The sequence below is a fragment of the Bacillus sp. RC240 genome (assembly GCF_044907945.1).
GTDB lineage: Bacteria > Bacillota > Bacilli > Bacillales > Bacillaceae_G > Bacillus_A > Bacillus_A mycoides.
Window position 1 is genome coordinate 576,715 of sequence record NZ_JBIYCT010000001.1, and the last position, 56,895, is coordinate 633,609.

Annotated in this window: 71 protein-coding genes and 2 pseudogenes (2 of these 73 cut by a window edge); 59 read left to right on the forward strand and 14 right to left on the reverse strand. The window is 34.6% G+C overall.

Going from position 1 to position 56,895, the window contains the following annotated elements:
* Positions 1-718: the 3' portion of a Ger(x)C family spore germination protein gene (locus tag ABH955_RS02920; protein WP_002168107.1), read on the forward strand. The gene continues 386 nt to the left of window position 1, outside the view; only the last 718 of its 1,104 coding nucleotides appear in the window; its start codon lies off the left edge, out of view; its stop codon occupies positions 716-718.
* Between the two features lie 340 nt (positions 719-1,058).
* Here ABH955_RS02920 and ABH955_RS02925 read toward each other — a convergent pair whose 3' ends face one another.
* Positions 1,059-1,256 (reverse strand): hypothetical protein, encoded by a 198-nt coding sequence (locus tag ABH955_RS02925; RefSeq protein ID WP_033712249.1) that lies wholly within the window; start codon positions 1,254-1,256, stop codon positions 1,059-1,061.
* Positions 1,257-1,487: 231 nt separating this feature from the next.
* Here ABH955_RS02925 and ABH955_RS02930 point away from each other — a divergent pair, with 231 nt between their 5' ends.
* A complete protein-coding gene (locus ABH955_RS02930) occupies positions 1,488-1,808 on the forward strand; it encodes a DUF3892 domain-containing protein (protein ID WP_201031315.1) in 321 nt (106 codons plus the stop codon).
* A gap of 86 nt (positions 1,809-1,894) precedes the next feature.
* Here the strand turns inward: ABH955_RS02930 and ABH955_RS02935 are convergent, their stop codons facing one another.
* Together ABH955_RS02935 and pdxR are read right to left on the reverse strand one after the other, a co-directional pair.
* Positions 1,895-2,335 (reverse strand): YaiI/YqxD family protein, encoded by a 441-nt coding sequence (locus ABH955_RS02935; RefSeq protein WP_002084774.1) that lies wholly within the window; start codon positions 2,333-2,335, stop codon positions 1,895-1,897.
* Between the two features lie 80 nt (positions 2,336-2,415).
* On the reverse strand, positions 2,416-3,858 hold the full coding sequence (gene pdxR, locus ABH955_RS02940; RefSeq protein ID WP_404490839.1) for a MocR-like pyridoxine biosynthesis transcription factor PdxR: 1,443 nt from the start codon (positions 3,856-3,858) through the stop codon (positions 2,416-2,418).
* A 124-nt stretch (positions 3,859-3,982) separates the two neighbouring features.
* Here pdxR and ABH955_RS02945 point away from each other — a divergent pair, with 124 nt between their 5' ends.
* Positions 3,983-4,894, forward strand: a complete 912-nt coding sequence (locus ABH955_RS02945; RefSeq protein WP_404453280.1) for a DMT family transporter — start codon at positions 3,983-3,985, stop codon at positions 4,892-4,894.
* Between the two features lie 18 nt (positions 4,895-4,912).
* On the opposite strand, the gene ABH955_RS02950 is transcribed toward ABH955_RS02945, so the two are convergent.
* Positions 4,913-5,380, reverse strand: a complete 468-nt coding sequence (locus tag ABH955_RS02950; protein WP_002066073.1) for an NUDIX hydrolase — start codon at positions 5,378-5,380, stop codon at positions 4,913-4,915.
* Between the two features lie 96 nt (positions 5,381-5,476).
* Here ABH955_RS02950 and ABH955_RS02955 point away from each other — a divergent pair, with 96 nt between their 5' ends.
* Genes ABH955_RS02955 through ABH955_RS02970 form a run of 4 tightly spaced genes read left to right on the forward strand, consistent with a single transcriptional unit; the run spans position 5,477 to position 8,276 of the window.
* Positions 5,477-5,884: a DUF3980 domain-containing protein gene (locus ABH955_RS02955; RefSeq protein ID WP_404453284.1), complete on the forward strand. Its 408-nt coding sequence runs from the start codon at positions 5,477-5,479 to the stop codon at positions 5,882-5,884.
* Positions 5,885-5,901: 17 nt separating this feature from the next.
* Positions 5,902-6,372, forward strand: a complete 471-nt coding sequence (locus ABH955_RS02960; RefSeq protein WP_002066078.1) for a GNAT family N-acetyltransferase — start codon at positions 5,902-5,904, stop codon at positions 6,370-6,372.
* Positions 6,373-6,419: 47 nt separating this feature from the next.
* Positions 6,420-7,310, forward strand: coding sequence for an AraC family transcriptional regulator (locus tag ABH955_RS02965; RefSeq protein ID WP_404453287.1), 891 nt, complete (start codon positions 6,420-6,422; stop codon positions 7,308-7,310).
* Positions 7,311-7,334: 24 nt separating this feature from the next.
* The gene (locus tag ABH955_RS02970) at positions 7,335-8,276 is read left to right on the forward strand and encodes a serine hydrolase domain-containing protein (protein WP_404490840.1); all 942 of its coding nucleotides are present in this window, start codon (positions 7,335-7,337) and stop codon (positions 8,274-8,276) included.
* A gap of 211 nt (positions 8,277-8,487) precedes the next feature.
* Here the strand turns inward: ABH955_RS02970 and ABH955_RS02975 are convergent, their stop codons facing one another.
* Both ABH955_RS02975 and ABH955_RS02980 read right to left on the reverse strand, forming a co-directional pair.
* Positions 8,488-9,243, reverse strand: coding sequence for a CPBP family intramembrane glutamic endopeptidase (locus ABH955_RS02975; RefSeq protein WP_159146811.1), 756 nt, complete (start codon positions 9,241-9,243; stop codon positions 8,488-8,490).
* Positions 9,244-9,265: 22 nt separating this feature from the next.
* Positions 9,266-9,832 (reverse strand): TetR/AcrR family transcriptional regulator, encoded by a 567-nt coding sequence (locus ABH955_RS02980; RefSeq protein WP_159146810.1) that lies wholly within the window; start codon positions 9,830-9,832, stop codon positions 9,266-9,268.
* Between the two features lie 146 nt (positions 9,833-9,978).
* On the opposite strand from ABH955_RS02980, the gene ABH955_RS02985 reads away from it, so the two are divergent.
* The 7 genes and pseudogenes from ABH955_RS02985 (at position 9,979) to ABH955_RS03015 (ending at position 16,109) form a co-directional block, all read left to right on the forward strand.
* Positions 9,979-10,737 carry an SDR family oxidoreductase gene (locus tag ABH955_RS02985; protein ID WP_159146809.1) on the forward strand — a complete coding sequence of 253 codons (759 nt, stop codon included), beginning with the start codon at positions 9,979-9,981 and terminating at the stop codon, positions 10,735-10,737.
* A 289-nt stretch (positions 10,738-11,026) separates the two neighbouring features.
* Positions 11,027-11,297: pseudogene (locus tag ABH955_RS02990) on the forward strand (hypothetical protein); the annotation flags it as partial.
* 130 nt (positions 11,298-11,427) lie between these two features.
* Positions 11,428-11,799 (forward strand): hypothetical protein, encoded by a 372-nt coding sequence (locus ABH955_RS02995; RefSeq protein WP_404447272.1) that lies wholly within the window; start codon positions 11,428-11,430, stop codon positions 11,797-11,799.
* Between the two features lie 65 nt (positions 11,800-11,864).
* Positions 11,865-12,950, forward strand: coding sequence for an FtsX-like permease family protein (locus ABH955_RS03000; protein ID WP_404490841.1), 1,086 nt, complete (start codon positions 11,865-11,867; stop codon positions 12,948-12,950).
* A 2-nt stretch (positions 12,951-12,952) separates the two neighbouring features.
* Positions 12,953-14,218, forward strand: coding sequence for an ABC transporter permease (locus tag ABH955_RS03005; RefSeq protein ID WP_404447266.1), 1,266 nt, complete (start codon positions 12,953-12,955; stop codon positions 14,216-14,218).
* Positions 14,218-14,890 (forward strand): annotated as a pseudogene (locus ABH955_RS03010) (ABC transporter ATP-binding protein). The gene ABH955_RS03005 and the pseudogene ABH955_RS03010 overlap by 1 nt, the downstream one beginning before the upstream one ends.
* Before the next feature lie 181 nt (positions 14,891-15,071).
* A complete protein-coding gene (locus ABH955_RS03015) occupies positions 15,072-16,109 on the forward strand; it encodes an SDR family oxidoreductase (protein WP_404490842.1) in 1,038 nt (345 codons plus the stop codon).
* A 59-nt stretch (positions 16,110-16,168) separates the two neighbouring features.
* Here ABH955_RS03015 and ABH955_RS03020 read toward each other — a convergent pair whose 3' ends face one another.
* Positions 16,169-16,960 carry a DUF4240 domain-containing protein gene (locus ABH955_RS03020; protein ID WP_404453300.1) on the reverse strand — a complete coding sequence of 264 codons (792 nt, stop codon included), beginning with the start codon at positions 16,958-16,960 and terminating at the stop codon, positions 16,169-16,171.
* Positions 16,961-17,150: 190 nt separating this feature from the next.
* Between ABH955_RS03020 and ABH955_RS03025 the strand changes: the two genes are divergently transcribed.
* The gene (locus tag ABH955_RS03025) at positions 17,151-17,618 is read left to right on the forward strand and encodes an NUDIX hydrolase (protein WP_404447254.1); all 468 of its coding nucleotides are present in this window, start codon (positions 17,151-17,153) and stop codon (positions 17,616-17,618) included.
* Positions 17,619-17,692: 74 nt separating this feature from the next.
* Here the strand turns inward: ABH955_RS03025 and ABH955_RS03030 are convergent, their stop codons facing one another.
* Positions 17,693-18,799 (reverse strand): site-specific integrase, encoded by a 1,107-nt coding sequence (locus tag ABH955_RS03030; RefSeq protein ID WP_404490843.1) that lies wholly within the window; start codon positions 18,797-18,799, stop codon positions 17,693-17,695.
* A gap of 734 nt (positions 18,800-19,533) precedes the next feature.
* On the opposite strand from ABH955_RS03030, the gene ABH955_RS03035 reads away from it, so the two are divergent.
* Together ABH955_RS03035 and ABH955_RS03040 are read left to right on the forward strand one after the other, a co-directional pair.
* Complete coding sequence (locus tag ABH955_RS03035) at positions 19,534-20,676, forward strand: AimR family lysis-lysogeny pheromone receptor (protein WP_404490844.1); 1,143 nt, start codon at positions 19,534-19,536, stop codon at positions 20,674-20,676.
* A gap of 32 nt (positions 20,677-20,708) precedes the next feature.
* Positions 20,709-20,861 (forward strand): hypothetical protein, encoded by a 153-nt coding sequence (locus tag ABH955_RS03040; RefSeq protein ID WP_179957919.1) that lies wholly within the window; start codon positions 20,709-20,711, stop codon positions 20,859-20,861.
* Between the two features lie 265 nt (positions 20,862-21,126).
* On the opposite strand, the gene ABH955_RS03045 is transcribed toward ABH955_RS03040, so the two are convergent.
* Entirely contained in the window at positions 21,127-21,471 is a 345-nt protein-coding gene (locus ABH955_RS03045; protein ID WP_147740480.1) for a helix-turn-helix domain-containing protein, read from the reverse strand.
* A 227-nt stretch (positions 21,472-21,698) separates the two neighbouring features.
* On the opposite strand from ABH955_RS03045, the gene ABH955_RS03050 reads away from it, so the two are divergent.
* The 13 genes from ABH955_RS03050 to ABH955_RS03110 are packed head-to-tail and all read left to right on the forward strand — an operon-like array spanning position 21,699 to position 26,769.
* On the forward strand, positions 21,699-21,962 hold the full coding sequence (locus tag ABH955_RS03050; RefSeq protein WP_147740481.1) for a helix-turn-helix domain-containing protein: 264 nt from the start codon (positions 21,699-21,701) through the stop codon (positions 21,960-21,962).
* Positions 21,940-22,599, forward strand: a complete 660-nt coding sequence (locus ABH955_RS03055) for a Rha family transcriptional regulator (RefSeq protein WP_404490845.1) — start codon at positions 21,940-21,942, stop codon at positions 22,597-22,599. The genes ABH955_RS03050 and ABH955_RS03055 overlap by 23 nt, the downstream gene beginning before the upstream one ends.
* 40 nt (positions 22,600-22,639) lie before the next feature.
* Complete coding sequence (locus tag ABH955_RS03060; protein WP_147740483.1) at positions 22,640-22,906, forward strand: helix-turn-helix domain-containing protein; 267 nt, start codon at positions 22,640-22,642, stop codon at positions 22,904-22,906.
* Positions 22,906-23,070 carry a hypothetical protein gene (locus tag ABH955_RS03065; RefSeq protein ID WP_404490846.1) on the forward strand — a complete coding sequence of 55 codons (165 nt, stop codon included), beginning with the start codon at positions 22,906-22,908 and terminating at the stop codon, positions 23,068-23,070. Before ABH955_RS03060 ends, ABH955_RS03065 begins: the two co-directional genes overlap by 1 nt.
* Positions 23,071-23,099: 29 nt before the next feature.
* Positions 23,100-23,279 carry a hypothetical protein gene (locus ABH955_RS03070; RefSeq protein WP_404490847.1) on the forward strand — a complete coding sequence of 60 codons (180 nt, stop codon included), beginning with the start codon at positions 23,100-23,102 and terminating at the stop codon, positions 23,277-23,279.
* A gap of 5 nt (positions 23,280-23,284) precedes the next feature.
* Entirely contained in the window at positions 23,285-24,184 is a 900-nt protein-coding gene (locus ABH955_RS03075; protein ID WP_404490848.1) for a conserved phage C-terminal domain-containing protein, read from the forward strand.
* Positions 24,147-24,989 carry an ATP-binding protein gene (locus ABH955_RS03080; protein ID WP_370458405.1) on the forward strand — a complete coding sequence of 281 codons (843 nt, stop codon included), beginning with the start codon at positions 24,147-24,149 and terminating at the stop codon, positions 24,987-24,989. Before ABH955_RS03075 ends, ABH955_RS03080 begins: the two co-directional genes overlap by 38 nt.
* Positions 24,990-24,991: 2 nt before the next feature.
* Positions 24,992-25,186: a hypothetical protein gene (locus ABH955_RS03085; protein ID WP_147740487.1), complete on the forward strand. Its 195-nt coding sequence runs from the start codon at positions 24,992-24,994 to the stop codon at positions 25,184-25,186.
* A gap of 16 nt (positions 25,187-25,202) precedes the next feature.
* A complete protein-coding gene (locus ABH955_RS03090; RefSeq protein ID WP_147740488.1) occupies positions 25,203-25,481 on the forward strand; it encodes an AbrB/MazE/SpoVT family DNA-binding domain-containing protein in 279 nt (92 codons plus the stop codon).
* On the forward strand, positions 25,474-25,833 hold the full coding sequence (locus ABH955_RS03095) for a cell division protein SepF (protein WP_147740489.1): 360 nt from the start codon (positions 25,474-25,476) through the stop codon (positions 25,831-25,833). Before ABH955_RS03090 ends, ABH955_RS03095 begins: the two co-directional genes overlap by 8 nt.
* 18 nt (positions 25,834-25,851) lie before the next feature.
* Positions 25,852-26,019, forward strand: a complete 168-nt coding sequence (locus tag ABH955_RS03100) for a DUF3954 domain-containing protein (RefSeq protein ID WP_098297620.1) — start codon at positions 25,852-25,854, stop codon at positions 26,017-26,019.
* Positions 26,020-26,044: 25 nt separating this feature from the next.
* The gene (locus tag ABH955_RS03105; RefSeq protein WP_147740490.1) at positions 26,045-26,296 is read left to right on the forward strand and encodes a helix-turn-helix domain containing protein; all 252 of its coding nucleotides are present in this window, start codon (positions 26,045-26,047) and stop codon (positions 26,294-26,296) included.
* Between the two features lie 17 nt (positions 26,297-26,313).
* Positions 26,314-26,769: a nucleoside triphosphate pyrophosphohydrolase family protein gene (locus tag ABH955_RS03110; RefSeq protein WP_147740491.1), complete on the forward strand. Its 456-nt coding sequence runs from the start codon at positions 26,314-26,316 to the stop codon at positions 26,767-26,769.
* 71 nt (positions 26,770-26,840) lie between these two features.
* Here ABH955_RS03110 and ABH955_RS03115 read toward each other — a convergent pair whose 3' ends face one another.
* From ABH955_RS03115 to ABH955_RS03135, 5 genes are all read right to left on the reverse strand, one after another.
* The gene (locus tag ABH955_RS03115; protein WP_404490849.1) at positions 26,841-27,251 is read right to left on the reverse strand and encodes an S-Ena type endospore appendage; all 411 of its coding nucleotides are present in this window, start codon (positions 27,249-27,251) and stop codon (positions 26,841-26,843) included.
* A 73-nt stretch (positions 27,252-27,324) separates the two neighbouring features.
* Positions 27,325-27,657, reverse strand: coding sequence for an S-Ena type endospore appendage (locus ABH955_RS03120; RefSeq protein WP_002088126.1), 333 nt, complete (start codon positions 27,655-27,657; stop codon positions 27,325-27,327).
* A gap of 184 nt (positions 27,658-27,841) precedes the next feature.
* Positions 27,842-28,222 carry a phosphoglycolate phosphatase gene (locus ABH955_RS03125; RefSeq protein ID WP_404490850.1) on the reverse strand — a complete coding sequence of 127 codons (381 nt, stop codon included), beginning with the start codon at positions 28,220-28,222 and terminating at the stop codon, positions 27,842-27,844.
* 219 nt (positions 28,223-28,441) lie between these two features.
* Complete coding sequence (locus ABH955_RS03130) at positions 28,442-28,690, reverse strand: hypothetical protein (protein ID WP_001008434.1); 249 nt, start codon at positions 28,688-28,690, stop codon at positions 28,442-28,444.
* Between the two features lie 1,530 nt (positions 28,691-30,220).
* The gene (locus ABH955_RS03135) at positions 30,221-30,526 is read right to left on the reverse strand and encodes a hypothetical protein (RefSeq protein ID WP_147740495.1); all 306 of its coding nucleotides are present in this window, start codon (positions 30,524-30,526) and stop codon (positions 30,221-30,223) included.
* A 139-nt stretch (positions 30,527-30,665) separates the two neighbouring features.
* Here ABH955_RS03135 and ABH955_RS03140 point away from each other — a divergent pair, with 139 nt between their 5' ends.
* From ABH955_RS03140 to ABH955_RS03280, 29 genes are all read left to right on the forward strand, one after another.
* Positions 30,666-30,839, forward strand: coding sequence for a hypothetical protein (locus ABH955_RS03140; RefSeq protein WP_016095515.1), 174 nt, complete (start codon positions 30,666-30,668; stop codon positions 30,837-30,839).
* A 17-nt stretch (positions 30,840-30,856) separates the two neighbouring features.
* Complete coding sequence (locus ABH955_RS03145) at positions 30,857-30,979, forward strand: DUF3983 domain-containing protein (protein ID WP_016095514.1); 123 nt, start codon at positions 30,857-30,859, stop codon at positions 30,977-30,979.
* A 115-nt stretch (positions 30,980-31,094) separates the two neighbouring features.
* The gene (locus ABH955_RS03150; RefSeq protein ID WP_016095513.1) at positions 31,095-31,265 is read left to right on the forward strand and encodes a hypothetical protein; all 171 of its coding nucleotides are present in this window, start codon (positions 31,095-31,097) and stop codon (positions 31,263-31,265) included.
* Positions 31,266-31,291: 26 nt separating this feature from the next.
* Positions 31,292-31,774 (forward strand): ArpU family phage packaging/lysis transcriptional regulator, encoded by a 483-nt coding sequence (locus ABH955_RS03155; RefSeq protein WP_016095512.1) that lies wholly within the window; start codon positions 31,292-31,294, stop codon positions 31,772-31,774.
* The gene (locus ABH955_RS03160; RefSeq protein ID WP_201033884.1) at positions 31,774-32,316 is read left to right on the forward strand and encodes a site-specific integrase; all 543 of its coding nucleotides are present in this window, start codon (positions 31,774-31,776) and stop codon (positions 32,314-32,316) included. The genes ABH955_RS03155 and ABH955_RS03160 overlap by 1 nt, the downstream gene beginning before the upstream one ends.
* Before the next feature lie 393 nt (positions 32,317-32,709).
* Positions 32,710-33,594 (forward strand): hypothetical protein, encoded by an 885-nt coding sequence (locus ABH955_RS03165; RefSeq protein ID WP_404490851.1) that lies wholly within the window; start codon positions 32,710-32,712, stop codon positions 33,592-33,594.
* A 358-nt stretch (positions 33,595-33,952) separates the two neighbouring features.
* Complete coding sequence (locus ABH955_RS03170) at positions 33,953-34,702, forward strand: DNA-methyltransferase (RefSeq protein WP_404490852.1); 750 nt, start codon at positions 33,953-33,955, stop codon at positions 34,700-34,702.
* 32 nt (positions 34,703-34,734) lie between these two features.
* Complete coding sequence (locus ABH955_RS03175) at positions 34,735-34,956, forward strand: hypothetical protein (RefSeq protein ID WP_404490853.1); 222 nt, start codon at positions 34,735-34,737, stop codon at positions 34,954-34,956.
* Positions 34,957-35,084: 128 nt separating this feature from the next.
* Complete coding sequence (locus ABH955_RS03180; protein ID WP_404490854.1) at positions 35,085-35,339, forward strand: hypothetical protein; 255 nt, start codon at positions 35,085-35,087, stop codon at positions 35,337-35,339.
* Entirely contained in the window at positions 35,329-35,727 is a 399-nt protein-coding gene (locus ABH955_RS03185) for an HNH endonuclease (RefSeq protein ID WP_404490855.1), read from the forward strand. Before ABH955_RS03180 ends, ABH955_RS03185 begins: the two co-directional genes overlap by 11 nt.
* 108 nt (positions 35,728-35,835) lie before the next feature.
* Complete coding sequence (locus tag ABH955_RS03190) at positions 35,836-36,345, forward strand: phage terminase small subunit P27 family (protein WP_201033878.1); 510 nt, start codon at positions 35,836-35,838, stop codon at positions 36,343-36,345.
* Positions 36,342-38,036, forward strand: coding sequence for a terminase large subunit (locus ABH955_RS03195; RefSeq protein ID WP_404490856.1), 1,695 nt, complete (start codon positions 36,342-36,344; stop codon positions 38,034-38,036). The genes ABH955_RS03190 and ABH955_RS03195 overlap by 4 nt, the downstream gene beginning before the upstream one ends.
* Before the next feature lie 188 nt (positions 38,037-38,224).
* Complete coding sequence (locus tag ABH955_RS03200; RefSeq protein ID WP_404490857.1) at positions 38,225-39,478, forward strand: phage portal protein; 1,254 nt, start codon at positions 38,225-38,227, stop codon at positions 39,476-39,478.
* A complete protein-coding gene (locus ABH955_RS03205; RefSeq protein ID WP_404490858.1) occupies positions 39,465-40,175 on the forward strand; it encodes a head maturation protease, ClpP-related in 711 nt (236 codons plus the stop codon). Before ABH955_RS03200 ends, ABH955_RS03205 begins: the two co-directional genes overlap by 14 nt.
* A gap of 37 nt (positions 40,176-40,212) precedes the next feature.
* Positions 40,213-41,385 (forward strand): phage major capsid protein, encoded by a 1,173-nt coding sequence (locus tag ABH955_RS03210; protein ID WP_404490859.1) that lies wholly within the window; start codon positions 40,213-40,215, stop codon positions 41,383-41,385.
* 20 nt (positions 41,386-41,405) lie between these two features.
* Complete coding sequence (locus ABH955_RS03215; RefSeq protein ID WP_078206876.1) at positions 41,406-41,684, forward strand: head-tail connector protein; 279 nt, start codon at positions 41,406-41,408, stop codon at positions 41,682-41,684.
* Positions 41,681-42,004 (forward strand): phage head closure protein, encoded by a 324-nt coding sequence (locus tag ABH955_RS03220; RefSeq protein WP_404490860.1) that lies wholly within the window; start codon positions 41,681-41,683, stop codon positions 42,002-42,004. Before ABH955_RS03215 ends, ABH955_RS03220 begins: the two co-directional genes overlap by 4 nt.
* On the forward strand, positions 41,997-42,431 hold the full coding sequence (locus ABH955_RS03225) for an HK97-gp10 family putative phage morphogenesis protein (RefSeq protein ID WP_404490861.1): 435 nt from the start codon (positions 41,997-41,999) through the stop codon (positions 42,429-42,431). The genes ABH955_RS03220 and ABH955_RS03225 overlap by 8 nt, the downstream gene beginning before the upstream one ends.
* Complete coding sequence (gene gp17 / locus ABH955_RS03230; protein WP_404490862.1) at positions 42,428-42,787, forward strand: tail completion protein gp17; 360 nt, start codon at positions 42,428-42,430, stop codon at positions 42,785-42,787. The genes ABH955_RS03225 and gp17 overlap by 4 nt, the downstream gene beginning before the upstream one ends.
* The gene (locus ABH955_RS03235) at positions 42,788-43,393 is read left to right on the forward strand and encodes a major tail protein (protein WP_404490863.1); all 606 of its coding nucleotides are present in this window, start codon (positions 42,788-42,790) and stop codon (positions 43,391-43,393) included.
* Between the two features lie 48 nt (positions 43,394-43,441).
* Positions 43,442-43,759, forward strand: a complete 318-nt coding sequence (gpG, locus tag ABH955_RS03240) for a phage tail assembly chaperone G (protein ID WP_404490864.1) — start codon at positions 43,442-43,444, stop codon at positions 43,757-43,759.
* Between the two features lie 29 nt (positions 43,760-43,788).
* Positions 43,789-43,965, forward strand: a complete 177-nt coding sequence (locus ABH955_RS03245) for a hypothetical protein (RefSeq protein ID WP_404490865.1) — start codon at positions 43,789-43,791, stop codon at positions 43,963-43,965.
* Between the two features lie 15 nt (positions 43,966-43,980).
* The gene (locus ABH955_RS03250; RefSeq protein WP_404490866.1) at positions 43,981-47,817 is read left to right on the forward strand and encodes a phage tail tape measure protein; all 3,837 of its coding nucleotides are present in this window, start codon (positions 43,981-43,983) and stop codon (positions 47,815-47,817) included.
* A gap of 14 nt (positions 47,818-47,831) precedes the next feature.
* Positions 47,832-49,322: a distal tail protein Dit gene (locus ABH955_RS03255; protein WP_404490867.1), complete on the forward strand. Its 1,491-nt coding sequence runs from the start codon at positions 47,832-47,834 to the stop codon at positions 49,320-49,322.
* Positions 49,319-54,760, forward strand: coding sequence for a phage tail spike protein (locus tag ABH955_RS03260; protein WP_404490868.1), 5,442 nt, complete (start codon positions 49,319-49,321; stop codon positions 54,758-54,760). The genes ABH955_RS03255 and ABH955_RS03260 overlap by 4 nt, the downstream gene beginning before the upstream one ends.
* Positions 54,761-54,920: 160 nt before the next feature.
* A complete protein-coding gene (locus ABH955_RS03265; protein ID WP_404490869.1) occupies positions 54,921-55,121 on the forward strand; it encodes a hypothetical protein in 201 nt (66 codons plus the stop codon).
* Positions 55,111-55,956: an LPO_1073/Vpar_1526 family protein gene (locus tag ABH955_RS03270; RefSeq protein ID WP_404490870.1), complete on the forward strand. Its 846-nt coding sequence runs from the start codon at positions 55,111-55,113 to the stop codon at positions 55,954-55,956. The genes ABH955_RS03265 and ABH955_RS03270 overlap by 11 nt, the downstream gene beginning before the upstream one ends.
* A 116-nt stretch (positions 55,957-56,072) precedes the next feature.
* On the forward strand, positions 56,073-56,483 hold the full coding sequence (locus ABH955_RS03275; RefSeq protein WP_404491021.1) for a phage holin family protein: 411 nt from the start codon (positions 56,073-56,075) through the stop codon (positions 56,481-56,483).
* Positions 56,483-56,895, forward strand: the start of a protein-coding gene (locus tag ABH955_RS03280) for an N-acetylmuramoyl-L-alanine amidase (protein ID WP_404490871.1). It continues 526 nt past the right edge of the window; the window shows 413 of its 939 coding nt (coding positions 1-413); it begins with the start codon at positions 56,483-56,485; its stop codon lies off the right edge, out of view. Before ABH955_RS03275 ends, ABH955_RS03280 begins: the two co-directional genes overlap by 1 nt.

Here is a 56,895-nt window from a genome sequence, read left to right on the forward strand (position 1 = left end):
TGGACCTGTTTCAGACATAATTTATTATGCTCCCAAAAATAAACCACGTCTTCCTATATATTTGGCAAAATTAATTGAGACTGCACATAGAAGAAATATTACTGTAAAAACTACTCTTCAAGATTTTCATAACCAAACAAAAGAAAAAGGAATGACGGCGAGTGTTAGCGCACTTAAAAAGAATAACAATATAAAGTTGATAGGTTCAGCATTACTTGATGAACAGAATAGATATAAGCTAACTATTACACCAAAAGAAAATTTATTATTAAGTATCTTACAGAATCACATACAGGGAGAATTTCCATTTACTATTGCCGTACCGCTACAATCTGAAAGCAAAGAAAAACATTGGTTAAGCTTTAATACTCAAAGTACCAAAGTAAAAACAAACGTACAATACAAAAATCATTTTATGTTTAATATAAATGTACATATGAGAATTTCAATTTCAGAACGACTGTTTCCTTTTAATGTTAGGAATGATGGAGAAAGATTAGAAAGAAGCATTGAAAAACAGTTAAAAAGTGATTTAGAACGTTTAATAAAGAAAATACAAAAAGCAGAAATTGATCCTATAGGATTGGGGTTGTATGCACGAGCTTATACATATAAAGATTGGAAAAGAGTCCAAAAGAAATGGGGAAAAGCATTATCGAAGGCTGATGTTAAAGTTAATGTACATGTTAAAATTGGTGGAATGGGTACAATCAAGTAACAAGAACTCAGAGTAATAATTTTTTTTAGAAACTTCCTGGGTAGCATCACATCTCCATCAGCTTAAAGGTTCATAGCGCCCTTAGAACGTAATTTTTTGTTAGTCTGTAACAAAAAATTACATTTTTTTCTTTTTTGGGGTGTTTACTTTTCTTAAGTTGATGCGCATGGGTCACCATACCATTTCGGGGAAATTGTACGTTTAGACACAATTTGGACGCAAATTAACCGATTCCCTGTACGTTAAGGAATCGGTATTTATAATACAGGTTAAAATAAACAGCACTGTAGACTAATTGCTATGGTGTTTTAGCAGATGAAATAACCCATACTTTATATAGCTAAGGTTCATTATTTACGTCTATTTCTGTATGAACTTTAAAATGAGGGACCTCAGCCAATAGAACATAGGCAATCTTATAATCAGGTGTTACATAACCATCATAAACACGTCCATATATTTCATTCCCGATTGAGTCCGTCCATACTTCAGCTTCTCTCAATGTCTCAAATATAATGTTTTCACTATTCCATTTGATATTCATCTGAACAGCTCTATTTCTTAAATGTTTTCGATATAATATTATCAGTTTTGAGTATCTTATATTGAGAGGTACTCTATAAAGTTCTAAAATAAATTTGTAATAGATTGAAAAATTATGAATGGGGTTATCTCTTTGTGGGAGTGTATTTTTGTGAACTTGATGGAAGAAGTACATAAAACTAATACCTTCCAAACATACTAATAAAATATTTTGGAGGTGAGTTTTATGGATAAAAAAGACTTTCAAAAAGTTTATAATGAATACTTACATCAAGGAGAAGAGCAAGCTCAATTGGAAGTAGTCCAGGACCAGGAAGTCGATTCAGGAGCAGAACAAATAGTTGCCGTTCGTAAAAATGATGAAGGTGATTTAATTGCTTTTAAAACGAGTAGCGGAAGAGAGTTAGATTATATTACTGCTCTTGATGAAGCAAAATCAGGGAAGTTAGCTCATGTGGACGTATTTCATAAGTATGGTAGGGATATTATACGTAGTGAACCGGATGGTATAAAGGAAAATAACTTAGATAATTTACCGTCTTTTTAAACGGGTAAGCCTCAAGAAGAGAATGTTCATTTGGATATTCTCTTCTTTTCTTTGTTAAGCTTTCCCTACAAATAGAAGGTTCATTTCTAAAGTGTAATCACACTTTTAAAGAGTTCTCTAAATTTCTCTTTATCTTCTGCTGTAAATGGTTTTGGCCCTTTTGTACGCTTGCCGCTTTTTCGAACCATTGCACTTAAATACCGTGTTTGTAATAGTTGTTCAATGTTTTCATTCGTATACTTATAGCCTTTATGGTGTAGAACGATACAGCCTTTTGCTAAAGCTAGCGAAGCAAGACCGTAATCTTGCGTTACGATTAAATCTTCTTTTTTTGCTAACTGCATAATCCGGTAATCCGCAGCATCCGCTCCGGAATCAACATAAATTGTTTCTACTCCTGTTGGCTGCTTAGCATTAGAATAATGAGAAAAGCTAGTAACGAGGGTAACAGGAATTTCAGCATTCGTAGCTTCATAAATAATCACATCTTTTACAGGACAAGCATCTGCATCAACGTAAATTTTCATTTTATCACTCCTAAAACTAGGTTCGAGTTGATGATAATGGTAGATTTTTCTTTTGTCAAACGAGAAAGCTTTATTTAAAGTTATTTTCCACAAACCAAAATAGCCTCACGCAAACGAGAAATACCTTCCTCAATTTGATCAATATTCACTTTTCCATAAGATAAACGAATATAACCATCTTTCGCGCCGAAAATACTACCTGGCATAAAAGCAATTTCTTGTTTTAAACTTTGCATAATAAGTTGTTTTTCGTTTATAGGTTCGTTTAATTTTCCCCATATGTATATACCACCGGTCGGGCTTGAGAAAGAGATTTTATCGTGAAGTTGCTCGTTTAGGGCACGAACGATAATGCCTCTTTTTTCTGCAAGTTGTTTTCGTAACGGTACGATATGCGACTGAAATGGTACAGTTTCGAAAAATTGTTGTATAAGCCACTGCGGGAATATACTCATTCCTAATTCCATTTGGTGACGCGCATCTGATAATCGCTCTACGACAGACTGCGGAGCGACAAGCCAGCCAACTCGTAACCCTGGCGCAATCATTTTTGATAAGGAATGAACATAAATGACTGTTCCGTTTTCATCAATCGATTTTAAAGTAGGGCAAGGTTGTTTATTTTCTAACGTAAGTAAACTGGACGGGTCATCTTCAACGATCGCGATTCGTAAGTCTGCGCAAAGTGATAGCAGTTTCTTTCTACGGTTTGGATGCAGCATCGTTCCCGTAGGGTTTTGGAAATTTGGATTTAAAAAGATCATTTTAATACGATGCTTTCTATATAACTCTTGCACATCGTCTGGATTAATACCGTGTTCATCGACAGGTAACGGGAAAATACGAATACCTGCTGATTGGAATAGCGGTAATGAATAACAGTGTGATGGACTTTCGAAAGCGACCGCATCACCTGGGTTTAATAAACATTGTACGATAAGGTGAAGTGCTTGTTGGGCGCCGGATGTAATCATAATCGATTGTTCGGTCGCTTCAACTTTTAAATATTCCTTCATATATTTTACTACCGCTTGTCTTAGCGGGAGATAGCCTTGCGGATGATCGTAACTTAATGACTGTGTTAACGGTTGTTCTCGTAAAATCGTTTGTAGTTGATCGTGAGGATAGAGGTTACAACCGAGCTCTCCGTTTGCGAAATCTATAATGTTCTCATTTTGTTGTACTTCTGATCGAATATGGCGAAGTAACGGTAAGTTTGGTAAGAAAGTACCACCTTCTACGAAACCTCTCCAGTTCGGCGTTAATGTTGGAGAAACGCCCCACATATGTGTACTCACACGTGTACCTTTACCAGTCGTACTTTCTACAATTCCCATAGCACGTAGTTCATTATAAGCAGTTGTTACCGTACTTCGGTTTACATTTAACTGCGTAGCTAATTTCCGTTCTGAAGGGAGGAAGCTACCTGGGGGAAGTTCTCCGTATGTAATACGTTTTTCAATAAAGTCAACAACTTGCTGATAAATTGGGATTTTACTGTCGTTATCTAGCTTCCATTCCATACAAACGCCTCCGCAAATCTTATATACATTAAGTATAACAAATTGGCTGGGTAAAAAAACAGCCAATTGGACGGTGTTATATCCAGCCAATTTTACTATGCTAAATAGGGAAGGGGAGATTCGGATGAAACGATGGCAAATGGAGTGGCTCCTAGTATCAGTTGCATTAGTATGGGGAGCAAATTATACAATTGGAAAGTATGGCGTGGCATTTATGTCATCCATTCAATTTAATAGTTTACGATTTTTAGTAGCATCTCCGGTATTATTACTTATTACATTTATTATGGAACGCTCATTACGTATTGAAAGAAAAGATTGGTTACGATTATTAGCAGTTGGTATCGTTGGAACGACAATGTACCAAACGATGTTTATGCTATCTGTGAAATATACTTCAGCAACGAACGCCTCATTATTAATTGCGATGTCACCTATATTTACAGGGATATTAGCAGTATTGCACAAACAAGAACGTTTTTCGATGAAAGTACAAATTGGTTCAATAGTAGCGTTTATTGGTGCAGCATTCGTTTTATTAACAGGGCATTCAGGAGGAGCAACTTATGAATATGCGTGGCTCGGAAATGTAATTGGATTAGTCGCAGCAATTGCGTGGGGATGGTATCCAATTTTAGCGCAACCTCTTATTACAAAATACTCCGCAATGAGAGTCACATCATGGTCTACTTTAATTGGAATTGTACCTCTCGTTATATACTGTTTATTCAACGTAAATACATTAACGTGGCCAGTAGATATGCCAAGCTGGGGATCACTAGCATATTCAATCATCTTTGCGACCATCTTCGGACTAGCAATGTGGTATGTCGGTATTAGTCAAATAGGCTCAACGAAAGTAATGGTTTATATGTATCTCGTACCATTGTTCGCAGTTATCTTTGCAGCTGTAACAATTGGAGAGCAAATCAATATGATGCAACTCGTTGGCGGACTTATTATCTTTATCGGCTTATATGTTGTAAAAAAAGGCGGAATCAAAAAGCCAGCTCTCAATTTGAAAAAAGTAAGCTAACAGTAAAAAGGATCTCTTTCATATAGAAGGAGATCCTTTTTTATTTCGTAATAAAAGCGCTTGTTCAACGGCCCATTTTTGATGATCATGAATGAGAAGCTCTACAGCAAGTAAAGGAGACATCCACTTTAAAACATGATCATCTTCACAGTTATTAATTTGCTGATGTATCATATTTGCGATATAAAAGAAACCATCATTGAAATAATATGTATCTTCCTTTTCCGCATAAAAATATCGTGCTGCATTACCGATAGAACGATCAATTTCAATCGCCCAACCTAATTCCTCTAGTAATTCACGATGCAAACATGCTTCTTTCGTTTCCGTACCTTCCATACCGCCACCAGGTAAAAAGTAATGTTCTCCTTTTTCGATGATAGCTATTTTTGAGCAAGTATTGTTAAAAATAACCGCATAGCAACTTGGCCGTAATACATACTGAACAGTAGGTTCTTTATAACCAAATGTAAGTTTTGAAATCATAAAACACGACCTTTCTCTATAAAATACATAAAAGGGTTATTAAGGAAAATATAGAATTATATAAGTATAATCTTATAGGAGTGGAGTGATAACAACATGATAAATCGAAAGTGTTCGCGCTGTAAAGAAATTACAGGTGCATTGCATGGTGGTAAAAAAATTAAAGAAGAATTTCTATGTGAAGACTGTTTGCAAAAAGGAATTGCGAGTGGGGAAATCGAATTATCACAAGTTGAGCAAGAACAAACTTCGTATCTTTCTATAAAAATATTAAAAATAATGAGTGTTATTTATTTAATAGGATCTATTTTAATGATTTTTTCAACTGGTCCATTTATACATAATATGGGATTTGGTGAAATGTCAATTTCAGGATCAGAATTAGGTTTAATAAGTGTTGTTATGCTAGGTTCTCTATTCCAGTCTGTTCTTGTATTTTGCGGGATATGGGTATTCATTCTATTAGTAGAAACAGTCATTAAAATTTATGAAAAAATGAAGTGAGTGAGAGGGAGAAACATATGCGAGTAAGAAACATACAAGGGGAAGATTATGTAAATATTCATTCTGTATTAAATGATTGGTGGGGCGGAAGAGATATGGCTAGTATGTTGCCGAAGTTGTTTTTCGTCCATTTTCAAGAAACGAGTTTTATCATTGAAGAAGATGGAAAAACGTTAGGTTTCTTATGTGGATTTTTTTCACAGACGCATAAAGATGAAGCGTACGTTCATTTTATCGGTGTAAATCCGAAGTTTAGACGAAAAGGAATCGCATCGACGTTATATTCTTATTTCTTCGATGTCGCCCGTGCAAATAACCGTAAAGTTGTAAAAGCGATAACGTCACCAGTTAATAAAAAGTCAATTGAATTTCATCAAGAAATCGGATTTCAAATTGAAGCTGGGGATGATGAAATAGAAGGTGTATCCGTACATACAAATTATGATGGGAACGGCGGGAGTAGAGTTTTATTTTTAAAAAATGTGTAAAGTAGGCTGACGTAAAGTTAGCCTTTTTGTTGTGAGGAGGGATAAATATGGAGAGTTCTCAAAGTAGAAACGAGTATTTACGACGTATTTATAAAGTGCAAGACTATATAGAATCACATATAAATGATTCACTTTCAATTGAAGATTTAGCTAATGTGGCAGGCTTCTCAAAATTTCATTTTCATAGAATTTTTAAAGGGATGATGGATGAGCCGTTATCTCGGTATGTGAATCGTTTGAAGTTAGAGAGGGCAACACACCTTCTTACTTATCGTACAGATATGACGATTACAGACATTGCGTATTACTTCGGGTTCACAGATTCAGCAGTTTTCTCCCGGACATTTAAAAGTTATTACGGAGTAAGTCCGTCTCAATATAGAAATCACAATAGCAAGAATTGCAAAGACGTTAGCGAAGATTCTCAATACAATGAGTGTAAGAAGGTTCGAGGAGAGGTCGAAATTGTAACAGCGGACAAAGTAAACGTCGCATACATAAGACATGTAGGTACATATAAAGATTTAGCTATAGATTTTCCGAAAATGATAGAAAAACTATTTCATTACGCATCGGAGCAAAACTATCATGCATTCGAGGATACGGAGGTATTAACAATTTACCATGATCATCATGAGTTCACAGAAGACTATCATTTAAGAACAAGTCTATGTATAACAATTCCGAATGAGTCCGCAGTAGAAACGAGCGACATTGGAATAATGGTAATACCTTCTGGAAAGTATGCGGTAGGTCATTTTGAAATATTCCAAGATGAATATAAAGGAGCATGGGATTTCTTATACGGTGAGTGGCTTCCAAATAGCGGATATAAGCCGAGAGATTCATATCCTTTTGAAATGTATAAAAATGACCCAAAGCAGCACCCGGAAAATAAACATATAGTTGATATATATGTACCTATCGAACCTTTTTAATCATAGGTTAAAGGGGAAGGAATAATGAAAACTGCTGAAAAGTTAGATCAGATTATAAAAAAAGAATATAAAAATATTAATGGTATGTTAGTAGTACAGAAAGGTAATGTTATTTTTGAAAAATATTATAACGGACACGGGCCAGATGATACATTTCATGTGGCATCGGTCACCAAAACGATAATCTCTGCGTTAATTGGACTATGTGTAGATAAAGGGTATATAAAAAGTGTTGATCAAAGAGTAATAGAATTTTTCCCGGAATATAACGTTAATTCATCTGAAATAACAGTACGACATCTTCTTACGATGACGGCTCCACATCCTTTTGTAGACTGGCAGGAACCGTTAGAAGAACTATGTACACAAGAGGATTGGGTACAGTATACACTTAATAGAATGGGGGATAGTGGAGAAATCGGATCTTTTAAATACTCATCTGCAGGAGCTCATATACTATCAGCGATTATAACGAACGCAACAGGCAAAAGTGCGCGTGAGTTTGCGAATGAGTACTTATTTCAACCACTCGGCATGAGAGAAATTCCAAACTACAATATGAAAGTATTTGGATTCGATGATTTATTCGGAAAAGATGTAAAAGGATGGGTTCACGATCCAAATGGTATTTCGACGGGTGGCTGGGGACTGACGTTAACGGTTAGAGATATGGAAAAGTTTGGACAGCTGTATTTGAATGAAGGTATTCATAATGGAAAACAAATACTATCAAAATCATGGATAAAAGAATCGACAAAAATGAACCAAAATCAATATGGTTACTTATGGTGGTTACGAGAAGAGGATGGAATCTTTTCATACTGTGCAATGGGCGATGGTGGGAATATGATTTGTTGTATTCCGGAGAAGGAATTGGTGGTGGTGATTTCTTCTGAAATTATGGCGAATGTGGGAGATAGATGGAAGTTAATTAAAGACTGCATACTTCCTTATTTAAAAGATTAAGATGTGTATTTTTATGAAAATGAAAATGAAAGGTTTAGTTATACTTGTTATATTCTCCATGATTGAAATAAGTGCTGTGAGAACGGAGGCGTTCAATTAAGATTAGGAAACTTCAACACCTATACGATTATTGAATAGGTGTTGAAGTATTTATGAGTTAATTAAGGTACATTAAACTGCGAGCTGAAACACCTTTTTCTGTTATTGTAAATTATTCTTTAACTTTTCGATGTATAAGGTACATCATGCCAAACACAATTACCAGCAAGATAAATTTAATTAATTCCATTAGGCTAATATCCCATTTTGTTTCTACTCCATTTGTTAAATAAAATACATTAAACATACCATGTAAAATTGCAGGTGTTATCACAGAACGGCTATACTCTCTCGTATACGTCAAAATTATAGATAATATAAATAATAACGATAGATAACTTAATATTCCTACAAACCATAACTCATAGTTTTTATAAAAGAGTGCTACTGGTAAATGCCATAAAGACCAAAGTGAAGCTGTAATTATTGCAGTTTGTATTAATGAATATTTTTTTCGTAAATAGTAATGAAGATTCCCGCGCCAAATAATTTCCTCTAAAAATGCAGACAAAGCTGCAATTGTAAGACCAATGAGTATGAGAAATCCCAATTCATTGCAGTGATTAAATAAGAACTTTATATTATAAATATAAAAATAAAAATGGAGACATAGACCTAGAAGTAGTGGGAATAAAATAGGGAAAATTAGTGATTTTAATGTTGGACGTGAAATGCCAAATGTATGGAAAATTTCTTGTTTCTTATATACTTTTTGATATAAAATAACGGCTAACAACGGAACAACCATCGTAAACCCTAAATAATTACGACTATTTTCTATGTTCAGTAAGATGATATATACAAGCGATGTGAGACAATAAATACATAATGTTGAATGATAAACTATGTTTCTATTAATATTGTTCACCTACCTAAGTATATATAAAGTGTTAACCGTCTACTTCCATATTTAAAATTTGAACAAGTTGATCATTTAAATAACTGGTACTATAAGAAAAATCATTTTGATACCACTCAATAATGATGCCAATAATTGCATTCGCTTGGTAGGAACAATAAAGTGAATCATTCACTCCTTCTTTAAGCAAAGACCCTTTATCTTGAAATAATAAATGCTTTATTTCCTCAAAAAATAAATAATAGTACATTAAAGGAACCTTTTTGGAAAAAACAATTCTATAGAAAGTTTTATATTTTTCGATATGATGAAAAATCCGAATTGTAGAAGGATCTAATTTACTAGTTTTCAATACTGATACGTAGCGATAAGGTTCTTGATAAGAACGTGTCAAATCTGCTGTAATTTCTTTAAAATACTCCCCAAATAAATCTTCCACTTGTTTATAATGTAAGTAAAATGTACCACGATTTATTTTGGCTTTTCTGCAAATTTCCGAGATAGAGATGACTTCTAAAGTTTTTTCGTTTAATAATTCTAGCAATGCGTTATGTAACGCCTCTTTTGTTTTCACAATACGCATATCTGTACGCATCATTTTTTTCACCTCTTATTGAACACATTTCTTACGATGTGTTAATTATTGAACATTTATCACTTTTTTGCTCATTGTAAGCGCTCTTTTATATTATTATAATCTTTATTGAACAACTGTACAATAAAAGACAAAGGGGGCCGATTCAAATGAGATTAAAAGATAAAGTAGCAATTGTCACTGGTGCTGCGTCAGGCATGGGGAAAGCAATTGCAGAAGGTTATGCAAAAGAAGGAGCAAAAGTCGTTGTATCAGATTTAAACTTAGAAGGGGCTCAACATGTAGTACAAGTAATTAAAGCTACAGGTGCAGAGGCCATTGCTGTTCAAACAAACGTTACCTCTGATCAAGATATTCAACGTCTTTTCGATGAAACAAAACAAGCTTACGGGAAATTAGATATTCTTGTTAATAATGCAGGTATCATGGATGGAATGGAGCCTGTTGGTGAAGTTTCAGACGAACGCTGGGAGAAGGTTTTCTCTGTGAATACAGTATCTGTAATGAAAACAATGCGTATTGCAGTGAATCTATTCTTGGAACAAGGACACGGTACGATCGTCAATAATATTTCTGCAGGTGGATTATACGGTGCACGTGCTGGTGCTGTTTACACAGCATCTAAACATGCAGTCGTTGGCCTAACAAAAAACACTGCCTTTATGTATGCGAACAACAACATCCGTTGTAACGGTATCGCTCCTGGAGCAGTCATAACAAACATTGCTTCTACAATGACAAATGTGAGTGAATTTGGTGCGAGCCGCCAAGCATTAGGTATGGCAATTAATCCACGTGCTGGACAACCAGAAGAAGTTGCACAACTGGCTATCTTCTTAGGTTCAGATGAAGCTAGTTTCGTAAACGGACAAGTGATTTCTGTAGACGGCGGCTGGACTTCATATTAATTTTAATTCAAATGTATATAAGTAAATAAGTTTTGAAAAAATAATGCTCCTGTCAATTTGGCAGGAGCATTCCTTTTTATAAGAATTTTTACATTATAAATTAACACTAATATTTAAATAGCTATCTTTATTGGTTCGTAAATGTTTGTACGTATTTTGTATGACTATGAATAAAGTAAACCATGTTTTGCTACAAAACAACGATACTTCTATCCCGCGTCTAAAGTCCTGCGTGTGCTTTATCATATCGTAAACAGTGTAAGGGGAACTTCCCAATACGATGAGTGAAGGAAAAGAAATTCTATCAAAATCATGGATAAAAGAATCGACAGAAATGATCCAAAATCAACATTGTTACTTATTTACTTATGTTGGTTACGAGAAGAAGAGGGTGTTTATTCATATTGTGAAATGAGCGATGGTGGGAATGTGATTTGCTGCGTACCAGAGAAAGAACTGTGAGGATGATTGCTTCTGAGGTTATTCCAAATGCCGGGGGATGGGTTTTGGAATTTAATACTAACTTTTTGTTTAATGACGGAAAGTTCGCGGGAATGTAAGTTCTGTGTGAATGAATGTAAATATTGGGATTTTTCGATATTTCATTATTTTCTTTATGTATAATGAGGACAAGGCCTAAAAATACTTAAATATTTAAGTGAATATTTTAAAAAGGGAAATTAAGGAGATATGAAAAGCTTACTTCAAAAAACTTTAGCTGTTACAGGACTAACTGCTTCTTTATTAGGTATGGTTTCTTCAGTTTCATTTGCTTCGATTAGTTGGGATAATAGTGCAAGGTGGTCAGGATCCGGTTCGAAAGCTAAGGCAACTGCCTACACTGCAAAATCAAATGAACCTCTTATGTACAAAATGATTGTAACAGCTAAATTTAGTGATGGCTCTTTTAGAAAAGAAGAAGTGGATGATGCACGAATTACAGATCGTATAGATGTTGAAGTTTCATCCAAAGGGAAAGTGAATGGTGGTTATTCGACTCATGAATGGTCAGTCGTAGAGGATGATAGTGCGTTCGCCTATAAGGAAATGGTAATTAAATAAAAATCAACAAAAACCGTGAAAAAGGATATATACTTTTTTCACGGTTTTTAAAATAAGGAGGATATATGAATCTAGTATTAAAAGAAATAGTGGTGAACAAAGCGATATTCATTATGTTATTTATTGCGTTTGTATTGACAATATGGCCGATACTTATCGCAATGTCGACGAAAGATTATTATGATGAGAGATTTTATGATAGTAAAAATGGTTATTTTAATTATTACTATTCCGTTCAACTTACTAATATGGGGGAATTCAATTTCAAACAATTTCAGACGTTAGTAGAATCTGATTTTAAAAATGCTAGCGTTATTACAAATGATATTCGTATTACTATTCCAGATATCGAGCGGATAACAATGAATGGTCTCCTTAATAAAAATTGGTCTCCACCATTGCTAAAAGGTTCTCAGATGGAACAACATGAAGAAAATAGTGTAATAGTGGGGAAGAAAATTTATAAAAATACGGAAACAATAAAACTATTTAATAAGGAATATACAGTTAAAGGCGTAGCAGGAGTAAATACCGAATATGAGTATAATATGAAAATTTATGTCTCTTTACATGACATGCCAGATGAAGTGAAACAAAAGATACAAAATGAAAAGACATTCCAAATGATCGTTCGTTCTAACGAAAACCCTAAAGAAGAGATAGAAACTTTCATACAGCATATGAAACAGAACAATAAAGATATAAATGCCAAAGTGATTAGTGAAAAAGAGAACTATGAGAAGGAAAAAAACTCTAGTGAAGCCGTAGAAGAGTTACTCAGTTTTCCATATAGAATTTTTTGTATAGCTTTAATTACCAGTATAATTGTAAGTTATTTTTGGATTTATACGAAGAAAAAGAGCCTGTCGTTAAGGAAGGCTTTGGGAGCAAGTAATGTAAATCTTTTTATTTTTATATTTAGTCAATTATTTTTATGTGCAATTACTGCATCAGCCTGTGCAATATGCATACAATGGATTTTTAAAACTTTGAGTGAAAATATTTTAGAGTTTACAAGTTATAGCATTAGTTTACAGTCTACTCATATTGTAATGTGTGTATTTCTTTCACTTACTATAGCTTTTATCCTCTCTGTAATACCAATTGTATATGTGCTTAAAAGTGAACCTGCTAAAGCATTAAAGGAGTAAAAATGATGAGAATAAAAAGTGCGTTCCTAGCATTAAAAAAGAGATTTCTATTTTCGGTACTTCTTCTAATACAGATTACATTTGGATTAGCAACTATAACGAGTTCAATTAATGTATTTTATAACTTACACCATCTAAACGATAAATCCAGCTCAGTATTAAATGTGGATAAAACATATTTAATTAATTTTGAAACGACGGCAGATAGGTTACAAAGCAAAAAATTTAATAAAGAACAAATTCAAGAAGTTTATAAAACGATTCAACAAAATAAAGATGTGATTTCGTATGGTACATACGAGCAGAGAGTTATTGAAATAGAGTCAAGTAATAGACCACTTCAAACCAGTATGATTACTGATTTGAAACATAAAACGTTTCACGATGACAGACCTACTATTAAAACAATTTTTGTAGATGAAAATTACTACAAATTGTTACATTTACCTTTGAAATTTGAAGAAGGCTTCTTACATGAAGATTTTCAAAAAAACAGTGAAGAGAAAACAAAGGTTTTAATGGGTTCTTACTTTAAGAAATATTTTCAAGTTGGGGATACAATTAATAATCAATATACAATTACAGGCTTTTTGCCAGAAAATAAATTTATCGTAAATAATAATACGACGAACACATATTTGAAGTTGGATTACGCAATGATAATGCCTATGTCATCTAATAGATATGAAAAATATGAAGCGATGTTTTTAAGACTACATCAAAGTACAGTTTTATATTTACAAAAAGGTGCAGATATAAAGAAACTAGAAGAATCAATTCAACTTAAAGGAAACGATGGTACGTTTTATTTAAAAAGTTTAGGTGAAGAAATAAATGAAGGGGTTACTCTTGATAGCTATTCTGAAATACCTCAACTTATAGTCGGAATCTTATTTATTTTATTCTCAATCGTCGGAATTGTAGTAACGACTATTATTTCTATCATGATGAGAAAGAGGGAATTTGGTATAAAATTAGTTTTTGGCGAAAGTAAATTTGGAATGTTTATTCAAATTGTTTTAGAAAACATTATTGTAGCAATAGTTGGCTTAGGAATGTCACTAGTTTACTTTTCATGGAGATATGGGGCTCTATTGCAAATGTCGAAGGATTTAAAAACAGCAACGGTATTAGACTTTAAATTGGATATGCCTATATTATTTTTAGTATTTCTATTCTTATTATTGATCATCATTGTCTCAAATGTAATTGTCTTCTTATTTATTAGAAAGCTTGAACCGAAAACATTAATAGGTGGGATGGAATAATGAGTTTAATTGAATTGAAAGACATTAAGAAGGTGTATAGTAACAAAAACCATAATACGTTCGCGTTAAACGGTATAAACTTAACGATAAATAAGGGCGAAATTATAGCGATAATGGGTCGATCAGGATCGGGGAAAAGTACGCTATTAAATGTTATAGGGTTAATTGATTTGCCAAATGAGGGTGAATATACGTTAAATGAAAAAACATTAACTGAAATTAGAGCAAATAAAGTTCATAAAACAAGAAATGAAATGATTGGATTTATATTTCAATATTTTGCATTGTTAAAAGAACATACTGTACATAGATAATGTAGCACTACCACTCACATATAGAAAGCTAAAGCAACGTGAAAGAGAAAATAAGGCGAAGTTCTATTTAGAAAAAGTAGGTTTAAAAGAACATTTGTATAAAACACCGGACGAGCTATCAGGCGGACAACAACAGCGGGTAGCTATCGCAAGAGCGTTAGTGGGCGAACCAGAAATAATTTTGGCTGATGAACCGACTGGGAATTTAGATAGGAAAACCGGAGAAGAAATTATGAATCTGCTATTACAACTAAATGAAGAAGGAAGAACGATTATTATTGTAACGCATGATATGAAAGTAGCGAATCAGTGTAATAGAATAATTGAGTTAGTTGATGGGGAAGTTGTGCGGAGTTAAAGAATGAGAGTTAATAATTATTTATTATTTAAGAAACCATGATGATTAACTTTTCAAAATGGTTTCTTTTTATTTTATAGAATTAAAATTGTAGTAAAAAGCTACATCCCACCCGTAACTTTTCAGAGCAAAAAATCGTTTAACAAAAGAAAGGATTTTCAATCATGAATGGGGGAGAAACATGAAGATTTTAATTCTAGGTGGTACACGTTTTTTAGGAAGAGCTTTCGTAGAAGAGGCTTTAAAAAGAGGGCATGAAGTTACATTATTTAATCGCGGAACAAATAATGAGATTTTTCCTGAAGTAGAGCAGCTAATCGGTGATAGAGATGATGATGTTTCAAGTTTAGAAAATCGAAAATGGGATATGGTCATAGATACATGTGGATTTTCTCCTCATCACATTAGGAATGTAGGAGAAGTACTTAAAGATAATATAAAGCACTATACATTCATCTCAAGCCTTTCCGTATATAAAGATTGGATCCCGCATCACATAAAAGAAGATTATAAATTACTACCTGAACCACCAAGTGATAAGGTAAAAGCTGTAGAGAATGGTGAAATATCTCCTTATGAGTATTACGGTGCGCTTAAAGTATTATGTGAAAAAGAAGCAGAGAATTATTGGCCGGGTCGTGTTTTACATGTAAGAGCAGGACTTCTTTCAGGAATGTTTGATTATACAGATCGGCTTCCATACTGGATTGGGCGTGTAGAAAAGGGAGGAAAAGTGTTAGTTCCAGGAAGAAAAGACCGTCCAGTGCAGTTCGTTGATATAAAAGACGTCGTAAGCTTTGGACTAAACATGGCAGAAAACAATAAAACGGGTACATTTAATGTAACGGGTCCGAATTATGAATTGACGATGGAAGAATTATTAAATACGTGTAAAAAGGTAACGAATAGTGATGCTGAATTCGTTTGGGTAGATGAATCATTTATAAATGAATATAAAGTACAGCCATGGACAGAGATGCCATTATGGCTTCCCGAAACTTTTGCATTAGAAGGTGAAACGAAGCCGTGGAAAGGTGGATTTTCTATTAATATAGAGAGCGCAGTTAAAGAGGGTCTTACTTTTAGAAGGTTAGAAGATACTGTTAAAGACGTGTATGAGTGGATGAGAGAAATGAAAGGTAGGGAATTTAAGGCAGGTATTTCAATTGAAAGAGAAAAGGTGCTGTTAGATAAGTGGTATGAAATAAAGAGAGCTTAAATAGGAATCTTATGAAAAAAGGACTCTGTCTATTGGTTAAACAGAGTCCTAATATTCATCTACCACTCAATCGGTTCTTCCCCGTACATTTCCCATAGCTTAGGAAACATCTTTTTCAAACCTACTTCGTCATCTTCATCCCAGTCTAACTCGATATCAACTTCCTCAAATTCTTCATTTGATAAGACATGGTATAGTGTAAAGTATGTATCATCTTCATCCCCAGTCTTCTCCATATATACTTCTTGTCCGAAATATAGTGTAAGTTCTTCTATTTCTGGAACATCATACTCGCTCAAATTTTCTAATACAGGAATTAACCGTTCTGGATCTTCAATACACACTTCGTATGTTTCTTTTCCTTGATATAATAACCACCCGCGGAAGTAATCAAAACTATCATCCGAACAACCGCCCATAATTATACAAGCAGCCGCCCATAAGTGAGACGTATAGGAAGCTTTTAAAGTACGATGCATATGTGTGTCAAAAGCTACAATTTCATGTACTGTACGTTTAGCAAGGTGAGAAGTGAGCCATTCTATTTGTTCTTCTTGGTCTTCGCCTTTCGATTTTGCACGAGCGAGTAGTTCCCAAAATTCTTCTTCTGTTATCGTTTTTTCTTTTATGTAATCTTCCCCTAGAATAGGGTCGGTATATCCTTTTTTTCGTTTGGAAGCGATTAGTTTGTTAGCTTCTTTTATGCATTCTTCTTCTGTTTCAAACTCTTTCGCTTTCACACTACCAGCTGTGCCAATTTTTCCGTAAAACACAACGTAGTCTCTATCTTTCACAACGATTTTCCAAAACTTATTTGATTTCTCAGTTTGCTGGATTAATAACGTTTCCATTCGTACCCCCATATTGCTTTTCTAGTATGCATTGTGATTGTAACATATGTATAAATACCTGTAATGACAAAAAGGTAAGTGTAGTTTTCGGAAAGTTCGAAAATTATTGAATGAAATAGAAAAATTTAGTAATCTTATTTGTACAGCACATACATAATAGTTTTGTAATCATACATTGGAGGGGTTTGTTGTGGATCTTACGTTTAAAGTAGAGGAAACATGTTTTAATTACCGAGTCGGAGCAATTTGTAAACACGATAATAAAATACTCATCCTTCAAGATGAAGGTGAAGAGTATTGGTACGTACCAGGCGGACGAGTGAAAATGTTAGAAAATAGTGAAGATGCATTAAAACGAGAGCTTACAGAAGAAGTGGGTGTTCCTATTAAAGTGAAGAGATTAATATGGTCAGTAGAAAATTTCTTCACCCTTTCTGAGCGAAAGTTCCATGAGATTAGTTTTTATTATGAAGTAGAGCTGCATGAATTACCTGCAAATGGGGCGGATCAATATATTCTTGAAGAAGCAGGTAGAAAATATATATTTAAGTGGGTGCCGGTAGAAGAGTTAGATGCGTATAACTTACAGCCAGCGTTTATAAAAGATAAAGTAAAGGATGTATCAGTTCATACAGAACATATCGTTTTACAAAAGTGAGCCTACAACCCCCTTTAAATCAATGTTTTTAAGTGTTTTTAAAAGGGTTTGCAAACATTTTGCAAACATTAGCATCAAAATATGTTTTTTGCGAATACTTTCACCGCATCTTCTTGCATATTTGGTAAAACATGAGAATAGATTCTTAAAGTTAAAGAGATATCCGAATGACCCAAACGTTCACTCACAACTTTTGGATGGACTCCTTGTTTTAATAATAGAGTTGCGTGTGTATGTCTTGTGTCATGAAATTTAATTTTCTTAATCCCAGCATTTTCGATTACCTTATTAAAGTGACTAGTAAAAGTTGATCTTGTTGTGACTTTCCCTAAATTGTTACAAGTGATTAAATCTAAATCATGGTAGGCTGGACCGATTCGTAATTTATCTTTATTTATTTGAAGTTTGCGCTTCTTTAATTCTTCAATTACCTCTAAAGGGATAGGGATTGTTCGCTTTGAAGAATTATTTTTTGCACTGGCTTTAATTTTATTATCATGACCTAATGTTTGGTTAATTGTAACTGTATGGTTATTGAAATCAACATCTTGCCAGCGTAACCCTAGAACTTCTCCCAAACGCATGCCTGTAGTTATTGCAAGAAGATATCCAATATGATATCGTGATTCTTGTGAATGTAATAAAAACTGTTTTACTTCTTTCTCTGTCCAAGTCTGGATGGAGCTTTTTTCTGTTTTGGGTATCATAGCTAAAGTAGCCGGATTTCTAGAAATAATATTTTGTTTTACAGCTAGATTTAAAGCTGCTCTTAGGACCCGATGTTGAAAGAGTATAGTGTTGTTTGCAATGCCACTATTCACTCCAGATTGATAGCATTTTTGTATGTGCATAACATTTAATTTATGAAGTGGAATCATGCCTATACTAGGTATAATATGTGTGTTTATACTAGACTGATATCTAGATAAGCTACTCTTTTCTACACTCATCTTTTTAATTTCTAACCATTGAATCAAATAGTCTTTTAAAGTAACCTTAGATGGCTCTACAAACGTACCTTCATTCAACTCCGTTATCTTCTTCGCTATATCATTTTCAGCTTCTTTTTTTGTTTTATAACCAGAAAACCACTTTTGTCTTCTTTTTCCTGTCTCTGGATCAGGACCGATATCAATAACGATACAGTACTTATTTCCTCTTTTTCGAATATGTCCTTTCACTTAAAACACTCCTTCATTTTGTTTTGAATCATGTTGTATAAGTCTAGTTGTAATTTTGCTGCTATGAAAATTACATAGTTGGACATATCAGCGATGGATATATTCTACCATATATGAATAAATTCAGTTATAGGATATGATTGTCATCCATTGTTAAATAATAGTAAAATATTAATACGATTAGATAAAGGGGGAAGAAGACTATGAGAGAATTCACAAAGGATCCAGGTGGGCATAAAGTAATTTATTCTGGTGGCTGGAAGGCAGAATTAGACCCAGGAACAGGTATATAGTATACATAGGAGGAGCCTAACGGCTCTTTTTTAATGAATAAAATGAGAACTTGTGTTCTATTTTGGGGTGATTAGTGGTAATATATGCATATAGGGTTCTAAAACACGAAATGCAAAATTACATATTTTATTACTTTTAACACGAGAAACGTTGTTATATAGCGTTTTTCGGACTTTCTCAACAATTGTCTGATTACTGCATGACCGAATTTTGGGAAATTTGTGTTATTATGAAAATAAAATATAACTGGACGTGAAAAAAGACCCACGGTGTAAGTAGTGTTACCAGCACTCTTACACTGCCCCCTAACCAGACTAGGGAACATTGTCGCGGATCTTGTACATAACTATTATAACACAACTTAGAGTGAGAGTGACACGTTCTCCTTTTTATGTAAAAAAATGGGGTGACGTGTCTTTTTTGTCCAAAGGGAGGACAAAATGGAAGTGCTATTAAAAAAGATGCACGAAGACTTAAAATCTAATGGTTACACGAATCGTAAATTAGCAACTTTATTTAATGTTAGTCACACTACAGTGAATAGTTATTTTTCTCAAAGTAATAAATTTGATTTTATGCATTATGTCGAAACATTAAGATTATATGAACCGAATAATCTTAACTTTAGAAGAGAATCGTTATTGAAGTCTTTTGAATATTTGTCACCTAATAACGAAAGATTGGGACTTGAAGTATTGAATATGTATGGTGAATTTGAATTGCAAAAGTTTTTAATTTCAAAAATTTTAAATCGGAATGATACCAATAAAAATGCAAGATTGAATAAAAAGATAGCAGAAATATATCAATTATTATCAATGCGCAATGAAGGGTTTATAAACAAACATGAGTTTTTTCGAGCGGTTGATGAATTTAGAAAAACAAAGAAAATATCTACTAATGAATTAAAGATAATTTCTGACTTTGCGTTAATATATTCACATCTTAATTTTAATGATCATAAAATGGTTATGAAATATACAAAACAATTGATTCCGTATATTGAGGATATAAAAAAAGGAACTTTGAAAACCTCTTTTACTCTTAGAGCGAAAGAGATGTTAGCTACAAGTAGCCATCATGCAAATGATTTAGAACAAGCTAGAAAATATTGTTTTGAAATCATAAATGAACCTTTAAATAAATACGAATGCATGAAGGCGTTAGCTTATTGTATTTTAGGAGAAACCTATATTTTCGAAGACTATAGTATAGCTAAGTATTATTTTGAACAAGGAATAGTAACATTAGAAAATCCTTCAAATCGAAAATGCATAGTTAGAAAAAAAGCTATAGAGAACACACTTAATTTCTTGAAAATTTATTGGAGAAAGGAATTGGAAAATATCACTCCTACGGATATAGCTGAAGAGGCGTTTTTATATGCAGTAACCGATCGTAAAGAACAAGCTTTACTCTTGTTAGATAAGTTAGAAAGAGAAAACAAAAAGTTAAGTCCAATTCAAAAATACTATAAAGGCTTAGCAACGGGTGGTCAAAAGTATTTCAAAGAATCAATTGCAGATTTTGAAAAATTAGGGGATTTTTTCTATTCCGGGCTATCAAGAGAGTGCTTAAAATGATATAATGAAATCATGAAAAGGAGTGATAAGATTTGAAGTTAAAAGCTATAAAAATAGTAATAGCAGCAGCAATTATTGCTTGTGTAGGTTTTACACCAATACATAATGAAAAAGAATCATCACAACAATCTAAAACTCCAATTGAATATAGAATGATGGTCGATCCTGGAGCAGGAGGCGGCTGAAAATAAATAATGACGCTATCATATAGATAGCGTCATTCGTGTTTTATAAGGAGTGGAAAGTAAATGACCGAATGGTCAAAAACTTTCCAATATGTGTATAACTAAAAGAGGATGTAGGGGGAAGAACAAATGGAAGATATGATCAATCAAGTTTTATTGATGGAAAAAACTGAGGGGGTAAATGTTGAACATTTACGCAATTTATTGAAAGAACTTTCTGAAAAAGATAAAGAGTAAAATAAAACTCCGTAGACAATTGGAAGTCTCACGGAGTTTTATTTTTAGATATAAAGCTTTGTATTGTCGATTTAAATAAGTCTTTGTTTTCCTCTGAAAGTTGGTTGATTAGTTTCATCCATTCGTTAGTTTCTTTACCGATTTCCTCTGATTCTTTAACTGTTAACTTCTCATGAATTGCTCTTCCTAATAAATAATCAACAGAAACCTCATATATGTCTGCTAATTTAGTTAATGTCCCATAGTCAGGTTTACGTCTTCCAGATTCATAACTAGATAAAGTTGCTTTGTTTACGTCTAGTTTCTCAGAGATGAAAGTTTGTGTGTAACCTTTCTTTTCGCGACACGCTTTCAATCTTTCGTTTAAGTTCATAATAATATTATTCCCCTTTATAAAAAATATCCCAATGTGTAGTTTGCAACATTTCGCATTGCAAAGTATTGTCCATTAATTACAGTATATATACTTTCTGACAACATTTCACTATCTGTAAAAATTTTTTTTACAAAATGACAAAAGAGGGTTTACATTTACGAATTGACAACATATAATGAATACAAGAAGTTGTCATAACGACAACGGTGGGAGGTGAGGCGGATATGACATTCGGTAATAGAGTCCGAGATATTCGCAAACAAAAAAATATAACACAAGATAAGCTAGCCAAGGAGCTTGATTTCAGACATGCTTCAGCGATTTCTTTCATTGAAAATGGCAAGAGAAGATTGGATGCTGAAAAGATACCTACTTTAGCAAAAGCTCTTGGAGTATCAATAGATGCCCTTTTTTTTGACCAAAATGTTGTCATATCGACAACGTTTGAGAGGGAGGTGAAAGAAAATGAATCAATTACAAATCATTAACAAGAATGGACAACTCCTAGTAGAAAGTCGAGAAATTGCTGAAATGATTGGAAAAAGACATTCCGATCTACTTCGAAGCATCGAGAATTACATATATGTTTTAGAAAACGCAAAATTGCGTTCTCATGACTTCTTTATTGAAACAAACTACACAACTGAAGGTAATAACAAGACTTATAAAAATTACCTTCTAACACGAAAAGGTTGTGACATGGTAGCTAACAAATTAACTGGAGAAAAAGGAGTTCTCTTCACAGCAGCTTATGTAACTCGATTCGAAGAGATGGAGAATTCATTAAGAAAACAAGACCCATTTAGCCAAATAGAACTAATTGCGACAGGTACAACACAACTCAACAGACGAGTAGAAAAGCTAGAAGTATTCTTTTATGAAAGATTAACAGTAGATTACGGTCAGCAACAAGTAATAAGAAGTGCATTAAATCGAAGAGTGTACAAGCTTTGGGATGATGGAACAATTAATCAAGTTGTTCATAACAGCAGAAAGAAACTTTTTGCAGCAGCCTGGAGAGATGTAAAGTCAGCATTTGCGGTAAACAGTTATTGCAACATTTTACAGAAAGACTTCAATGAGGCGATATCATACATAAATGCATGGCGACCAAGGTTAGTATGATTAACTACCATTAATACAATTTGGGAAGGAGCAAAACGATATGGGATTAGATCAAATCATTAAAGAATCAATCCGCGAAGTTGTTCGAGAGGAGATACAAGCAGCATTAGCTTCATTTCAACAACAAGCACAACCAAATAAAGTAATGAGAGTGAAAGAAGCGGCAGCTTATCTAAACATAGCAGTTTGTCGAATGTACGAATTAGCAAACCACCCACAGTTTCCAGTGATTAGAGATGGACGTAAACTACTTTTCCTACAAAAGGATTTAGAAGCTTGGCTTGAAACGCAAAAGGAGGTGATCTAGTGGAAGATACAACATCATTAGTTATATTCGCAATGCTTATCGCGTGTAGCACGTTGTTACTTTACATTACTTACGAACCGATAAAAAGATGGGCTTGGAGTGACGTAAAACAAAATAAAAAGACCCACGGCAATGGGTCCTTTAAGAAAAAACACTTGTTATAAGTATATCACGGAAAGTAGGGAAATAGTACATGCGTTTAACTGAATATCAAGTGCTATTACCTAATAGGTTTTGGAACTTAGCAGAGAGCAAGGATGAATTAAAGCAAATGATTGAACAGTATTTCAAGGCTGGTTATCCGCATTATGAAATTAAACGAATTATCAAAAGTGGACAATCACGTATAGCAATTTGCATAAGGGAGGATTAACTAATATGGCTATATTTAGACAGGTACATACATCATTTTGGAATGATGTCAAAGTACAAGAAGAATTCACACCGGAAGATAAGTATTTTTTTCTATATTTATTAACAAACCCACAAACAAAACAAATTGGTGTATATCAAATAACCAAAAAGCAAATAGCTTTTGAAACTGGATACTCGCAGGAAAGTGTACGAGCGTTGATGCAGCGGTTTGAAGAGTATCATAAATTGATTAAATATGATGATCAAACAAGAGAAATGGTGATATTTAATTGGGGAAAATACAACCTAAAGAGAGCTGGTAAACCAATTGAGGATTTAATAAAAAAAGAATTGAAAGACGTCAAGAACGTTGAGTTACTCGTTCCAATTTATAACCACATAGAACAGCCATCTATAAAAAATATATTTGCTGATTTCTTATCTAATCACGAATCCACGAAGCGTATCACGAATCGTGGTACGTATCGTGGACAAGAAGAAGAAGAAGAAGAAGAAGAAGAAGAAGAAAAAGAAAAAGAAGAAGAAGACTCATCTTCGGACGAATCTGAACAGCCAATAGCAATCCCTTATAAGGAAATTCTCGATTACTTAAACGAAAAAGCAAAGAAAAAGTATAACCATAAATCAGAAGGTCATAGAAAGTTCATTCGTGCTAGATGGAATGAAGACTATACAGTTGATGATTTTAAGACAGTCATTGATAACAAAGTGCCGCAGTGGTTAGGGAAATTTGATAAAGATGGAAAGACACTTGAACAGTATTTAAGACCAAGTACATTATTTGCGCAGAAACACTTTGATAATTATTTAAATGAAACTGTAAAAGGAGAGAATTCAAATGCAAGCTCTAAAAAGCACAAAAACAATGAATTCATTCAAAAATACGACTTCTCAAAACGCTAGTCAAAGATATGTACTTTCATCTAATAGATGCACGAATGTCTTTTTAGTAGGGAAAGAAAAATTTAAAGACGTTTGCAGTAAGCGCATGTTGATAGATATAGAAACAAATGAGGAATTTTGTCCTCAATGTAGATCGGTAGAAAAAGAAGATCAGAAATTAGCTATAGAAACACTAGCTATAAAAAAGAAAAACGAAATCATTCATTTATATGATTCATTTGCTGATAACAGTTTAATAAATGACAAACTCAAAAAAGCCACATTCGAAAATTATTTACCACCTAAAAAAGAATTGGCTGATGCGAAAGAAATGATTATGAACTTTGTTACTTCATTTAATAAAGAAGAGCCAACAAGCATCATTATTACGGGTGATTATGGAGTAGGAAAAAGTCATTTGTGTGTGGCAGCCATCAAAGAACTTATGAAAAAAGGTCACAGTGCAATGTTTATTCAAATGAATAAGCTATTTACCAAAATCAAATCAACTTGGAATAAAAACAGTGAAATGACAGAGGACAAGCTTATGTCCCTTCTAGCAAAAGTTGATGTCTTGATTATCGATGATTTTGGAGCGGAATTCACAGAGAAAGATAAAGAAGGCGTTACATGGAAGCAAACGAAGACAAACGAAATCGTAGATAGCCGTATAGGTAAAAGCACTTTATTTACTACTAATTTTACGATTGGTGAATTAGCAGGGATGTATGGAGAACGTGATTTTAGTCGGATGATGGAAAACGCTGAAATGTTAGAAATGCATGGTGATAATTATAGATTACGCAATTTCAAAAAGGAGGAATAAGCATGTGTGTATTATGCCGTAATACAGGAATCATTCGTAAAGAAACTTATCCGGGTGTAATTGAAACGAACGGTTGTAATTGTGAAGTAGCAAAGCAACAGCAAGCAGAAAATGATAATCGTTGGCAAGCATGGTTAATAAAATTCGAATCAATGAAACAAGAGTTACAACGTAATAAACAACAAAAAGTTAGTTAACAAGGGGGAGAAAGCTATGAAAAATACAGGTGTTGCAAGAAAAGTGGACGAGCTAGGGCGTGTAGTAATTCCGGTAGAGTTACGCAGAACTTTGGGAATTGCTGAAGGAACAGCACTAGACTTTCATGTTGATGGGGAAAACATCGTTTTAAGAAAACATGAAAAGTCATGCTTTGTAACTGGTGAAGTTTCTGAATCAAACATGGAATTGCTCAATGGTCGAATGTTTTTGAGCAAAGAAGGCGCAAGTGAATTACTGGACCTTCTTCAGAAGAGTGGGATGGCACATGCCTAAGCAGTTAAATATTTTCGATGTAGAGCCAACAATTTGTGAGTTCGATGTAATGAAAGCCAATGTTAAGAAAGGAACTGGACGCAATACATACGCTGATGTACGCGTCCAAGTTCCAAAGAATGCAAAGTGTACGGATGAGTTACCACGCACAACTAAACAAGATGATCGTTATGACATCTTTGAACAATATGCAATGGCGATTTGGAGATTCCAGCGAGCTGTAGATAAGCTTTTTAATTGGGAAACAGCGGAAGAATTGTGTAAGGCAGCAAGGGATAAAAAAGAAGCAATTCCAGTACGAATCTATTTAGGAAGTGGCTTTAAACCTGATGTTGTCGAGTACATGCGTTAGTAAAAGGGAGATGGACATATGAAAACAATAGAAATTGATGTTAGCAGCAACAAACTTTATATAGTCAAGGACGGGAATGTTACGGCAGTTAATCCGCCAATTAGTGGATTCGGTGAGCAAGTCGCTGTATGGGTTAACGGTAAAGTGGATCGAGTGGATACTAAGTTTACTGAAAAGATAAAATAATCATTTTTAGAAGGTGGGTTCGCTTATGAGTGTAGCAATAAATCATGAAGCGATGAAGGAATCAAGGTTAAAGATATACATCGCTTTAGAAGAAGCTAACTTCATTTGGGATGAAAGGGACATTATAAGGTTTCGTGAAATGTGGAAACAAGATATGAGTTTACCAGACATGGCAAAAGCATTAAGGAGACACCAATCAGAAGTGGCGCTTCTTGTTATAGATCAAGCTGATAAATATATGATTGAAAACCGTCCAATCGGATTAGGAGTTTGTTAAAGAGAGGGGAAAGCAAAATGAAAGCAATGGAAAACGGTGTATATGCAACAACTAAATTAATCAGTGAATCAAAGGGAGGACAAGCTGTAATGAATATCAATCAAATTTGTGAATTAGATCAATATCAAGAAGCAACTTTACGTACATGGAATACAAATAATGATTTCGGTGGACGTGTTTTAAATGCAGCATTAGGGCTTACGGGAGAAGCTGGTGAGGTTTCGGACATTGTAAAAAAAGCTATTTTTCATGGGCATGGATTCGATCCGGCTCATTGTCCAGGAGAAGAAGAAGGGAACACGCATAAAATCGCTTTAGAGCTGGGGGACATTTTGTACTACATTTCAATCATGTCTCACGAAATGGGATACACCCTAGAAGATATCGCTCAAATGAATATATCTAAATTAGCAACTAGATACCCAGACGGATTTAGTCGAGAAGCTAGTCAAAAGCGCGTGGATGTGAAGTAAGACCAAATTTGAATTTTATTAAGAAACAAGGAAGAGATTTGGAGGGATATGTATAAGTCCCTTCATAATATTCATAGGGACTTTATAGTGAAATTTATATCTAAACAAAATTTTCCGCTTGCACTACCGGGTTCGGTGAGAAGAATGGTAACTACTTTGATGTCTCCAATTGTTTTGGAAATCGAATTTCCAGGAGGGATTGTGAAAAGAATTGAGTTACCAGTGTTTTGTTGCACATTAACTTCAATAAGTGAGCTTTGTATACTGTTAAAAATCGTGACAGTAGCAGTAACAGGTTGATCAATTCTCTTTTCCCAAACTTCTAGAAAGGTAATGTTGTCACTAAGTAAAAAGTTACCACAAATGTCATTGCATACAATTTTTCGTTCTTCTTGTGGTTTGGGTAATACATCACAGACTGGGATAGGAATAGCACAAGGGACTGTAATGGAGTATTTAAAATCCCTAAATTTTTTTTTCATATATAATGCCTCATTTCTATAAATTGAAAAAGATATTAACCCAAAAATGAATTAATATCTTTTTCTTTAAAAGCTAAGCTACTTGACGGGCAGCATCAACACAAACTCTACCACTAACAGGTTGGCCAGCGGTACCAGAAAAGGCATCCAATGTTCCTATGTTTGACACAAAAACAGTTTGACTATTTCCTGGAGTTATTGGGCCAATAATGTTTGTACCATTATTCGCTAAAAAAGCAGTAATAGTACCACTTGTAGGATTATTAGTTAAAGTAACATAGCCAGAAAGGACTGGACCTCCAGTATTATTAAATACTACAGCTCCACCCACTTCATCACCTCCAGTTGTAGTGAAAGTATTGCATGTAGAAACAGATACAAATTGTGGGTCTGGACAACAACACATATACATCATCCTTTCATTTATTAGATGGTGATTATTGGAATAATAAAGATCCTTTCATTTATTAGATGCTTGTTTTTAATATAGGTCACGGCTCTTAGGAAGTTGGTTCATATACAAGGGAAGTTACGTATTATATTGATTGCAACAAGAAGTGACTTATTACGAGTGACTTATAACAAAAGCGTTATTTTAACTGAAAGAGCATCCAACCTTTATTTAAAGGCTCTTTGATTTTAACTTCAGATGTGTCTCTAATTGAATAGTTATCACGGAAATTTACAACAGCAGAAACTTTTTGCTTTTTATTATCTGCCACATGTCCGTATAGGTGGATTTCATGTGTTCTATATTCTTCTGAAGGTTCAACTTTTTTAATTATAATATCAAGATCCTTTTCTTTTTTAAAGTAACCGATAGTTACTAGTTCAGTAGTTTTACTTACTTCCGGCCATTCTTCACTGTATTCTTTTGGAACGAATTGAGATGAAACAAAGTGTATAAATAAAATGGGGATAGTAATAAAAGCTATACATACAATGCCATAACGTAATAATTTTCTTTCCACAAACTGTCACCTACCAATGGTGTTTTGTTTAATCAAGTTAACAATCTATATATTAAACCATTATTAACCAGGAAAACATTCTTTTAGGTGACATTAGTATTACAGATTTGTAAGGTTTATTAGGAAAATTAGCTTAATGGAAAGTTGAATAAAATAGTTATTTGAATGATTTATACACAAGGAGCATGAAGAAGTAGCGCTCCTTGTGGGAAATGTAATCTATATTTTGTTTTGGGCTAAAATCTTAATATTCTCTGGAGGAATAATATCTTGAATTGTTTCTTTAAAGTCAATTTGAATCATTTCTTCAATATTGTCTAAGGAAACTTCAAAATTTGTACATTCCACAGTTTCAATATTTAATAAAGAATAATTTTCATTCTTTTTAAACACTAGATATTGTGTAGTATCTGTTTTCACTATACACCCTAACTGAATACCTAGTTTACGATTGTCTTCAAAATTCATAAATGTTTCTCCTTTTATATGTATTTCCGATAGATAGTTTACTACATAAATACATTAGTTCATATTGAGTACCCTTACATTAGTATTACAATTTTGTAAGGTTTCTGAGTATCTAGTGGACTAGTAATACAGAGAGTATAAAAAGGCTCAATTGAATATTTAATAAAATCCTTATTTAAAAACAAGAATCCCTAGAGTTAGGGCTCTAGGGATTCTTGTTTTGGTATATCTCACACGGTTTTATAAAAAGGATCGAACGTATTGAAGATAACATGTGAATGTTTCATAAATGTATCAAAAAAGTGAACAAAATTGCTATTGCAGAAATAGCAGAAATGAAGTTTCTAATAGTTAAGTACGTAAAAGGTGTTATTTCCAGTGGATAAAATGCGTGTGGGGCACCTAATCATTATTTTATCGGAGGAAAAGAATATGTTATGAACTTGGTTGAATGAAAAAATGAAAATTTTACTTTAAGCGAAGTTAATGAAATATATTTAGGGGTTATATCAATGATTGTTATCTCGATGGACACTTTAACTTTATAAAAGTCCTAGAAGAAAAACACAACTATGAGGAATAGTAAGCTATAAAAGTGAACAAAATCGTTATTTAAATAAAAGAAACCCCGATTGTCTGCGGGGCCTCTAAGGGTAATCGTCAAGTAATGACGTACTCGACTAATTAACCATATCATGAATTTTTTGGTAAAAACACTGGTAAATGTGTCCAAATATATGTGGCATCATTTTGAACAAAAACGCTATTTTATAAAAAAAGAACCCGCTAACTGCAACGAGTTCTAAAAAGGAGTTTAACTCAACTCTCAGGGAGTATTTCTTTTCTATAATGGTACAGACCTGATATCGATCCGAAAAGAAGTGAAATGGAAATTATCATGATGAGATACTGTCTTAAATAGATAGTATTTGTAGGCATCCATAGAATAAATATGGCTAATAAGACAAGTAGTGAAGTGCACATTGTATAAGATATTTGGTGCTTGAGTTTTAGTCTTTCTGTATCGTTGGTACCTATTTTCTTAAACGTTATAGAAAATAAGATAACAGACGCTAGAGAGAGAAGGGTTGTCATACCTACAAATAAATTAAAATGAAGAATATCACTAGATAGCCATGATTCTAGCCATTGGAAAATAACCATTTTATCATCCTTTCTTAAATGTCTAAAAAATCATTGTTGTTAATCTATGTATATATTAACATATTGTGGGTTTTGGAGGGGGGATAACAAAAATTTCATTTTGTAGTAATTTGAAACACCAAAAAGAGCACTAAATAAAGTGCTCTTTAAGGGAAAAGTGAGATATTGAAAAGTAAATTAGGGTTTTTGCTTCGAGATAATATATGAACATTTCATCATAATGTGACGATGAATCACAAAAGAGCAGCTAGCAAAAGCTAACTGCTCACCCAAGAAAAACAGAGGAAAGATAACCATGTGACTTTAGTATTTACGGAATATTGAGTTTTATCCAGGGGTAGATATATATTGTAAAAAAAATCAAGGTTAAACCCAATAAAAAATAAGCATTGCAGTAAAACAAGATAGAGTCGTCAACAAGGTAAACTTTGCTGCAACTTTCCATTGTTCACTTTTAATATTTGAAGAGGAAAAAATATATTTTCTAGCTCCAAAACCTAATAAACAACCTCCGCATACTAAAGTTAACAGCCCAATGAGAAATCGTGAAGTTGGAAAGCTAGTAGTAGGATCCATAGCGGTTAAAATCAACATTTTAAATGATAGATGGAGAACGAGTGTTAGAACAAAAAAGTAGCTAATAGCTAGTACCCATTTATTCATACTTTTCATAAAAGCGACCTCATTTCTTTGGGGTTAATAAAGTGAATTTTTTCTAATTGACTATATTATATCATCTGGGAACACTCGGCTTTGGGTATGTTTAAAACTTAATAAAATAATCCTTTGAATAGAAAGTGAGGTTAAAAGAATGGAAGGTAACGTAAAGCTATTAGGTGCAGATGGAATGTGTGGAATGGAGTTTACAGGGGATAAGGTTAATGTTTATAACGATGAAGGATACGTGATGGAGAGTATGACAACAAAGGAGCATGTTCAGGAAGTTATTGATTTTCTTGAAGAATGCAAAGGACAAATGGAATAGAAAGTGAGGCTAGGAGAATGGCTAATTTAAAGAAAAGGAAAGTAAGAAAGGCTATTGCTCGTCGTGCGAAATCCGTTGAGAAATACCAGGTTAATAAAGCTTGGAGAAATCTCTTTGTACAAGCAGGTATTATCAAATAAATGAAAACCAAATACAGTCCGGCTAGAAAACTAGAGGACACCAATTCATTAGAGCAGCAATTAAAGCTGTTTTAAGAAATGGTGTCCTTTTTATTTTGAAAAGGGAGATGGGGAAATGAAGGTGTTAAAGGATCAATTACGTGAATGGAAAAAGCAATCAAATCAAGCAAAAAAGAAAACTAAGAAAAAACGAAAAGAGAAGTTAAGTACTCGTGATATTGAAGGTTTAATGGGGATTCATGGGCCACGTTATGAACGTAGACGTGGAGCATTAAGACAAAAGTAATAAAAAATAAAAAGGAGTGGTCTTACATGACTAAGCAATTATCTTTCTTACCAAAAATCGATAGAACAGCAACTCAGAAAAAATTAGAAGGTGTTCTCGAAAATGTACGTTTATATAGACAGTTTGGAATGATGCGTGAAGAAATGAAAGTCACTCCTTCTTATGAAATTAGATATCACGGGCCTACAAATGATGTAGGAAATCCATTAGAAGATGTAGCGATGGCTAATATACAACAAAGTGAACGAGAAGAGTGGATTAAGAAAACGTCATTTCGTATTGATCAGTTCCTTAGTCGCTTGGGCAATGGACGTGCAGGAAAGGATCAAAGAAACATCATCATTAAGCGTTATTTAGAAGATGAAGATGTATGTGATTATATGGTTTATAACGAGATTGGCATGAGTGAGCGTACTTATCGACGCGTTAAGGCTAGAGTGTTTTATAAACTTGCTTTTGCTCTTAGATTAGAAGTTTATGAGACAGAAGAAATTGGAGGGGATGAATAATGAATTTTGTTCAGCCTATACGTAATCCAGAAGAGATACAGCAGCTAAAAGATTATTTTAAGGAGAAGAGCTTACGTAATTACATTCTCTTCATTATGGGAATAAATACAGGCTTGAGAATCTCGGATATTTTGAAATTGAAGGTAGGGGACGTCAAAGGTAGTCATATATCTATGAGGGAAAAGAAAACAGGGAAACAGAAACGAATACAAATTACTGCAGCACTGAAAAGAGAACTTAAATGGTTTATTGAAGAAAGAGAAGACAGTGAGTATCTATTGCAAAGTAGACAAGGTAAGAATCGCCCTATAGGTCGTAGCATGGCATATAAGATATTAAGTATAGCCGCAGCAGAGTTTGGTTTAGATGAAATCGGAACACATACGCTAAGAAAGACGTACGGGTACCATATGTACATGCAAACGAAAAACATAGCATTACTCATGGAGATATTCAATCATTCGTCAGAGAAGGTCACGTTACGTTATATAGGTGTAAACCAAGATGCGATGGATAAAGCTATGACTAGGTTTAAAATCTAATCATTGCTTTTTATTTTTTAAATCTATACAGTTACTCATAAATTTCGTACTGTGTAACTCAAAAGGGAAAGTTTAATTAAGTCAATGATAGCAAGGGATTTGGCGAAGGGGTTAGTTACACACAATAGAACATATGGGTAAGTGAAGTAGATATAAATTCACCGATCTAACATTATTATGATGAAACTCCTTCACTTTTAAAAATATTTCTCAATAGGAATAGTGCAGTTTATTCAATTGAAATATTTAAAATAAATAATTAATAACTTATCATAATAAATGAACTGGTTGTCGCTCTTGTTTCCATTCGGGATTTACTAATTAAATAGATTAAGGGCAGTAATCTATTTTAATTAAACGAGGGTGTTTTATTTAATTTAAGGGGGAGAATGCATGCTGAAAAAGTATGAAGTGAAAGTGAGTTTCAGTAATAATAAGTCAAGAGAAGATTATCGTAGGGGCGAATACGACTATAACTACCGCACAGAACCACAGATTTGGGAAGAAAAAAAATACGTAGTGTTTGCTGAAAATGAGCGAGATGCAAGGCGGTTAGGTCTTGAAAACATTAATAGAGATTGGCCCATAACAAAGTATATTTTTTTAGAGGCGGAATTAGAAGACTTTGGTGGGGTGGTTGAATATTTGTGGGATGTTGAATTGAAAATTGATGGTATGCTTTTGATACAACAAGTAGCAGGGAGAAATGAAACATCCGCATTAATAAGAGCGTTAGAGAAAGGAGCAGAAAACACAGGAGTGTCTAACTGTGTAGAAATAATTTCAGTTAAAGCGAGCGCTTGTTATAACATCGAACCTTCAGTATTGACGTTTTCTGATACGAACAAATATAAAATTTTAGTTACTCTCAATATTAATAATGAAGAAGAAATTGTTGTTTCAACTATAAGTTATTCAAGCTTGGTTCCTACAGAAGAAGAATTAAAATATATTCAAAGGGATACTATTATAAGAAAAGTAGAACCTGACTCGAAAAATATAAATATCATCGATACTACAATACAGGAAATTACTGAAAATATTTCATGTGATTTTGATTTTGATTTTGATGTTGATGGCGATAAAAAAAATTATCCAATCTGTACACCACATGGGGAGTATACGGTTGCTTATCTTATGGCGATAAGAGAACTTGCTAAAGAAAATGATTCAAGCATGGGTTATCAAAAAGTAGAGTGTGTAAATTGGGAAGCGGTAAAAAAACGTGCAAAAGAAATTGAACAAAAACGTATGGAAGAATTAATTGAGTATCGATAATAAAAATGCGCTAAAGCTGGCAGAGTCGTGACCGCTTTTTGGCAGGAAATGTGCCGGTTGGTTTGGAATTCTCGTGTTATATTTGTATTGTGAGAAGTGGCGGAAAACACAACTCACTATGTTGTTTCTAGAATTCTAAACGGTTCGTAATGACGGCACACAAAATCCGAAACCAGCAGATGGTAATGATTGAATGATACCGTTATTAAGGAGAGCTTTTGCTCTTCTTCCAGTTACTTAATATTGTTTAATATATTAGGTGATTGGAAGAAGTTTAAAACTTCACGTACCAGATTCTATATCTAAAATACTCCAAATGTATTCATAAATTAGATTAAGGAAATGGACGGGATGACAAATGTTGAATCAAGTATTTAATGTGGATTGTTTAGAAGGCATGAAGCTGATTCCAGATAAAAGTGTAGATATGATTTTATGTGATCTACCTTATGGGACGACAGCTTGTAAGTGGGATAGTATTATTCCATTTGATCTGTTGTGGAAACAGTACGAAAGAATTATAAGAGATAATGGGGCTATTCTTTTGACTGCAAGCCAGCCATTTACTACAAAGTTAATCGCTTCAAATATGAAATTGTTCCGTTATGAATGGATTTGGAAGAAAGGGAATCATGTAACAGGATTCCCGAATGCAAATAGAATGCCGTTAAAGAATCACGAAAATGTATTAGTGTTTTATAAGAAGTTACCTAATTATTATCCGCAAGATTTAATCTTATTGGAGAAGCCAATATATCAAAAGAGTACATCGAAAAAACTAAAGATATTTGGTAAGAGCAACAATGAATCATTAAGTAAAGTACATGTCACAAAGTATACCAATTATCCCAAGTCTGTTTTTGATTTTCCTCGTGATAGCAAGACGTTTCACCCAACACAAAAGCCTGTAGCTTTATTTGAATATTTGATTAAGACTTATACACAAGAAGGCGAAACGGTATTAGATAATTGTATGGGTAGTTTTACAACAGCTATAGCATGTATCAATACTAATCGTAATTATATTGGTTTTGAGATGGATAAAGAATATTGGAAGCTAGGTAACGAAAGAGTTAATAAACATATTGAATCATTAAAGCACTCGTAATGGGTGCTTTTTATTTTGGAGGAGGATGAAGGATGAGTCTAACTAAATTAACCAAACAAGAACAAGCGGTTGTGATTTATACATTAGTTCCGTTACTTGGACAAGATCTTGTAAACGAACGTATCGATAAACAGAAAGTGGAAAGTGCAATTCCAATCTTTAATGCAATGGAAGACAATATAACGCCAAAGCAAAGAAGAGAAGCAATGATTAGTTTGCTCGATAAAACAATGGATGAATTCCTAAAGGATTAGGCATAAAAAAACGGACGAAACTTGTTGGCTTTCAAGTCTCATCCGATGGCAATGTACTTTCATTATAACAACTTGTATTTATTTTTAAATAGATAATCGGAATGTTCTTTCAAAGGGAGTGAGGATAGATGCAAGTCTATTGTTCTAACTGTAATAAAGATTACGATATGCAACCGCAAGTAGCACAACTTCCTAATCGCATTGAGAAGTGTTTCTATATTTGTCCTCATTGTGGCCATGAACATGTTGCTGCATATGTGAACGATAAGATTCGTAAGCATCAATCAGATATAGCAAAGTGTCACGAACGGATTAATAAAAAGAACATTGCTATTGAGGATGAGATGAAACGATTGAGGAAGAGGATTGAAGGTGCCAAGTAAACCATTCAAACCTTGTAAGTCGTTAGGTTGCAACGAACTAACAAGGGATAAGTATTGTGCTAAACATTTAGAAAAGGAAAAAGAAACCGTAAAATATTATGACAAACATATTCGAAACAAAAGCTCACGTTCATTCTATAACTCCAAACCATGGAGGGTTATGCGTGAGTTTATTTATCGTAGAGATCATGGCTTATGTGTTCAATGTAGAAGCAACGGCATCATTAAGATAGGTGATGTAGTCGATCATATCATTCCATTGCTTGTGGACTGGTCAAAACGATTAGAACCAACTAATTTACAAACACTCTGTCATGCTTGCCACAACAAGAAAACAAAAGAAGACGAGAAGAAAAATAGAAAATCATTCGAAAGAAAAAATTCATAAACAACCCCCCACCATGAAAAAGCAAAAGGCGACTCCCTGGAGACCGCCGTCTAGCTTTCCGTACAAAAAATTCGTTTTATTTCATAAAAGGGGGTTCAACTAAAGGAGGTGGTTCACATGGGACGAAAAGCGAAGCCAATTCATTTGCAAATACTTGAAGGGAATAAAAACCGATTAACTAAACAGGAAATAGAACAAAGAGTGAGGGCCGAACAACATATTCAACCAAAAACGAATAGAATAAAAGCCCCAACTTGGTTAAATACAGTAGCAAAAAAAGAATTTAATCGAATTTCTAAAGAGTTAATGGAATTAGATCTTATTACAAATGTAGATATTAATGCTTTGGCAGCTTATTGTGATGCCTACTCTGATTATGTTGAATGTACAAAGATTATTGGTGAAGAAGGGTTGATGGTAGAGTATACAAATAAAGCAGCTGAAACTAATAAGGTGCCACATCCCTTATTAACTAAAAAGAAACAATTACATGAACAAATGAAGTCGTTAGCGATTGAATTTGGATTAACGCCAAGTTCTAGAGCATCTTTGGCAAAACCTAAGGGTGATGATAAACCAAAAACCAATGCAGAAAAGCGGTTTGGTGATAGGGTATGAAATTAGAAGAAAGACTAATGCAATATGTTTATGATATTTCGGACGGTAACATATTGGCTTGTAAAAAACATAAATGGGCTTGTGAGCGTTTTTTAAGAGACTTAGAACGTACACAAGATGATGAGTGTCCATTCTATTTTGATATTGAACAACTGTATGATTTTTATGAATGGTGCAAGCAATTTAAACATTTTAAAGGTGTATTAGCAGGTCAATATATTGAATTAACCGATTTTCAATTATTCGTAGCGGCTAATATATTTTGCTTTCTTATTAAAATTACAAATAATAGACGGTTCTTACGTGTATTTATTGAACTTGCAAGAAAAAATGCAAAATCACAATTTTTGGCTCTTATCGCTTCTTATATAACGTTTTTATCTGATCAACAGGAAGAGTGCTATATAGCAGGTTGGGATAGACAGCAATCAAGCCTTGTTTACAATGATATTTTAAAACAACTAGGCGCATGTGATATGTTATCTAAAAAATATAAGGATTCGTATGGGAAGATCACTCATATAAAAAGTGGCTCAACAATAACGCCACTTTCTAAAGAGGCAAAGAAGACCGGTGATGGTACAAATCCATCGCTAGGGATTGTTGATGAATATCATGCTCATGATACTAGCGAGATTTATGATGTAATTGATTCTGGAATGGGTGCACGTGAGAATACATTAATGTTCATTATTACTACAGCGGGATTTAGCATTAATGGACCTTGTTACAAGGAATATAAATACTGTTCTAGGATAGTAGATCCAAATGATTTAGGTGTGGAGAATGATGAGTATTTTGTTGTTATTTGTGAACTTGATAAAGATGATGATATCAAAGATGAAACAAATTGGATTAAAGCCAATCCGATTGTAGCAACTTATGAAGCTGGAATGAAGAAGCTTCGAAGTGATTTGAAAGTTGCTTTGGATAATCCTGAAAAAATGCGCTCTTTTCTTACAAAACGTATGAATATTTGGGTTAACCGAAAAGAGAATGGTTATATGGATATGTCCAGATGGAATAAATGTGATGAAGTAATTGAGTTATCTGAACTGAGTGGTATGGAATGTACAGTAGGAGCCGATTTATCAGCAAAAATCGATTTAACTAGTGTGGATTTTGAATTCAAGAAAGATGAAAAATATATCGTAATTAGTCATAGTTTTATACCAGAGGATACTTTAGCCGAGAAAATGAAAACAGATAAAGTACCATATGACATTTGGGCGCAGCAAGGTTGGATTACTGTAACGCCTGGTTCAGTAGTAGACTATAATTTCGTTAAAGAATATATAAAAACTATGGAATCAGATAATGAGTTTAAAATAAAAGAAATATGTGCGGATCCTTGGAATGCAACTCAATTTATGCAAGACATGGAAGCGGAAGGGTATGTTGTTGTAGAAATCAGACAAGGTATGGCTACTTTATCAGGACCAACAAAAGACTTTCGTGAGCAAGTGTATCAAAAGAAAATTATCCATAATAACAATCCAGTTCTTAATTGGGCAATCGGAAATGCTGTTACTAAGCAAGATGCCAATGAAAATATCATGTTGGACAAGTCAAAAGCAACAGAAAGAATTGATCCAATTGCGGCGGTGATTAACTCGCATGTCCGATGTATGCTCAATTTTGGGGAAATGGATTTAAATTCACATATCTTAAGTCAAGATTTCTCATTCTAGGAGGAATTACATGCGGTTTTTAATGTTCTTTATCAGTATTTTAGAAGATATTTTACTTATTTTGGGGTTGTCCATTATTGTTGGGACGACTTTTTTTATTAATCCAATTTACGGATGGTATCTGTTAGGACTTATTCTCACAATGTTGGGGGTGGTAATGATAAGAAGATAGAAAGGAGGTGAAACTTTTGATTTTTCGGCAGTTATTTAGGAATCAAGATACGACCGATTTGAAAAATCCGTCTCCTTGGTTTAAAAGTTTATTTGGTTATCAAGCCGCAAGTGGTGAAAAGGTTACGGTAGAATCCTCTTTAGGTGTTCCAACAGTATATCGATGCATTAACATCCTTGCGAACAGTGTTGCGATGCTTCCTTTTCAAGTTTTTAGAAAGACATCCAAGGGAAGAGAGCGAGATAAGGTGCATCAAGTGTCGTTTGTTTTAGAAAAACGTCCAAATCCCTATCAAAGTCCGTTTAAATTCAAACATTTAATCGAAACACATCGTAATACATGGGGAAATGCTTACATCAATATTCATTGGGGTGTGGATGGTAGACCGAAAGAATTGTGGGCATTGAATCCAGCTACCACAACTCCAACTGTGGACTTAAAGACGAATAAATTATGGTATTTTACTAGTTTGCCAGATGGTACACCTGTAAAAATACCTGATGATGATATTATCCATCTCACTACATTGTCTACTGATGGATTGAAGGGTAAACCACCTATTCAAATTGCAAGAGAGTCTATAGGCAGCTCACAGGCGGCTCAAAAGTTTAAAGGTAAATTTTTTACAAACGGGGCAGCGCATAGTGGGATATTAAAAACTCAACAACCACTTAATAAAGAAGCGAAAGATGTACTTCGTGATGCTTGGGAAGAAGCGAATACAGGATTAAATAATGCTCAAAGGATAGCAATTTTAGATGCTGGTTTAGAATTTGAGAAGGTTGGAATGCCTTTGAAAGATGCTCAATTTATTGAAGGTATGAAGTTTGATAAAGCTGAGATTGCAAACATCTTTAATATTCCATTGCACATGATTAATGAGTTAGATCGTGCTACATTCTCAAACATTGAGCAACAAGCATTGGATTTTATTCAAAATACATTGAGTCCGATACTTATTCAGTATGAAGAAGAGTTTTCTTATAAAACATTCTCATTTAATGAGCAAAAGCGTTACTATCTAAAATTCAATTTAGCAAGCTTATTAAGAGCAGATCAAAAATCAAGAGCCGAGTTCTATAACATTATGTTAGATAGAGGTGTATTTTCTATTAATAAAGTTTTAGAACTTGAAGATATGGATGGTATTGGTGAACTAGGTGATAAGAGCCGAGTCGATTTAAATCATGTATCTATTGAAATTGCGGATGAATACCAATTAGCGAAAGCTAGTGGAGGTTCGTCGCTGAAAGGAGGTGAGGGCAATTAAAGACGTGTTTACTATTAAAAATCAAACGGATTCTTCAGCGGACCTATTTATCTATGGTGACATCATAAATAATACAGGTTGGAAATGGGATGATTCTGACATTATGCCCGATGATGTAAAAAACATTTTGGGGCAATTGGATGATAAAAGTAACCTAAATATCTATGTGAATAGTGGTGGTGGCTCTGTATTCGCTGGTTTAGCAATTTATAATATGTTAAAGCGAAATAAGGCTCAAAAAACTGTTTATGTGGATGGTGTTGCAGCTTCCATCGCTTCAGTAATTGCCCTAGCAGGTGATCGTGTTGTTGTCCCTTCTAATGCTTTCTTAATGATTCATAAGCCTTGGACATATGCAGCTGGAAATGCAATAGATTTCCGAAAAGCAGCAGAAGACCTGGATAACATTGAGTCTGGAATTATGAATGTATATAAGGAAAACTTAAAAGAAGGTATTGAAATTGAAGAAATACAGCAATTAGTAGATGCAGAGACCTGGTTAAGTGGTGAACAAGCTGAAAAATACTTCAACATCGAAGTTGTGGAAGCAAAAGAAGTCGCAGCATGTATGAGTGATTACTTTGATAAATATCAAAAAACACCAAGTAAAATAGTAGCAAAAGCTCCTTCTATTCCAAAGAAGGATAATAATGAACAATTAAAAATACAAAACGCACTAGACCTGTTAGAACTATAGGTCTATTTTTTGTGCCAAAACAAGGAGGAAATACCGAATGAATAAACATGAACAAGAATTACGTCAAAGAATTGCTGATTTAAAAGCGAAAGCAGAAGAATTTAATAATAGCGGTAAATATGAAGATGCAAAAGCGAAAATTGAGGAAGCGAAAAACGCAAAAAATGAGCTAGATAATTATCTAGCAATGAAGCAAATCCAAGTGCCTGATCCTGTGAATGCACAAACTGGAGTGTTACCTCCAGCATCAGTTCAAAATGAAGATACATCGTATAAAGAAGTATTTATGAAAGCTTTACGTGGCCAAGCATTAAGCCATGATGAAATAAGTGTTATGCAGGAATATAAAGCATCCTTATCAGAGAATACGGGCAAGGATGGCGGTTATATCGTCCCTGAGGATATTACTACAACAATTAATCAGCTAAAACAAACGGTTGATAGCTTAGAGCAATATGTAAGTGTACAACCTGTTTCAACAAATAAAGGATCTCGTACATTAGAAAAACGTGCAGCATCTACACCTTTCGCTCCACTATCTGAGTATGGAAATCCAAATGCGATGCAGGAAATTGCTTCACCACAATTTGATCGTTTATCTTATGCTATTGAAGATTACGCTGGATTCTTACCAGTACCAAATGACTTGTTAGATGATACAGATCAAGCTTTAGAAAGTTATTTACGTCAATGGATCGCGAAAAAATCCATTGCAACTCGTAACTATTTAATTTTGCAAGAAGTTAACAAGTTAACAAAGGTTGATTTTAAGGATTATAAAGGCATTAAAACCGCATTAAATGTCACATTAGATCCAGCCTTCTCGGCTGTAGCAAACATTTTTACAAACCAAGATGGATTCAATTACTTAGATCAAATAGAAGATAAGGATGGCCGTCCGCTACTTCAACCAGACCCAACAAATCCAACTCGTAAGTTATTGTCAGGAAAACCAGTTATTGTTTTATCCAATAAGACAATTGCTACAGATAAAGATGGTAAAGCACCATTCATTGTTGGGGATTTGAAAGAAGCGATCGTTCTTTGGGATAGAAAACAATTATCTATCGATATGACTAAAGAAGGTGGAAACGCATGGAGATCAAATACTTCTGAGTTCCGAGCAATCGAACGTGAAGACGTTACGCTTTGGGATTCAGAAGCGGTTGTGTATGGACAAATTACAGTTGTGGCGAAACCTGGAGCTTAATGATATAGGAGGTGTCCTTCTTGGTACTGAAATTAGAGGAAGCTAAAGAGTATCTTCGTGTGGATGGCGATGAGGAGGACTCCCTCATTTCATCCTTTATAACAGCAGCTGAAATATATATTAAGAATGCAACAAGTAAAAACGTAGATTTAAAGAGCGAGCTTGCTAAATTAGCGGCTCGTATTTTAATTGCTCATTGGTATGAAAACCGTGAAGCAGTTGGGAAAGCTGAACAATTAGCATTTAGTTTGCAGTCAATATTAGTTCAGTTGCAATATTGCGTAGGTGATTCCACATGAATCCAGGTAAGTTAGATAAACTCCTTACATTCCAAGTAAAAGACGATGATGCAAAGGGACCAGACGGTGAACCGATAGATGGTTATAAAGATTCTTTTGCTGTATGGGGCTCGTTCATTTTTTTAAAGGGAAGAAAGTACTTTGAAGCAGCCGCAGCCAACAGTGAAGTACAGGGTGAAACAGAAATCCGATTCCGTGCTAATGTGAATGCTGATATGAAAATTAAGTATAAGAACACGATTTATGACATTCTTTCAGTTATTCCAACGGAAAGACACACGTTATTAATCATGTGGAAGCGTGGTGGAATGAATGGCTGATGGTGTGGATTTATTAGGGTTTGATCGTTTAATTACTGAATTAGAACAAATGGGCCTACGTGGAGAAAAGATTGAAGATAAAGCTCTTGCAGCTGGTGGGGAACCTATTCGAAAAGCTATTTCAGAAATAGCTCCAAGAAGCGACAGCCCTAAAAAAGCAACAAAAAGCGAACCTTGGCGTACAGGACAACATTTGGCTGATAATATCCGTGTTACAAAAGCGAAAATGGAAGGCGGCATAAAAACTATTAAGATTGGAATAGACAAAGCGGATCGTTCTCCATATTTCTATGGGAAGTTCGTAGAATGGGGAACATCTAAAATGCCAGCTCAACCATTTATAGAACCAGGCTTTAATTCTTCAAAAGAAGCCGCAATTCGTGCTATGACAGACATCTTGAAGAACGAGATGAGGTTGAATTTATGATAAATCTACGACCTGAAATTTTGCAAGCTCTTGAAAATAATCAGGAGCTTGTTTCTTTATTAGGCGGAAAACGTGTGTATTATCGTAAAGCCAAAAATGCTGAAGAGTTTCCACGGATTACATTCTTCGAATTAGACAATAAGCCAGATAGCTTTGCAGATAACGAAGAAAGTGAGAGTGAAATCACATTTCAAATCGATATTTGGTCAAAGGGTAGTACAACAGCAATTCATAAAAAAGTGAATGAGATCATGAAAAGTATTGGTTTCTCACGTTATGCGATTGCTGATTTATATGAAGATGATACACAAATTTTTCATTACGCGATGCGATTCGCGAAAGGAGTGGAGTTATAGATGGCTGGAGAAATTATTACAATTAGTTCGACTGTCGGTGTAGATAGTCTTGTTTATGCAAAATTAACAAAAGATGATGCAACAAGTGTTGCATATTCAACGGTAAAGAAATTAGAAGGTGCAGTAAAGGTTAAAACATCAAAAAAGGTAGCTTCAGAAATAATGTGGAGTGACAATAAAAAATCGGAAATTGCTGAATCAGACGGTGAAGTTGAAGTGGAAATTGAAGTTCGAGGTCTTTCATTGTCAAATAAAGCAGATATTGAAGGATATCCAGAAATTCAGGATGGTGTTTTAGACGAAAAACGTGTGGGAGAAAAACCATATTTAGCGATTGGGTATCGTTTTTTAAAGGCTAATGGTAAATATCGTTATGTTTGGTTACTCAAAGGTAAACTTTCACAAGAGGAAGAAGAAGCTGAAACGAAAAAAGACAAACCGAACTTCCAAACAACAAAACTTAAAGGGTCATTCATTGAGCGTGATTTTGATGATAGACCAAAATTTACAGCTGATGCCGATGAACCTACGTTTACAAAAGCTGTAGGAGATAATTGGTTTAGTAAGGTATATGAAAAAAACGTAACACCACCAACAGGCAAGTAAGAGGGAGCAAATGCTCTCTCTTTTTTATTAACTAAGGAGGAATAAACTATGAAACTAACATTACGAATCAATAAGGAAAAGAAAACTTTTAATTTACCGGAGTTCATTCCAGCTCGTTTAATTCGTCAAGCACCTGAGCTTGCTGATATTCCAAATGATCCTGGTCCAGAGGATATGGATAAAATGGTTCAATTTGTAGTAAGGGTTTACGATGAACAATTTACCTTAGATCAATATTGGGATGGTGTGGATGCTCGTAAGTTTTTATCGACAACTTCAGAGGTAATTAACGCTATTGTCAATGAAACTGTGGAAGCTGCTAGTGGTACACCTGGAACTGGAGAAGAAGAAAACCCAAACGCGTAGAGGGAGGAGGGCTAACGTTCAGTGAGTTTATGGACGAGCTCTACCTCTCTTTATTACGTCAGGGATATAAACATCATCATATCGATAACGAAATGGATATTTGGCATTATTTAAGGCTAAATCGAAAGCATCGTGAACAAGGTAATTCAAATGATGAGAATCAAAATTCAAATGAAATAGAAGTTCCAGCTGAAAACATTATCTAACGAGGGGGTGAGACATTGGCAAATGAAATGAATAATTTGGTAGTTAGGCTTTCCCTTGATAATGTAAATTTCCGTCAAGGTATAGCAAATTCAGGGCGTGCGGTAAGGACACTACAGAGCGAATTGAAATCTGTAAGTACAGGGATGGGCGGTTTCGCTAGTGCTAGCCAACAAACACAAGCGAAAATGGATACTCTAAGTAGGCTCATTGACGCACAAAAAGAGAAAGTTAAAGCGTTACGTCAAGCATATGATCAAAATAAGGCTAAATTAGGTGAGAATGATGCAGCAACTCAGCGATATGCTTCACAAGTTAATAAAGCTGTTGCTGATTTAAATAGATTTGAAAATGAATTAAAGCAAGTAAATAAGCAAGCTGAACAAAAAGGGATGGATAAATTAAATAATTCTTTAAAATCCCTACAGGCTGAATTTCAGTCAATTACAACAGGCATGGGCGGTTTTTCTAATGCGACTGAACAAACAAGAGCTAAAGTTGATGTTTTATCTCGTACGGTAGATAAACAAAAAGAAAAAATCAGGGAACTTCAACAAGCCTACAACCGTGCTAAAACAGAAGAAGGTGAAGCAAGCCAGTCAGCGCAACGATATGCTGAACAAATTCATCGAGCGACAAGTGAATTAAATCGATTCGAATCACAATTACAACAGGCAAATCATGAATTGGATCAGCAAGGAAATCGTCTATTGAACTTTGGGAATCGTATGGAGGCAATGGGGAACCACCTACAAAATGCTGGCATGCAAATCGGTATGGTATTTTGTGTTATGACTTATGCAATTGGTCGAGGTCTAAAATCAGCTGTGGAAGAATCAATGAATTTTGAACAACAGATGGCTAACATAAAAGCAGTATCTGGTGCGACAGGACAAGAAATGAGTAAACTCTCCGAATTAGCCGTTAAATATGGGGAAGACACGAAATATTCTTCTGTAGAAGCTGGAAAAGGGATTGAAGAATTAATAAAAGCCGGTGTTGGTTTAACAGACATCATCAATGGTGGATTAGAAGGAGCTCTAAACCTAGCGGCCGCTGGTGAACTAGAACTAGGAGAAGCGGCAGAAATCGCTTCAACCGCTTTGAATGCATTTAAAAGAGATGGTTTAAGTGTTACAGATGCCGCCAACTTACTTGCAGGAGCCGCTAATGCTTCAGCTACTGATGTACATGAACTGAAATATGGTTTATCAGCAACCGCAGCAGTTGCTGCAGGAGCTGGTATGACATTTAAAGATACAGCAACAGCTTTAGCGGTATTTGCACAGAATGGATTAAAAGGTTCTGATGCAGGTACTTCACTAAAAACAATGCTTATGAGGTTGAATCCTTCAACTAAAGAAGCATATAACAAGATGGCAGATTTGGGTCTTATCACTTATAATGCGCAGGCTGGATTTGATTTCTTGGTTAAAAACGGAATCACACCAGCATCTAGAAGTGTGGGAGATATTGAAGTTGCATTAGAAAAATATGTAATGAAAACTGAAGGTGTAAAGAAATGGAATGATAAGTGTGATACTACATTCCGTGAGTTAGCAACTAGCTCCGCTTTCTTATCATCGAAATTCTATGATCAAGAGGGTCATATCCAAAGTTTAGAAAACATATCCGGAATTCTTCATGAATCCATGAAAGATTTAACAGACCAACAACGAAGTATGGCTTTAGAGACGTTATTTGGTTCAGATGCAGTTCGTGGTGCAACGATTTTGTTTAATGAAGGTTCACAAGGTGTAAATAAAATGTATACCGAGATGTCCAAAGTCACAGCTTTAGAAACAGCTGAAACGAAAATGAACACTTTGAAAGGTCGTATTGAACAGCTAAGTGGAGCGTTCGACACAATGAAAAAGACAATTGGTGATGCGCTTGCCCCTGTGGTTAGTGCTTTTGTTGCTGGGTTGCAAAAGCTTGTGGATGGATTTAATGCATTGCCAGGTCCTGTACAAAAAGCTATTGCAATTACAGCAGGTATTGTTCTTGCTTTAACGGCTATTGCAACAGTTATTGGAGTGGTTCTAGCAGCAGTTGGAATGGTGGTTTCAGGGATTGGTGCATTAGGAGTTGCATTAGCAACATCTTTAGGAATAGCAGGTGGAGTTGCAGGATTGTTGGCTGCGGCGTTAGGACCAGTAGCGATTGCTTTAGGTGTGGTAGCAGCCGCAGTTGGTGTTGGTGTTCTAGCGTATAAGGGATATCAGAAAGCAACCGAGGACAGCATTGCTTCAGTAAATCGATTTACTACAAATACAGAAGGTAAAGTAAGTTCTTCCACAAAGAAAGTTTTAGGAGAGTATTTCAAGTTATCTGATGGTATTAGACAAAAGTTAACTGAAATTAGACTAAACCATGAAGTAATAACAGAAGAACAGTCGCAAAAGCTCATTGGACAGTATGACAAATTGGCTAACACGATTATAGAAAAAACAAACGCAAGACAACAAAAAGAAATTGAAGGACTTAAAAAGTTCTTTGCTGATTCATATGTTTTAACTTCTGAAGAAGAAAACAAGAGGATGGAACAACTGAATCAACGTTACGAGCAAGAAAAACTAAAAACACAAGAAAAAGAAAATAAAATCAAAGAAATCCTACAAACAGCAGCTAGGGAAAATAGAGAGTTAACAACATCAGAACGAATATCCTTACAAGCTCTACAAGATGAAATGGACAGAGTTGCTGTTGAACATATGTCTAAAAACCAAATGGAACAAAAGGTTATCCTGGAAAATATGCGAGTGCAAGCTAGTGAGATATCAGCTAGACAAGCAGCTGAAGTTGTTCAACATAGTGCTGAAACTAGAGATAAGGTCATCGCAGATGCGAAGAAAACTCGTGATGATAAAATTGCAGAGGCTATTCGACAACGAGATGAAAATAAAACGATTAATGCTGAAGAAGCAAATGCAATTATTGCAGAAGCCAAACGACAGTATGACAGCACAGTTTCTACAGCAAAAGATAAGCACACTGAAATTGTAAGTGAAGCTAAAGCGCAAGCAGGTGAACATGCAAATCAAGTTGACTGGGAAACTGGACAAGTGAAATCTAAGTATGAAGTAATGAAAGATGACGTTGTTCGAAAAATGAAAGAAATGGGATCAGATGTTTCCAACAAATATGACGAGATGAAAAAATCGGCCAGCGATAAGGTAGAGGAAATAAAAAATACTGTTTCAAGAAAATTTGAGGAACAGAAAAAAGCCGTTACAGATAAAATGAACGAGATAAAAAGTGATATCGAAGATAAGTGGAATACAGTTGAAAAATTCTTCAGCACCATAAATTTGAGTTCGATTGGAAAATCAATTATAGAAGGGCTTGGGAAAGGTATCGATGATGCATCAGGAGGTCTATTTAGTAAAGCAGCTGGAATTGCTAACGATATTAAAAAGACTATTTCTGGAGCGCTTGAAGTAAACAGCCCATCAAAAGTAATGATACCTATTGGTAGTGCTGTTCCAGAAGGCGTTGGAGTAGGTATGGATCGAGGGAAACGTTTTGTTGTGGATGCAACAAGAAATGTAGTTGGAACCGTTAAGAAGCAAATGGGAAATATGCCATCTGTTTTTGATTTTGGATTCCAAACTTCTCATTATAGTGTTCCGAATGATGCGGTAAGTGGTTTAACGAATTATATGCAGCCTAATATTCCTAATAACTCGGCTACTAGTAAAAAGGTATTCCCAAATAGACGACCTGAAGAAAAAGAACTAAATCTTACATTGAATATGACAAACGTTTTAGATGGGAAAGAGTTAGCAGGTGGAACTTATAGGTATACCACAGAACTTCAAGATCGTGATCGACAACGAAAAGAGCAATTTTAAGGACGGTGATATTCTTGGTTAAATTAAGCTTTACATTTAATAATATTCGCAAAGATTATATTCAAATGCTTGTAGGGAGGAAACGTCCTTCATGGGCTCCAATTAAAAGAAATCTTGTTAGAGTTCCTCATCGTCCAGGGGCTTTTTTTATTCATACAGAAACCGAGGAGCGTCGTATTGACGTTCCTCTTGTTATTAAAGCTAAAAAAGATATGGCTGATTTACAAAAGATAAAAGAGGATTTAGCGGATTGGCTATACACAGAGCAACCAGCTGAACTTATTTTTGATGATGAGTTAGATCGAACATATCTTGCTTTTATTGATGGTTCACTAGATTTGGATGAACTAGTTAATAGGGGGAAAGGTGTTATTACTTTCGTTTGCCCCATGCCTTATAAATTAGGAAAAGTACAGACTCAAACATTCACGCAAAATTGGTCCACAGAAATCACGTCTAATTTCACGAATAAAGGTAGTGTAGAAACACCAGCATTAATTGAAATGATTGCAAAAAAGCCAAGCACTTTTTTAGATGTATGGTTTGGAGAATATCCACATAATCGTGATTATTTTAGAATTGGCTACCCTCTCACTGTGGAAGAAACAACAGTACAAGAACGAGAAAGAGTAATGTGGGATGAAATGACTACAGCTGTAGGATGGACTCCTGTTACTGGAGTTTTTGATGACATGAAAGGTACAGGTAGTTTTAAATCAAGGGATGGTTACGCGTTGTATTGTCAAGATTACGGACAAGAGAAAGGATTTCACGGTGCAATTGCCAAGAAAAATATTCCAGGTGGACCGTTACAAGATTTTGAAATGGAGACTTGGGTGCATTTGAAGTCCAAAAGTATTGGAGAAATGGGCCGTGTAGAGGTACTTCTTTTAGATGATACAAGTAATATTGTTGCTCGTATAAACATGAATGATTTATATTGGGATGCTGAAATGACGAAAGCATACATGCGTATTGGAAATGCAGGAACGCCTAACAGTATGCGGAAATTAGTAGATACAAGTGGGGCACATCCTAATACATTTAATCAATTTTACGGTAGGTTACGTATTGCAAGACGTGGGAAAGAATGGTCTGTTTATGTAGCCCGTTTTAGAGATGGTACAGAAATAGATGACGCTTCACTTGTTGAACGTTGGATTGATGAAACCGGAAATCCAATGACAGAACGAAAAATTGCACAAGTAATGATTTCAATCATGAGTTGGGATGTAAATAAACCTGTTGATGTCATGCAGATTGATGACTTAAAGATTTGGAAAGTAAACAAAGTACCTTCAAATACAAAGCCTTATATTTTCGATACCGGAGACAAAATTGTTATTGATACAGAACGAAGTCTCGTCACAATCAATGGGAAGAATGCAATCAATATAAAAGATATATTCAGTAACTTTCCAAAAGTAATACGGGGTGACAATCGAATCGATATTATGCCGCCTGATGTAAACGCAACAGTTAGTTATAGGGAGAGATATAGATGAGAACGCCTAGCGGAATTCTTCATGTGGTTGATTTTAAAACTGATCAAATTGTCTCAGCTATTCAACTGCAGGACTATTGGGGCGATAAACGCCATTGGGAAATCAAAAACAATATAGATATGCTAGATTTTACAACTTTTGATGGAACAGAACACGCAATTACATTACAACAACAAAATCTAGTTTTAAAAGAAGTCCGTGACGGAAGAATTGTACCATATGTTATCACAGAGGCCGAGAAGGATTCCGATAAACGATCTATTACCACATATGCTTCAGGTGCTTGGGTTCAAATTGCTAAGTCCGGAATTATAAATCCGCAACGGATTGAAAGTAAAACAGTAAATCAATTTATGGATATAGCTCTTGTAGGCATGAAGTGGCAACGAGGCATAACAGAATACAGCGGATTCCATACGATGACCATTGATGAGTTTATCGATCCGCTTACGTTTTTAAAGAAAATCGCTTCTTTATTTGATTTAGAAATTCAATATCGTGTAGAAGTTGTCGGATCTCAAATTGTCGGTTGGTACGTTGATATGATAAAAAAACGTGGCCAAGAAACAGGGAAAGAAGTAGAACTTGGTAAAGACTTGGTTGGCGTTAAACGTATCGAACATTCACGAGACATTTGCACAGCTCTTGTTGGTTTTGTGCGTGGGGAAGAGGAGAAAGTTATTACTGTTGAGAGTATAAATAACGGTCTTCCTTATATCACAGACAGTGATGCATTCCAACGTTGGAATGAACATGGAAAACACAAATTTGGTTTCTATACGCCAGAAACAGAAGAACAAAATATGACACCGCAACGATTAATGACTTTGATGAAAACGGAGTTCAAAAAGCGTGTGAATACTTCTGTTTCTTATGAAGTAGAAGCGCAATCGATTGGTCGTGTATTCGGACTAGCTCATGAGTTAATTAATGAAGGGGATACAATCAAAATTAAAGATACAGGTTTTACACCTGAATTGTATCTTGAAGCTCGTGTTATTGCTGGCGATGAATCATTTACTGATCCTACACAAGATAAATATGTGTTTGGTGACTATCGTGAGATTGTTGATCCAAACGAAGAATTAAGAAAGATTTACAATCGAATCCTTAGTTCATTAGGCAATAAGCAAGAAATGATAGATCAACTAGATAAATTGGTAAAAGAAGCTAATGAAACAGCTAGTAATGCTAAGAAGGAATCGGAAGCAGCGAAGACACTTGCTGAAAAGGTTCAAGAGAACATAAAAAATAACACTGTGGAAATCATTGAAGCAAAAAATCCACCGACAACGGGGCTTAAATCATATAAAACACTGTGGCTAGATATTTCTAATGGTAAGCCAGGTATTTTGAAAATATGGACAGGCGCAGCTTGGGAGTCGGTTGTTCCTGATGTGGAGTCAGTTAAGAAAGAAACGTTGGAACAGGTGACAAAAGATATTAATAATACCAAGCAAGAGCTTGATAAAAAGGTAGAAACGCTAAAAACAGAAACAGAGACTTTAGTTAATACACAAATAAAAGAGGTACAAACCACCTTGAATGACAAGGTAGCTGCCGTTAAGAAAGATACAGAGACAATTTCTGGTGAAATCTTAAATATCAAAAAAGATGTGAGCGGTAAGGTCGATGGGGAGTTTGTTAAGAATCAAATAAAAGATAAAGCAGATAAATCTGGCGTCTTTACAAAAGAGGAAATTAATAATGGCTTTATTGGTAAACAAATATATGAAACTGATAAGCAAGGAAACGTCAAGAAATTCCAAGAAATAAGCACTTCTGTTGAACAAACAAATGAAGCTATCAAATCAAAGGCAGAGAAACAAAGCGTAATTGATTTAGGTAATAACCTAACACAAGTTTCAAAAACTGCTAATGAAGCGAAACAAACTGCTGATGGTAATACACGTACCATCTCGCAAGTGGACTCTAAAGTAAATCAAACAGTTACAGACTTTACCAAAAAGACTACTGCAATAGAAGAAACGGTTAATGGGGTTTCAACAAAAGTTACCAACATACAAACAGAACAAGGTAAAATCAGTGAGCGTGTTACTAAATCCGAGCAGACAGCAGAAGGGTTTAAAAAGTCTATTGAATCGTTAAATACAGCGAATGGAACTACTAGTAATAGATTAAACAAAATAGAAGAAACGGTTGACGGTACGAAACAGACGATTTCTGACATACAGGCGGAAGCAGAATCTCTCAAGAAAACAACGAATGAGATTAAGACAACGGCTGATGGTACGAAGCAGACTCTTACTGAACTTAAAACGAAAGTTGATAATACGGTAATTAGTGTGCGTAATATCTTATTAAATACTGATAATGTGCTAACTGGCGTGAACACTACACCGACGGTTTCTGTAAGTAAATCATTCAAGCTTACGGCTGACGCTCCCCTTCTATTACGAGGTAAATCATTTACTATCAGTTTAAAAGCTAAATCAAAAGGGGTTTCTAAAGGCGCGGAGAAACCATACGCGGGATTAGAACTTGCTGTTAAATATAAAGACGGCGAAACCTCTTGGTTAGGTATTCGTGCCGAAACTACGTTACCCGCGGATTCTGATTGGAAGTCATATAACTTCACACATCAAATGAAAGATAAAGAGATCGAATCTATCACAGCAAATTCTTTAATTCGTGATCTTAAAGGTACTGTTGAACTTAAAGAATGGAAAGTGGAAGTGGGGACCGTTGCTACAGAGTATTCACCAGCACCAGAAGACCAAGTAACAACAACGGATTTCACTAAAAAAACAGTAGAGATTGAGACGACTATTAAAGGTATTAATACTACTGTTTCCAATGTGCAAAACGAACAAGGTAAGCTTACAGAACGTGTTACTAAATCAGAACAAACCGCTGATGGATTTAAAACCTCTATTGAATCGTTAACGAAAAAAGATACTGAAATTAGTAATAAAGTTAATGCAGTTGAGTCAACTGTAGAAGGTACAAAAAAGACGATTACTGATGTGCAGCAAACAACAAATGAGCTTAAGAAAACAACAACTGAAATTACAGAAAAAGCTGGGAAGATTAGTGAGAAGTTAGAGAGCGTTGAGAAGAAGTTTGATGATATTAAAATTGGCGGTCAGAACTTTTATAAGCAAAAATCCTTTGGTGCAGCTGGTGGAACAAGCATAGCGTATGACGATAATAATAAATGGTGGAACATAACAATTCCCGTTGGGGCTAGCGGTAGTTGGAAAGGCATTTTATACAATACTAAAAATGCCAAGTTACTTGTGGGTAGGACATACACAATCAGCTATGAAATTTACGCTGACGATGTTATCCCAACCGCGATGGATATTAACAACTTTGGTGTTACTACCGTTACGGGAACAAACGACAATGACGTTGTAGCAAAACGAATCATGCGTACGCCTAAAACAATAGCGGGTCAATGGCTTAAAGTGTCCGCTACGTTTATAATGCCCGACAATATCACGCAAGATTTCTATGACAATTCAGTTTTTGGTGTAGGTGGTGGATGGACTCCTACGAAAATTACAAACATAAAGATTAGAAACATGCAATTAGAAGAAGGAAATATACCAACAAGTTATCGCACCCCTTCAGAAGATCAAGTAACAACTGATGAATTCACCAAGAAAACAACAGATATTGAAAAAAGTGTGGATGGCGTTAAAACCACTGTAACAAACGTTCAAAACAGCCAAGTTGGATTCGAAAAGCGTATGACTACAGTAGAGCAAACAGCAAGCGGATTATCTTCCACAGTTAGTACTTTAAACAATGTAGTAGATACGCAGGGTAAGAAGCTTACTGAAGCAAATACAAAGCTCGAACAACAAGCAACAGCAATTGGTGCAAAGGTTGAGCTTAAACAAGTAGAGAATTATGTCGCTGGATTTAAGATACCTGAGTTGAAGCAAACTGTTGATCAGAATAAAAAAGATTTACTTGGCGAGTTAGCGAACAAGCTTGCGACAGACCAATTTAATCAAAAAATGACTCTGATCGATAACCGTTTTACCATCAATGAACAAGGTATTAATGCGGCAGCAAAAAAAACAGAGGTATACACAAAAGACCAAGCAAACGGGCAATTTGCTACAGATTCCTATGTAAGAGATATGGAATCTCGTCTTCAGATAACAGAAAAAGGCGTTAGTATATCTGTAAAAGAAAACGGCGTTATTGCAGCATTCAATATGAGTAAAGAAAATATTACATTGAATGCGGGCCGAATTAACTTAGTAGGTTTTATTACAGCAAATCATATTAAAGGGCAAGTTTTAGAAGGGGTAACACTTAAAACGAGTGGAAATAGATTTGTTGAAATAAATAAGCAAGACATGAAGATTTTTGATTTAGATAAACCACGTGGCTATATGGGATTTATGGAAACAGATGATGGAAGTATTCAACCTGCACTTGTTCTTGGTTCGGATAACAGAAAATTCACTGGTACAGGTTCATTCTATATTTATCAAAAAACCCCACGAATTAACGGTACTGAGCAACCTTCTAAAGCTTTTGCTACATTTGGACTCTCAAAAGGAGAAAATGCAGCAGGGAACAATATATGGTCATCGTATATTCAAATGCAAAATGATGGTGGTCATCTATATGCGTATGCAGACGGAAGATTGTATTTTGATTGCTTGAATGATATTGTTTTTAACTCAGTAGGATGGGCTCCAGGATACGGTAAATTCATGGTGACTACAACGGAACCACATTATTTCACAAATAACTACGGTGAGTTTAATTTCCAGAGAAAAGGAAGTGGCAATAAAATATACTTCCTGAATGGCGCCAATGATCATGATTTAGTCCTCGGAAGAGTAATGATAAGATCAAGCCTTGTATCAGGTTACGACACCGGATTACAGATTAAAGATACGTTAGGAAATGCATGGCGAGATATAGAATTAAGAACATTAAGAGCAAAAGAAAACATCTCAGCAACTGGAGGCGTATGGGCCAGGGAATTTATTCCTAACTCATCTCGTAAAATCAAAACAAACATTGAAGATTTGAAGTTCTCTGCGCTACAAACACTCAACTCTGTACGTATTAAAAAATACAATATGATTTCTGACGTTGAAAAGTACGATGCAGGTGAAATTGATGTAGTGCCTGTATACTATGGTATGATCGCTGAGGATTCTGATAGTGTATTTACAACACCAGAAAAAAATGCAGTCACATTATATAGTTCTGTTTCTATTACAATGCAATCGGTACAAGAATTAGACTGGAAAGCAGACAATATGCAATTTGATATTGGAATGGTAAAACAAGCGCTTGAAGCAGAAAAACGCGAGAAAGTTTTCATCCAGGATCAACTTTACGAATTAAAGGATTTAGTAGTTCGTCAGGAAGACAGAATAGCAAAGTTAGAAGAATTATTACTACAACAATTAATTGATAAGAAACCAGAGCAGCCATAAGCTGTTTTTTATTTTGAACAAAATACGGCTTAGAAAATAAAACGTAGTGTGTAAACAGCGGGTTTCTTTATTAATGATTGATTGTTAGACAATGGAATATTTAACCTTTATTATATAAAATAAACGATATTGTGTTTTATATAGTAAAGGAGGAGAAATTGTGTTTGATTGGTTGAATCAAAATAAAGAATGGTTTTTTAGCGGGATAGGAGTTTTAGGCATTTCTGTTATAGGAGGAATCTTATTTAAAAAAGCGAAAGATGGTAAAAGACATCAAAGTATCCATTCGGGTGATAACTCGACTAATATTCAAGGTGGTAAGAATGTAAATGTTACATTAGGTGAGAAAAATGAACGATAAACAAGAAATAATAGCGGGTAATCACTCAAACAATGTACAAGGTTCTAAAGTAATAGTAAATCAGTATGGCCTTAGTTATACAGAGGTCGAGAGAGCTGCTATGAATATTTTTAAGAGTAACTTTTATGATTTGGGAGAAAAAGTTGATAAATTAATCAATGAACGTGCTGAAGAAATAATTAATCGTTATTTAACGAAGTTAAAGGAGACAAGCCCTGAAGCAATTGTAAATACACAAGATCCAGACCTACGGTTTGTTATCTATGAAACACAAAAAAACCACGCTAGACATGGAGATAATGACATAGCAGATTTGTTAGTTGATGTTTTGGTAAATAGAACAATAGAAAATGATAAACCGTTTTCGAAATTAGTAAATAATGAAGCTTTGGAGATAATTCCTAAACTAACATTAAAACAAATTGACACCATAACGGTAATTTTTTTACTACTTCATGTCAATATTGGCAATCTTTTTTCTATAGAAAATTTATGTCAAACATTAAAGTATTTTGTAAATGATATACCGGACGATGAATTTTTTTATCAACATTTACAATACACAGGTTGTATCTCAATTAGTATTGGAGAAGTAACTTTTAACAAAATAATGAGTACTGCATATCCAAGTAAATTTACTGATGATAATAATGGTTTAATATTTGAGGGGAATTTAATGTCAGTAGATCCTTGGTTATGGACATTTTCCCAAAAATGGAAAAGAACTAAATTATGTAATTCCGCTTTAACTAGTGTAGCAATTGCTATAGCAATTAGTAATTTAAAACTAAAAACTGGGATGAATTTATGTTTAAGTAACTGGATAAAGGGCTAATCATAATTAAATATAAAACAGCAATAAAAAATTGGTGTAAAAGGGAATGGAAAAAGAGTCAATTGAGACTCTTTTTTATTTTGGAATAGGAGGAAATAAAAGTGAATCAAATTAATATGTTAGTCAAATCTTTTGTAGCATCATTTGGTGCATTTTGTGGATACTTTCTTGGAGGGTGGGATACATCATTGAAGATGCTTGTACTGTTTGCGGTAATTGATTACGTGAGTGGCATAATTGCAGCTGGTTTCAACGGAGAACTAAAAAGTAAAGTAGGATTTCGAGGCATCGCCAAAAAGGTGATGCTTTTTCTTTTGGTTGGTGCAGCCGCTCAACTAGATTCAGCACTTGGGAGCAATAGTGCTATTCGTGAAGCAACAATATTTTTCTTCATCGGAAATGAGTTACTTTCACTTTTGGAAAATGCTGGACGTATGGGAATCCCTTTACCTTCAGCGTTAACAAACGCAGTCGAAATTCTAGGCGGTAAACAAAAACAAGAAGAGCGAAAAGGAGATGTTCAGTAATGGAAATCAAAAAAATGTTAGTACCAGAAAGTCGTTATTCAGTTTTATGCCCGAATGTAATGAACCCAACGGAAATTACCTTCCACAATACTTATAATGATGCTACAGCATTAAACGAACGTAATAACGTTGCTAATAATAGTACAGGCACTTCGTTCCATATCGCGGTAGATGACAAAGAAGCTATTCAATTAATTCCGTTTAATAGAAATGCTTGGCATGCAGGTGATGGGAATGGACCAGGTAATCGTAATAGTATCGGCATAGAGATTTGTTATTCTATGTCAGGTGGAGAAAGATACAAACAAGCAGAATTGAATGCAATCAAAGTAATTCGTCAGCTAATGGATATGTTCAACATTCCAATTTCTAAAGTTAAAACACACCAAGAAAGAAACGGTAAGTATTGTCC

Coding starts and splice junctions, on each gene's coding strand:
- ABH955_RS03275 (WP_404491021.1), top strand. CDS start 56,073: ATGTTAGTCAAATCTTTTGTAGCATCATTTGGTGCATTTTGTGGATAC.
- ABH955_RS02995 (WP_404447272.1), top strand. CDS start 11,428: ATGAAAAGCTTACTTCAAAAAACTTTAGCTGTTACAGGACTAACTGCT.
- ABH955_RS03110 (WP_147740491.1), top strand. CDS start 26,314: ATGAAAGCAATGGAAAACGGTGTATATGCAACAACTAAATTAATCAGT.
- ABH955_RS03165 (WP_404490851.1), top strand. CDS start 32,710: ATGCTGAAAAAGTATGAAGTGAAAGTGAGTTTCAGTAATAATAAGTCA.
- ABH955_RS03005 (WP_404447266.1), top strand. CDS start 12,953: ATGATGAGAATAAAAAGTGCGTTCCTAGCATTAAAAAAGAGATTTCTA.
- ABH955_RS03140 (WP_016095515.1), top strand. CDS start 30,666: ATGGAAGGTAACGTAAAGCTATTAGGTGCAGATGGAATGTGTGGAATG.
- ABH955_RS03270 (WP_404490870.1), top strand. CDS start 55,111: ATGAACGATAAACAAGAAATAATAGCGGGTAATCACTCAAACAATGTA.
- ABH955_RS03155 (WP_016095512.1), top strand. CDS start 31,292: ATGACTAAGCAATTATCTTTCTTACCAAAAATCGATAGAACAGCAACT.
- ABH955_RS03055 (WP_404490845.1), top strand. CDS start 21,940: ATGAATCAATTACAAATCATTAACAAGAATGGACAACTCCTAGTAGAA.
- ABH955_RS03195 (WP_404490856.1), top strand. CDS start 36,342: ATGAAATTAGAAGAAAGACTAATGCAATATGTTTATGATATTTCGGAC.
- ABH955_RS03170 (WP_404490852.1), top strand. CDS start 33,953: ATGTTGAATCAAGTATTTAATGTGGATTGTTTAGAAGGCATGAAGCTG.
- gp17 (WP_404490862.1), top strand. CDS start 42,428: ATGATAAATCTACGACCTGAAATTTTGCAAGCTCTTGAAAATAATCAG.
- ABH955_RS02985 (WP_159146809.1), top strand. CDS start 9,979: ATGAGATTAAAAGATAAAGTAGCAATTGTCACTGGTGCTGCGTCAGGC.
- ABH955_RS03080 (WP_370458405.1), top strand. CDS start 24,147: ATGAATTCATTCAAAAATACGACTTCTCAAAACGCTAGTCAAAGATAT.
- ABH955_RS03085 (WP_147740487.1), top strand. CDS start 24,992: ATGTGTGTATTATGCCGTAATACAGGAATCATTCGTAAAGAAACTTAT.
- ABH955_RS03015 (WP_404490842.1), top strand. CDS start 15,072: ATGAAGATTTTAATTCTAGGTGGTACACGTTTTTTAGGAAGAGCTTTC.
- ABH955_RS03245 (WP_404490865.1), top strand. CDS start 43,789: ATGGACGAGCTCTACCTCTCTTTATTACGTCAGGGATATAAACATCAT.
- ABH955_RS03000 (WP_404490841.1), top strand. CDS start 11,865: ATGAATCTAGTATTAAAAGAAATAGTGGTGAACAAAGCGATATTCATT.
- ABH955_RS03100 (WP_098297620.1), top strand. CDS start 25,852: ATGAAAACAATAGAAATTGATGTTAGCAGCAACAAACTTTATATAGTC.
- ABH955_RS03120 (WP_002088126.1), bottom strand. CDS start 27,657: ATGTGTTGTTGTCCAGACCCACAATTTGTATCTGTTTCTACATGCAAT.
- ABH955_RS02980 (WP_159146810.1), bottom strand. CDS start 9,832: ATGATGCGTACAGATATGCGTATTGTGAAAACAAAAGAGGCGTTACAT.
- ABH955_RS03050 (WP_147740481.1), top strand. CDS start 21,699: ATGACATTCGGTAATAGAGTCCGAGATATTCGCAAACAAAAAAATATA.
- ABH955_RS03020 (WP_404453300.1), bottom strand. CDS start 16,960: ATGGAAACGTTATTAATCCAGCAAACTGAGAAATCAAATAAGTTTTGG.
- ABH955_RS03070 (WP_404490847.1), top strand. CDS start 23,100: ATGCGTTTAACTGAATATCAAGTGCTATTACCTAATAGGTTTTGGAAC.
- gpG (WP_404490864.1), top strand. CDS start 43,442: ATGAAACTAACATTACGAATCAATAAGGAAAAGAAAACTTTTAATTTA.
- ABH955_RS02965 (WP_404453287.1), top strand. CDS start 6,420: ATGGAGAGTTCTCAAAGTAGAAACGAGTATTTACGACGTATTTATAAA.
- ABH955_RS03220 (WP_404490860.1), top strand. CDS start 41,681: ATGAATCCAGGTAAGTTAGATAAACTCCTTACATTCCAAGTAAAAGAC.
- ABH955_RS03160 (WP_201033884.1), top strand. CDS start 31,774: ATGAATTTTGTTCAGCCTATACGTAATCCAGAAGAGATACAGCAGCTA.
- ABH955_RS03180 (WP_404490854.1), top strand. CDS start 35,085: ATGCAAGTCTATTGTTCTAACTGTAATAAAGATTACGATATGCAACCG.
- ABH955_RS03260 (WP_404490868.1), top strand. CDS start 49,319: ATGAGAACGCCTAGCGGAATTCTTCATGTGGTTGATTTTAAAACTGAT.
- ABH955_RS02970 (WP_404490840.1), top strand. CDS start 7,335: ATGAAAACTGCTGAAAAGTTAGATCAGATTATAAAAAAAGAATATAAA.
- ABH955_RS02960 (WP_002066078.1), top strand. CDS start 5,902: ATGCGAGTAAGAAACATACAAGGGGAAGATTATGTAAATATTCATTCT.
- ABH955_RS03225 (WP_404490861.1), top strand. CDS start 41,997: ATGGCTGATGGTGTGGATTTATTAGGGTTTGATCGTTTAATTACTGAA.
- ABH955_RS03075 (WP_404490848.1), top strand. CDS start 23,285: ATGGCTATATTTAGACAGGTACATACATCATTTTGGAATGATGTCAAA.
- ABH955_RS03175 (WP_404490853.1), top strand. CDS start 34,735: ATGAGTCTAACTAAATTAACCAAACAAGAACAAGCGGTTGTGATTTAT.
- ABH955_RS03150 (WP_016095513.1), top strand. CDS start 31,095: ATGAAGGTGTTAAAGGATCAATTACGTGAATGGAAAAAGCAATCAAAT.
- ABH955_RS02950 (WP_002066073.1), bottom strand. CDS start 5,380: ATGATTTCAAAACTTACATTTGGTTATAAAGAACCTACTGTTCAGTAT.
- ABH955_RS03145 (WP_016095514.1), top strand. CDS start 30,857: ATGGCTAATTTAAAGAAAAGGAAAGTAAGAAAGGCTATTGCTCGTCGT.
- ABH955_RS03045 (WP_147740480.1), bottom strand. CDS start 21,471: ATGAACTTAAACGAAAGATTGAAAGCGTGTCGCGAAAAGAAAGGTTAC.
- ABH955_RS03090 (WP_147740488.1), top strand. CDS start 25,203: ATGAAAAATACAGGTGTTGCAAGAAAAGTGGACGAGCTAGGGCGTGTA.
- pdxR (WP_404490839.1), bottom strand. CDS start 3,858: ATGGAATGGAAGCTAGATAACGACAGTAAAATCCCAATTTATCAGCAA.
- ABH955_RS02945 (WP_404453280.1), top strand. CDS start 3,983: ATGAAACGATGGCAAATGGAGTGGCTCCTAGTATCAGTTGCATTAGTA.
- ABH955_RS03105 (WP_147740490.1), top strand. CDS start 26,045: ATGAGTGTAGCAATAAATCATGAAGCGATGAAGGAATCAAGGTTAAAG.
- ABH955_RS03235 (WP_404490863.1), top strand. CDS start 42,788: ATGGCTGGAGAAATTATTACAATTAGTTCGACTGTCGGTGTAGATAGT.
- ABH955_RS02930 (WP_201031315.1), top strand. CDS start 1,488: ATGGATAAAAAAGACTTTCAAAAAGTTTATAATGAATACTTACATCAA.
- ABH955_RS03095 (WP_147740489.1), top strand. CDS start 25,474: ATGCCTAAGCAGTTAAATATTTTCGATGTAGAGCCAACAATTTGTGAG.
- ABH955_RS03060 (WP_147740483.1), top strand. CDS start 22,640: ATGGGATTAGATCAAATCATTAAAGAATCAATCCGCGAAGTTGTTCGA.
- ABH955_RS03135 (WP_147740495.1), bottom strand. CDS start 30,526: ATGAAAAGTATGAATAAATGGGTACTAGCTATTAGCTACTTTTTTGTT.
- ABH955_RS03130 (WP_001008434.1), bottom strand. CDS start 28,690: ATGAATTTTGAAGACAATCGTAAACTAGGTATTCAGTTAGGGTGTATA.
- ABH955_RS03210 (WP_404490859.1), top strand. CDS start 40,213: ATGAATAAACATGAACAAGAATTACGTCAAAGAATTGCTGATTTAAAA.
- ABH955_RS02955 (WP_404453284.1), top strand. CDS start 5,477: ATGATAAATCGAAAGTGTTCGCGCTGTAAAGAAATTACAGGTGCATTG.
- ABH955_RS03115 (WP_404490849.1), bottom strand. CDS start 27,251: ATGAAAAAAAAATTTAGGGATTTTAAATACTCCATTACAGTCCCTTGT.
- ABH955_RS03035 (WP_404490844.1), top strand. CDS start 19,534: ATGGAAGTGCTATTAAAAAAGATGCACGAAGACTTAAAATCTAATGGT.
- ABH955_RS02935 (WP_002084774.1), bottom strand. CDS start 2,335: ATGAAAATTTACGTTGATGCAGATGCTTGTCCTGTAAAAGATGTGATT.